Source organism: Paenibacillus sp. ALE2 (assembly GCF_054113385.1).
This window is the reverse complement of the sequence record NZ_CM134213.1, coordinates 3790584-3848254: the sequence shown is the minus strand read 5'-3', so window position 1 is coordinate 3848254 and position 57671 is coordinate 3790584. Positions and strand designations below refer to the sequence as shown.

The 57671-nt window shown below is 46.3% G+C and carries 49 protein-coding genes and 1 other annotated feature (2 of these 50 cut by a window edge); of the genes, 8 read left to right on the top strand and 41 right to left on the bottom strand.

Translation table 11 applies throughout. From position 1 onward, the window contains the following. From rlmN to ACXHJ1_RS16635, 14 genes are all read right to left on the bottom strand, one after another. Positions 1–271: the 5' portion of a 23S rRNA (adenine(2503)-C(2))-methyltransferase RlmN gene (gene rlmN / locus ACXHJ1_RS16700; RefSeq protein WP_025365198.1), read on the bottom strand. Its footprint begins 770 nt before the window's first position; 271 of the gene's 1041 nt are visible here — the first part of the coding sequence; the start codon lies at positions 269–271; the stop codon falls past the left edge of the window. Between the two features lie 186 nt (positions 272–457). Next, positions 458–1873 (bottom strand): 16S rRNA (cytosine(967)-C(5))-methyltransferase RsmB, encoded by a 1416-nt coding sequence (gene rsmB / locus ACXHJ1_RS16695; protein ID WP_026065454.1) that lies wholly within the window; start codon positions 1871–1873, stop codon positions 458–460. Next, positions 1870–2829 (bottom strand): methionyl-tRNA formyltransferase, encoded by a 960-nt coding sequence (gene fmt / locus ACXHJ1_RS16690; RefSeq protein WP_025365200.1) that lies wholly within the window; start codon positions 2827–2829, stop codon positions 1870–1872. The genes rsmB and fmt overlap by 4 nt, the downstream gene beginning before the upstream one ends. Before the next feature lie 6 nt (positions 2830–2835). Further along, a complete protein-coding gene (def, locus tag ACXHJ1_RS16685; RefSeq protein WP_016822352.1) occupies positions 2836–3333 on the bottom strand; it encodes a peptide deformylase in 498 nt (165 codons plus the stop codon). A 132-nt stretch (positions 3334–3465) separates the two neighbouring features. Beyond that, positions 3466–6042, bottom strand: coding sequence for a primosomal protein N' (gene priA, locus ACXHJ1_RS16680; protein ID WP_457904934.1), 2577 nt, complete (start codon positions 6040–6042; stop codon positions 3466–3468). Continuing rightward, positions 6042–7346, bottom strand: coding sequence for a bifunctional phosphopantothenoylcysteine decarboxylase/phosphopantothenate--cysteine ligase CoaBC (gene coaBC, locus ACXHJ1_RS16675; protein ID WP_107733365.1), 1305 nt, complete (start codon positions 7344–7346; stop codon positions 6042–6044). Before coaBC ends, priA begins: the two co-directional genes overlap by 1 nt. 90 nt (positions 7347–7436) lie before the next feature. Then, the gene (gene rpoZ / locus ACXHJ1_RS16670; RefSeq protein ID WP_013371850.1) at positions 7437–7640 is read right to left on the bottom strand and encodes a DNA-directed RNA polymerase subunit omega; all 204 of its coding nucleotides are present in this window, start codon (positions 7638–7640) and stop codon (positions 7437–7439) included. Between the two features lie 121 nt (positions 7641–7761). Next, positions 7762–8334 carry a guanylate kinase gene (gene gmk, locus ACXHJ1_RS16665; RefSeq protein ID WP_016822355.1) on the bottom strand — a complete coding sequence of 191 codons (573 nt, stop codon included), beginning with the start codon at positions 8332–8334 and terminating at the stop codon, positions 7762–7764. Between the two features lie 14 nt (positions 8335–8348). Continuing rightward, the gene (gene remA, locus ACXHJ1_RS16660) at positions 8349–8609 is read right to left on the bottom strand and encodes an extracellular matrix/biofilm regulator RemA (RefSeq protein WP_005548256.1); all 261 of its coding nucleotides are present in this window, start codon (positions 8607–8609) and stop codon (positions 8349–8351) included. Between the two features lie 56 nt (positions 8610–8665). Further along, positions 8666–9553: a YicC/YloC family endoribonuclease gene (locus ACXHJ1_RS16655; RefSeq protein ID WP_090890041.1), complete on the bottom strand. Its 888-nt coding sequence runs from the start codon at positions 9551–9553 to the stop codon at positions 8666–8668. Positions 9554–9588: 35 nt separating this feature from the next. Further along, positions 9589–11475, bottom strand: coding sequence for a bifunctional homocysteine S-methyltransferase/methylenetetrahydrofolate reductase (locus ACXHJ1_RS16650; RefSeq protein ID WP_107733363.1), 1887 nt, complete (start codon positions 11473–11475; stop codon positions 9589–9591). A 156-nt stretch (positions 11476–11631) separates the two neighbouring features. Beyond that, positions 11632–12651, bottom strand: coding sequence for a hypothetical protein (locus ACXHJ1_RS16645; RefSeq protein WP_031461721.1), 1020 nt, complete (start codon positions 12649–12651; stop codon positions 11632–11634). Positions 12652–12858: 207 nt separating this feature from the next. Continuing rightward, positions 12859–13692, bottom strand: a complete 834-nt coding sequence (gene dapF / locus ACXHJ1_RS16640) for a diaminopimelate epimerase (RefSeq protein ID WP_016822359.1) — start codon at positions 13690–13692, stop codon at positions 12859–12861. 109 nt (positions 13693–13801) lie between these two features. Continuing rightward, on the bottom strand, positions 13802–16600 hold the full coding sequence (locus ACXHJ1_RS16635) for a calcium-translocating P-type ATPase, SERCA-type (RefSeq protein WP_107733362.1): 2799 nt from the start codon (positions 16598–16600) through the stop codon (positions 13802–13804). 230 nt (positions 16601–16830) lie between these two features. Here ACXHJ1_RS16635 and ACXHJ1_RS16630 point away from each other — a divergent pair, with 230 nt between their 5' ends. Beyond that, entirely contained in the window at positions 16831–18579 is a 1749-nt protein-coding gene (locus ACXHJ1_RS16630) for an Rqc2 family fibronectin-binding protein (protein ID WP_107733361.1), read from the top strand. A 94-nt stretch (positions 18580–18673) separates the two neighbouring features. Here ACXHJ1_RS16630 and ACXHJ1_RS16625 read toward each other — a convergent pair whose 3' ends face one another. The 9 genes from ACXHJ1_RS16625 to ACXHJ1_RS16585 all read right to left on the bottom strand — a co-directional run bounded on the left by ACXHJ1_RS16625 (position 18674) and on the right by ACXHJ1_RS16585 (position 27906). After that, the gene (locus tag ACXHJ1_RS16625) at positions 18674–19543 is read right to left on the bottom strand and encodes a PHP domain-containing protein (protein WP_107733360.1); all 870 of its coding nucleotides are present in this window, start codon (positions 19541–19543) and stop codon (positions 18674–18676) included. After that, a complete protein-coding gene (locus ACXHJ1_RS16620) occupies positions 19527–20501 on the bottom strand; it encodes a selenium metabolism-associated LysR family transcriptional regulator (protein ID WP_016822363.1) in 975 nt (324 codons plus the stop codon). Before ACXHJ1_RS16620 ends, ACXHJ1_RS16625 begins: the two co-directional genes overlap by 17 nt. Before the next feature lie 200 nt (positions 20502–20701). Beyond that, complete coding sequence (locus ACXHJ1_RS16615; protein ID WP_013371860.1) at positions 20702–21139, bottom strand: hypothetical protein; 438 nt, start codon at positions 21137–21139, stop codon at positions 20702–20704. Between the two features lie 229 nt (positions 21140–21368). After that, positions 21369–21629, bottom strand: coding sequence for a YlbG family protein (locus tag ACXHJ1_RS16610; protein ID WP_017427798.1), 261 nt, complete (start codon positions 21627–21629; stop codon positions 21369–21371). A 34-nt stretch (positions 21630–21663) separates the two neighbouring features. Continuing rightward, positions 21664–22104, bottom strand: a complete 441-nt coding sequence (locus ACXHJ1_RS16605; protein WP_016822365.1) for a YlbF family regulator — start codon at positions 22102–22104, stop codon at positions 21664–21666. A gap of 107 nt (positions 22105–22211) precedes the next feature. Beyond that, positions 22212–24197: a helicase-associated domain-containing protein gene (locus ACXHJ1_RS16600; RefSeq protein WP_107733359.1), complete on the bottom strand. Its 1986-nt coding sequence runs from the start codon at positions 24195–24197 to the stop codon at positions 22212–22214. A gap of 6 nt (positions 24198–24203) precedes the next feature. Beyond that, a complete protein-coding gene (locus ACXHJ1_RS16595; RefSeq protein ID WP_457904933.1) occupies positions 24204–26027 on the bottom strand; it encodes a DNA repair helicase XPB in 1824 nt (607 codons plus the stop codon). A 160-nt stretch (positions 26028–26187) separates the two neighbouring features. Further along, a complete protein-coding gene (locus ACXHJ1_RS16590; RefSeq protein WP_013371865.1) occupies positions 26188–26616 on the bottom strand; it encodes a CBS domain-containing protein in 429 nt (142 codons plus the stop codon). Positions 26617–26700: 84 nt separating this feature from the next. Continuing rightward, entirely contained in the window at positions 26701–27906 is a 1206-nt protein-coding gene (locus ACXHJ1_RS16585; protein WP_016822368.1) for a M20 family metallopeptidase, read from the bottom strand. A 248-nt stretch (positions 27907–28154) separates the two neighbouring features. Between ACXHJ1_RS16585 and ftsW the strand changes: the two genes are divergently transcribed. Continuing rightward, complete coding sequence (ftsW, locus tag ACXHJ1_RS16580; protein WP_457904932.1) at positions 28155–29417, top strand: putative lipid II flippase FtsW; 1263 nt, start codon at positions 28155–28157, stop codon at positions 29415–29417. Positions 29418–29643: 226 nt separating this feature from the next. On the opposite strand, the gene ACXHJ1_RS16575 is transcribed toward ftsW, so the two are convergent. After that, positions 29644–30009: an Asp23/Gls24 family envelope stress response protein gene (locus tag ACXHJ1_RS16575; protein WP_013310912.1), complete on the bottom strand. Its 366-nt coding sequence runs from the start codon at positions 30007–30009 to the stop codon at positions 29644–29646. 192 nt (positions 30010–30201) lie between these two features. Between ACXHJ1_RS16575 and cax the strand changes: the two genes are divergently transcribed. Continuing rightward, positions 30202–31272 (top strand): calcium/proton exchanger, encoded by a 1071-nt coding sequence (gene cax / locus ACXHJ1_RS16570; protein WP_013371868.1) that lies wholly within the window; start codon positions 30202–30204, stop codon positions 31270–31272. Between the two features lie 228 nt (positions 31273–31500). On the opposite strand, the gene ACXHJ1_RS16565 is transcribed toward cax, so the two are convergent. From ACXHJ1_RS16565 to ACXHJ1_RS16545, 5 genes are all read right to left on the bottom strand, one after another. Beyond that, positions 31501–31791 (bottom strand): YlaN family protein, encoded by a 291-nt coding sequence (locus tag ACXHJ1_RS16565; RefSeq protein ID WP_007431028.1) that lies wholly within the window; start codon positions 31789–31791, stop codon positions 31501–31503. A gap of 140 nt (positions 31792–31931) precedes the next feature. Continuing rightward, positions 31932–32174, bottom strand: coding sequence for an HPr family phosphocarrier protein (locus ACXHJ1_RS16560; RefSeq protein WP_013371869.1), 243 nt, complete (start codon positions 32172–32174; stop codon positions 31932–31934). Positions 32175–32265: 91 nt separating this feature from the next. Next, complete coding sequence (locus ACXHJ1_RS16555; protein ID WP_031461726.1) at positions 32266–33381, bottom strand: aminopeptidase; 1116 nt, start codon at positions 33379–33381, stop codon at positions 32266–32268. Positions 33382–33456: 75 nt separating this feature from the next. Then, complete coding sequence (locus tag ACXHJ1_RS16550) at positions 33457–34281, bottom strand: hypothetical protein (RefSeq protein WP_457906184.1); 825 nt, start codon at positions 34279–34281, stop codon at positions 33457–33459. Positions 34282–34450: 169 nt separating this feature from the next. Beyond that, entirely contained in the window at positions 34451–36436 is a 1986-nt protein-coding gene (locus tag ACXHJ1_RS16545; RefSeq protein WP_457904931.1) for a sensor domain-containing diguanylate cyclase, read from the bottom strand. A gap of 436 nt (positions 36437–36872) precedes the next feature. Here ACXHJ1_RS16545 and rpsD point away from each other — a divergent pair, with 436 nt between their 5' ends. Then, on the top strand, positions 36873–37472 hold the full coding sequence (gene rpsD / locus ACXHJ1_RS16540) for a 30S ribosomal protein S4 (protein WP_016822373.1): 600 nt from the start codon (positions 36873–36875) through the stop codon (positions 37470–37472). A 77-nt stretch (positions 37473–37549) separates the two neighbouring features. Here the strand turns inward: rpsD and ACXHJ1_RS16535 are convergent, their stop codons facing one another. Together ACXHJ1_RS16535 and tyrS are read right to left on the bottom strand one after the other, a co-directional pair. Further along, a complete protein-coding gene (locus ACXHJ1_RS16535) occupies positions 37550–38416 on the bottom strand; it encodes an AraC family transcriptional regulator (protein WP_457904930.1) in 867 nt (288 codons plus the stop codon). Positions 38417–38612: 196 nt separating this feature from the next. Continuing rightward, the gene (tyrS, locus tag ACXHJ1_RS16530) at positions 38613–39866 is read right to left on the bottom strand and encodes a tyrosine--tRNA ligase (protein ID WP_457904929.1); all 1254 of its coding nucleotides are present in this window, start codon (positions 39864–39866) and stop codon (positions 38613–38615) included. Positions 39867–39931: 65 nt separating this feature from the next. Further along, positions 39932–40199 (bottom strand) — a binding site (T-box leader). 135 nt (positions 40200–40334) lie between these two features. Here tyrS and ACXHJ1_RS16525 point away from each other — a divergent pair. Beyond that, complete coding sequence (locus tag ACXHJ1_RS16525) at positions 40335–43358, top strand: transglycosylase domain-containing protein (RefSeq protein ID WP_457904928.1); 3024 nt, start codon at positions 40335–40337, stop codon at positions 43356–43358. Positions 43359–43481: 123 nt separating this feature from the next. Here ACXHJ1_RS16525 and acsA read toward each other — a convergent pair whose 3' ends face one another. Beyond that, entirely contained in the window at positions 43482–45197 is a 1716-nt protein-coding gene (gene acsA / locus ACXHJ1_RS16520; protein WP_016822377.1) for an acetate--CoA ligase, read from the bottom strand. Between the two features lie 246 nt (positions 45198–45443). Between acsA and ACXHJ1_RS16515 the strand changes: the two genes are divergently transcribed. Next, entirely contained in the window at positions 45444–46076 is a 633-nt protein-coding gene (locus ACXHJ1_RS16515; protein WP_016822378.1) for a GNAT family N-acetyltransferase, read from the top strand. Positions 46077–46089: 13 nt separating this feature from the next. Here the strand turns inward: ACXHJ1_RS16515 and ACXHJ1_RS16510 are convergent, their stop codons facing one another. The 4 genes from ACXHJ1_RS16510 to ACXHJ1_RS16495 all read right to left on the bottom strand — a co-directional run bounded on the left by ACXHJ1_RS16510 (position 46090) and on the right by ACXHJ1_RS16495 (position 48906). Next, the gene (locus ACXHJ1_RS16510; RefSeq protein WP_016822379.1) at positions 46090–46788 is read right to left on the bottom strand and encodes a 5'-methylthioadenosine/adenosylhomocysteine nucleosidase; all 699 of its coding nucleotides are present in this window, start codon (positions 46786–46788) and stop codon (positions 46090–46092) included. Between the two features lie 113 nt (positions 46789–46901). Next, a complete protein-coding gene (gene ccpA, locus ACXHJ1_RS16505; RefSeq protein ID WP_013371881.1) occupies positions 46902–47909 on the bottom strand; it encodes a catabolite control protein A in 1008 nt (335 codons plus the stop codon). A gap of 107 nt (positions 47910–48016) precedes the next feature. Continuing rightward, positions 48017–48358, bottom strand: a complete 342-nt coding sequence (gene ytxJ / locus ACXHJ1_RS16500) for a bacillithiol system redox-active protein YtxJ (RefSeq protein WP_016822380.1) — start codon at positions 48356–48358, stop codon at positions 48017–48019. 101 nt (positions 48359–48459) lie between these two features. Then, positions 48460–48906, bottom strand: a complete 447-nt coding sequence (locus tag ACXHJ1_RS16495) for a hypothetical protein (protein WP_016822381.1) — start codon at positions 48904–48906, stop codon at positions 48460–48462. Between the two features lie 337 nt (positions 48907–49243). Here ACXHJ1_RS16495 and ACXHJ1_RS16490 point away from each other — a divergent pair, with 337 nt between their 5' ends. Beyond that, positions 49244–49780: a type 1 glutamine amidotransferase domain-containing protein gene (locus ACXHJ1_RS16490; protein ID WP_107733353.1), complete on the top strand. Its 537-nt coding sequence runs from the start codon at positions 49244–49246 to the stop codon at positions 49778–49780. 139 nt (positions 49781–49919) lie between these two features. On the opposite strand, the gene ptsP is transcribed toward ACXHJ1_RS16490, so the two are convergent. From ptsP to aroA, 4 genes are all read right to left on the bottom strand, one after another. Beyond that, positions 49920–51665 carry a phosphoenolpyruvate--protein phosphotransferase gene (gene ptsP / locus ACXHJ1_RS16485; protein ID WP_107733352.1) on the bottom strand — a complete coding sequence of 582 codons (1746 nt, stop codon included), beginning with the start codon at positions 51663–51665 and terminating at the stop codon, positions 49920–49922. Then, positions 51662–53545: a glucose PTS transporter subunit IIA gene (locus tag ACXHJ1_RS16480; protein ID WP_013371886.1), complete on the bottom strand. Its 1884-nt coding sequence runs from the start codon at positions 53543–53545 to the stop codon at positions 51662–51664. Before ACXHJ1_RS16480 ends, ptsP begins: the two co-directional genes overlap by 4 nt. A gap of 299 nt (positions 53546–53844) precedes the next feature. Further along, positions 53845–54279 carry a CoA-binding protein gene (locus ACXHJ1_RS16475; RefSeq protein WP_019687968.1) on the bottom strand — a complete coding sequence of 145 codons (435 nt, stop codon included), beginning with the start codon at positions 54277–54279 and terminating at the stop codon, positions 53845–53847. A 33-nt stretch (positions 54280–54312) separates the two neighbouring features. Beyond that, entirely contained in the window at positions 54313–55605 is a 1293-nt protein-coding gene (gene aroA, locus ACXHJ1_RS16470; protein ID WP_457904927.1) for a 3-phosphoshikimate 1-carboxyvinyltransferase, read from the bottom strand. Positions 55606–55873: 268 nt separating this feature from the next. Between aroA and ACXHJ1_RS16465 the strand changes: the two genes are divergently transcribed. Next, positions 55874–56179: a rhodanese-like domain-containing protein gene (locus tag ACXHJ1_RS16465; protein WP_457904926.1), complete on the top strand. Its 306-nt coding sequence runs from the start codon at positions 55874–55876 to the stop codon at positions 56177–56179. A 245-nt stretch (positions 56180–56424) separates the two neighbouring features. Here the strand turns inward: ACXHJ1_RS16465 and gndA are convergent, their stop codons facing one another. Further along, a protein-coding gene (gene gndA / locus ACXHJ1_RS16460; protein WP_013371891.1) for an NADP-dependent phosphogluconate dehydrogenase crosses the window boundary here: on the bottom strand, positions 56425–57671 show its 3' portion. The gene runs 160 nt beyond the window's last position; only the last 1247 of its 1407 coding nucleotides appear in the window; its start codon lies off the right edge, out of view; it ends in the stop codon at positions 56425–56427.

Here is a 57671-nt window from a genome sequence, read left to right as displayed (position 1 = left end):
CAATAGCATGGTCATCGTGTAAGCCAAACAGAAATTTAACAGTCCCATCTTTCGATTCCAACTTTGTTATTTCGTGAAGCGTCACAAAACTGAATTGCTCCTCCAGCTTTTCTCTCAGCCCCTTGGACAAATTCGTCATCTCACTGAAATTATTGACCCGCTTTACATACAGCCAGTCAAAAATTTGTCCTCCCCGAAAGGCAGGCTCACCGTTGTTTTTGGCCCAGTCCTGAAGCTCTTCCAGTGTTAAATCATATATAAAAGGTTTCATCAATATTTGCACCCGTTCCTTCTTCATTAAGTTCTGTTTAATCGCAGACAGTGTTTTTCATTCTTCCTATTTTAGCACAAATCCCTGAGGGGGTAAAAATTTTTCATTTTCATGCAAAAAACCGCCGGAAGTGTCCGGCGGATTGTGGAAATACTGGTGGGCAGCTACCTGGAATTCTCTTCCGAGCTACTTTACCCGGCGCAGACGCGCAATATAAAATCCGTCACTGTGAAAATGCTGCGGTAACAGCTGTACCGAGCCTTTCTGTATACCATCCATTTCATGACTCACGGCTGGAAAAGAATGATCCTTTGCCAACTCATACTCTGGATGTTCGCTTAAAAACCGAGCCAATTGTCCTTCATTTTCGTCAGGCTCAATCGTGCAAGTACTGTATACCAGAATACCACCCGGCTTTAACAGTCCGGCCACACTATCCAGCAACTCGTGCTGCAGTTGAGTAATGTCGCGAACATCCTGCGCAGTTTTGCTCCAACGCAGATCAGGTTTACGGCGAATCACCCCAAAGCCCGAGCATGGCGCATCCAGCAAAATACGGTCAAAAGAAGCCGGAGCATATCGTTCCTTTAGATCCAACGCATCACCAGTAACCGTCTCAACAGCATCCAGGCCAAGCCGATTCGCTTGCTCACGGATTAGTTGATGCTTATGGGCATGCAGATCGTTTGCAACGATCCGGCCGCGATCCTTCATCAACTCAGCCATATGAGCTGTTTTGCCACCTGGAGCTGCGCAGCAATCCAGCACCGCCATGCCAGGCTCAGGAGCGACCGCTTCAGCAACAAGCATGGAGCTTTCATCCTGTACAGACAACAATCCGTCCGTATACCACGAGGTAAGCGCCATATTTCCGCCGCTACGAACAACAATCCCATAGGGGCTAACGGCCGAAGGAACGGCATCAATGCCTTTTGCAATCATCTCGTCCAGCAGCTGATCACGACTGGTCATCGTCGTATTCACTCGCACGCTGACTGCAGGGGGCTCGTTATTAGCCTTGCAGATAGCCTCAGCTGTATCGGTACCGTATTGCTTGATCCAGCGCTTAACTAGCCACTGTGGATGGGAATGTTCTAACGAAATCCGTTCCTCTGCTGACAAACCGTCAGGAATACGCAGCTTGTCCGACTCACGCAGCATGCTGCGAAGCACACCATTGACCATACCGGAAATCCCCTGATGCCCGCGCCGCTTGGCAATGGTCACTGCTTCACTAACAACTGCATGATCCGGAACTCGATCCAGATACACCAGCTGATATACGCTCATCCGCAGCAACGAACGTACCCAAGGCTGAAGCTTGGCCGTTCCTTTTTGAACAAATTTATTCAAAAAATAATCCAGTGTATTTCGGCGTGCCACTGTACCGTATACAAGTTCCGTCGTCAAACCAACATCACTTGCAGATAAACCTGCCTGCTGAAGCCGGCGATTGAGCTCAAGATTGCTATACGCGCCCTCTTGCTCCACACCGGTCAGCACGTCAAGTGCAACTTCCCGCGCCGTCTGTTTGCGAGTTTTGTCGGATCTGGTCCCCACTCCCTTGCGTTGGTCTCCCTGACGGGAGTGTCCCCCGCTCATCCGAGCACCGTGCCGGGCTTCATCTGTCCGCCGCGTGCAAAGGTTCCGGCTTCCATAACCTTCTTACCTGCCGGTTGAACCTGGGTCAGCCAGAGAGTGCCTTCGCCTGTCTGCACCTCAATGCCACGGGCGGTTAATTGAAGAACCGTGCCGGGTGCTGGAGCATTTGAGCCACTCGCTTCATTATTTATGGAAGGCTGCTCCGCAGCCCATATTTTAAAAACATTGTTCTCCCAAAGTGTAAACGCGCCAGAAAAAGGAACCAGACCGCGAACCCGGTTGTATATTTGCTCTGCATTATCACTCCATGTAATGCGCTCATCATCACGGTTCAGGTTCGGGGCATAGGTCGCCTCGTCCTCATTTTGCGGCGTACGGTCTGATTGCCCTGCCAGCAACTTGGGCAGCTCGTCCTGCAAAAGTCTAGCTCCGGCTACACTTAGCTTTTCAAAAATTGTGCCCGATGTATCCTCCGGCTCTATAGCCACCTCAACCCGCGATATCATATCGCCGGTGTCCAGCCCTTCCGCCATATACATTAGCGTCACACCTGTCACAGTTTCACCGTTAATAATCGCACGCTGGATCGGTGCACCTCCCCGATATCGGGGAAGTAACGAACCATGCACATTCAGACAGCCGAAACGAGGCAGGTCTAATACGGATTTAGGCAAAATTTGTCCATAAGCTGCGGTTACGATTAGATCGGGACGCAATTCCGCCACCTGAGCTACCGCTTCCGGTTGACGCAGGCGTGTCGGTTGCAGCACAGGCAATCCACGCTTCTCAGCCGCTTCCTTGACTGGTGTAGGCGTCAATATTTTTTTCCGTCCCTGTGGCTTATCTGGCTGAGTAATTACACCGACCACGTTATATCCGTTGTCCAGCAACATGTTCAGCGATGGGACTGCAAATTCAGGTGTACCCATAAAGATAATACGAATGTCTTGGCTCATCGAACCTCACTCCCCTGTCTGACGGTTCGGTCCTGGCTGTTCCAGAGCAACCTCATATACTTTTTCTGCAATATCCGTGAACAATACTCCATTTAGATGATCAATTTCATGCTGAAAAGCACGAGAAAGCAACCCTGTCGCTGTAACGGTAATAGCCTTGCCCTCGCGATCCAGTCCCTTGACTGTAACCTTCTCGGCACGACGTACATCCCCGTTCAACCCTGGAATACTTAGGCAGCCTTCAGGTCCCAATTGCTCTCCTTCTTCGGCCACAATTTCTGGATTGATCATTTTTATCAAGCCATGCTCATCTCCAGCATCTACGACGATGAGCCTCTTCAAAATACCTACTTGTGGAGCAGCTAGACCTACTCCTTCCGCTTCATACATCGTATCTGCCATATCGTCCAGCAGCTTTTGCACATTAGGCGTAACTTTAGTAACTTCCTTTGCTACTTTGTGCAATACGTCATCCGGCTCCAACACTATAATTCTAATTGACATGACAACAGAACACCTTCCTCTTTTTCCTTCATTTAGGCTTTACTGTATTCATCACAAAAGCGACTGCTACATTATCCTATGTACGGACGGCTTGTCCGCATCAATTGTGCGAATAACTTTAGTGTTAACACTCTACATCAGCATCTGCGGATCAACATCCAGACTAATCAGCAACTTTTGTGCCTGCGCAGATTCGGCCATTTCATCAGCCACTTGCTGAGCCAAACCAATCGCGTCAATATTTCCACGCCATTTTATCATACATTGAAATCGGTATCTATTCTTGATTCTCGAAATGGGTGAAGCTACTGGCCCCAAAATGTCCAATACATCCGATGTAAGCCGGTCCATATTCCCGAACCAGCCCCGTTGTCTGGCTCGTCCCTGTAGTGTCGCTGAATAATTTTCAGCCAATCGGACTAGCACTGGAAGCTGTTCATGAGAAAAGGTCACCAAAATAAGTCGGCAATATGGCGGGTAGTGCAAATTACGGCGGTGTTTCAACTCTTCCCTCACAAAAGATGAATAATCATGACGGCTTGCATGAACCACCGAATAATGCTCTGGAGTGTAGGATTGTACGAATACTTCCCCCGGCAATTGATGCCTTCCAGCACGCCCGGCTACTTGTGTTAACAGCTGAAAGGTCTTTTCCGCAGCCCGAAAATCCGGTAAATTAAGAGCAGAATCCGCAGTAATGACACCTACCAGCGTTACATCGGGAAAGTCCAGCCCTTTGGCTACCATTTGAGTACCCAGTAGTACGTCTGCTTTTTTATCACGAAATTGCTTAAGCAGCTTTTCATGAGCGTTTTTTTCAGTCGTTGTATCAACATCCATTCGGACAACACGTATACCAGGGAATAGCTTAGCCAACTCTTCTTCCACTCGCTGAGTACCTGTACCAAAGTAACGAATATGCTCACTACCGCATTCCGGGCAAGTCTGAGGTACAGGCTCGGAATATCCGCAATAATGACAACGTAAATTGTTCGACCGCTGATGATAGGTAAGCGAAATATCACAATCCGGACATCCCGCCACATAGCCGCAGCTCCGGCACATGACGAACGTGGAGTGACCACGCCGGTTCAACAGTAATACCGTCTGCTCGTTACGCTCTAATCGCTCTGCGATTCCATTATGCAACGCACGGCTGAACATGGAGCGGTTGCCGGCCCGTAGCTCCTCACGCATGTCCATGATATGGACTTCGGGTAACGTGTTCCCCAATGCGCGGGTCGGCATTTCAAGCAGCAGCGGCGCAAACTCGTCATTGCTTTGGGAGCGGGCAGCATAATAGCTTTCCAGTGACGGTGTAGCTGAACCGAGAATAACGACAGCCCCGTGCTGGTGCGCTCTGCGAATGGCTACATCACGCGCATGGTATTTGGGCGTCTCTTCCTGCTTATAGGACGTTTCGTGCTCCTCATCCATAATAATGAGCCCTAGCTCACGAAAAGGGGCAAATACCGCTGAACGAGCGCCAATCGCTACTTTTACACGGCCTTCGCGTATTTTGCGCCACTCATCGTACCGTTCTCCCCCGGACAATCTACTGTGCATCACTGCGACCTGGTCGCCAAAACGTCCTTTGAAACGTTCGACCATTTGTGGAGTTAATGATATTTCGGGTACGAGCACAATCGCCTGGCGATTCTGCTCGATACATCGCTGAATGGTCTGCAGATAGATTTCCGTCTTACCGCTTCCTGTGACTCCATGCAGCAAATAAGCTCCTTGCTCACGCATGTCCAGCTGACGAATAATCCGTTCATACACCGACTGCTGCTCTACCGTAAGAGGGAGTGGGTCTGTAGGTTTGAAGTGTCTGCCCCGGTAGGGATCGCGGAACACTTCAACATCTTCCTGTAATACATAGCCCTTATCTTCCAGTGCCTTAACCGTCGCAGCTGATACACCTAACGAGGTCATAACTTCCTTCAGCGGCAGAGGCAGAAACTCGCTACGTTCCAGCAAAAAAGCAAGTACCTCCCGCTGACGCTGCGCCTTGGCAGAAAATTGCTCCAGTGCCATGGATGCTTCATCTATGCTGATAGCCAGATCAACAGCTTTCATCGTCTTTTTGCCAAGCTTGTCTTTAATAACCTGGCTTTCCTGAAGCACTCCGCGGCGTAACAGCGATTTAATAACCTCCGCCTCCTCGGGGAAACGTCTACTAAGTTGCTGCAACGGGACTTGCTCCTTATTCTGAATGAAGCTGACAATCTGACGCTCCGCCGGGTCGCTCATACCGTCGTCAGTCAGAAGGGCCCATTCGATCTCATCCCCCTGATTAGACAGCATAGACCGCTGTGGATTCATAGACTCTTGCTGTTCGGCAATGGAGATATAACGTTCCGCCTTGCCCTTAAGCGCGGTAGGAATCATCACTTGCAGTGCCATAATTTGATTACAAGCATAACGCTCGCTCATCCATTTGCCCAGTTCAACCAAATCGGGAGATAAGGGCGGTACCAGATCCAGCAACTCCTGAATCGCCCTCATCCTATATTTCGGCGGCTCTTCAGCTGGAACTACCGAGATAACAAAAGCCTGCACCGTCCGTTTGCCAAATGGCACAGCTACCCGACTACCTGGCTCAATCCAAGGTCTCATGGAATCTGGGATCAGATAATCGAAGGTACGATCTGTATCCTTGGCAGGTACATCGACAATGACCTTGGCAACTAAATTGCCTGTCTCCATTAATGCAGCACCCCACCCATGCGTCCCGCGGCTAGAGTAAGCAGTTTACGCGCAACCTCTTCCTTTGACTGTACAGGAATCTGCTCTACCATCCCGCTTCGGTCATATATTTGAACAGCATTTGTATCGACGCCAAAACCTGCACCATCCACAGTTACATCGTTTGCCGCAAGCAAATCACAATTTTTACGTTCTAATTTATCTATTGCATACGTCTCCAAATTTCCCGTTTCTGCTGCAAAACCAATTAAAAATTGATGTTTCTTGCTGCGTCCGAGTGATTCCAGAATATCGACGTTCTTCACTAACTCCAGTGTAAATACACTATCTTTTTTCTTGATCTTGGTCTGTGCCACCTCACGTGGTCGATAATCTGCAACGGCAGCAGCCATAACGACCATATCACTCGTTTCCCATTGTTTTAGCACAGCCTGGTACATGTTTTCAGCTGACTGGACTCTTTCAAGCGAAATACCTGAAGGCGGTTCCGCACTGGTATTGGCAGCAATCAAATGCACCTCTGCCCCCATCTCCTGAGCCACTTTCGCAATGGCAAAGCCCATTTTACCAGATGAATCATTCGTAATATAACGGACAGGATCAATTCGCTCAATCGTGCCTCCAGCCGTGACAATGACTTTTTTTCCCGAAAGCGCTAATTCATTCTTATCTACAAGTCGCTCGGTTACTTGTTTCTCCGTAGATTCTTCTCCAAACCACCGTGCTTCAGACTTGATTGTAGCTTCAGGCTCCTGAGCTTGCTGATCAAAAAAGCGCTCAATCGTTTGCACAATAGTTTCTGGCTCTTCCAAACGTCCTTTGCCAACATAACCACAAGCCAGTAATCCTTCACCAGGCTCAATCATCTTCACACCACGGGATACCAGTGTCTCCATATTTTGCATGACTGCAGGATGAGTGTACATATGTACATTCATCGCAGGGGCCACCATAATAGGCGCTGTCGTAGCCAGCAACGTTGTCGATAACATATCATCAGCAAGACCATGCGCCATTTTCCCGATGATATTCGCCGTTGCAGGAGCAACTAGCACCAGATCAGCCGCATCCGCCAGATGAATATGGGATACGATAGACGGCTCTCTTTCATCAAATGTATCACTGTACACCGGATTGCGAGAGAGTGACTGCAGCGTAAGTTCGGTAATAAACTCCTTGGCAGAAGCCGTCATAATCACATGTACATCGGCTCCCTTTTGCGTCAACTTACTGCAGAGCGCAGCCCCTTTATAGGCAGCAATTCCGCCGGTTATACCAAGAATAATAACTTTCCCCTTCAACATCGTTAACTCCCCCTGACCGAAAAAAATAACAACCTTGCGGTTGTCAAAGGAATTGGCATTGCGCCTGGTTATAATGATTGTCTATAATTCTTATTCTTCTTCGCCGCTTTCAAGCAAAAGATGATCTGCATAGATCTCTTCCAGAGCTACTCCAACCTGTTTGTGAGATTTAGGACTCTTCAAGCTCGTCTTCTCGCCCTCACGCAACTGTCTAGCACGGCGTGATGCCGCTACAACCAGCGAATATTTACTATCTACCTTTTTCATCATTTCATCAATGGAAGGATACAGCACGAATAGACACCTCTTCATGTAGTTTTAAGCTGTATAAGCTGAACTCCAGTGTACACCTTCAAGCTCAGCTTATACAGTATTATTTCTCTTTTGGTACGCTTGGCATATGTAAAGCCCTCGCTTAAGGTCGAACCTTACAATGTTCGGCGATAATAATGGATTCTATTCGTTTACAAGCGAAATCAATCTCATCATTGACAACCGCATAATCATAGTGACGCAACAGGTTCATCTCGTCCACAGCTACCGACATACGGTGATCAATGGTTGCTTGAGTTTCTGTGCCACGTCCCCGAATTCTATCCTTCAACTCATCCAGCGAAGGTGGAAGCAAGAATATAAATATGCCTTCTGGAAATTTTTCTTTAACCTTTAGCGCGCCCTGAACTTCAATTTCCAGAAAGATATCTTTACCCTGCGCAAGCGTCTGGTCTACAAAATCACGTGGAGTGCCATAGTAGTTACCTACATACTCTGCGTACTCCAACAATTCATCCCGTTCAATCATCCCTAAAAAATCTTCACGCGTTTTGAAAAAATAGGTCACTCCATCTTGCTCGCCCGAACGAGGTGTTCGAGTTGTAGCAGAAACAGAATACGTTATCTCAGGTAGCTTTTCGCGCAATGCATTGCCTACCGTTCCTTTACCGACCCCCGAAGGTCCGGATATTACAAATAATAATCCCTTAGCCATAGTACACTCCATTTTTATTCGTCATTGTCATCATCTTTAGTGGATAGGCGATGAGCGACCGTCTCCGGCTGCACCGCAGACAGGATTACATGATCACTGTCTGTAATAATAACAGCCCGTGTCCGGCGGCCATAGGTAGCATCAATTAGCATATGACGGTCCCTGGCTTCCTGTATAATCCGCTTGATCGGAGCAGACTCCGGACTGACGATGGAGATTATTCGGTTGGCCGACACGATATTGCCAAAGCCAATATTGATCAATTTGATTGCCATATTCAGGTCTTTCCCCCTATACATGTGACTATTGCAGCCGTGCCGCTACCAGGTAGCTACTCAATATTTGCAGCCTGCTCACGAATTTTTTCGAGCTCTGCTTTCATCTCAACGACCAAGTTAACTAATGTGAGATGATTAGCCTTAGAGCCGATCGTGTTGACTTCCCTGTTCATTTCCTGGATTAAAAAATCTAATTTGCGACCGGCCGGCTCGTCCGACAGCAGCAATCTTTTGCACTGTCCAAAATGACTTTGAAGCCGGGTAAGCTCCTCATCAATATTGCTGCGATCCGCGAATAACGCAATCTCCATTCCGAACTTATGTTCATCAAGCGTAAATGAACCGTCCTGAAGCTCTTTAAGCCTGTTCTTCAGCCTGTTACGGTAGTCGCTCACAACATGAGGAGCCAACACCGCCATTTCATGATGAAAGGATTCCAAACGTAAAATGCGGGATTCCACATCTTGTACCAAATGCCCGCCTTCTCGCCTTCTCATCTCCAGCAAACCTTGCAAAGCTTCATTCAAAGCTCGCTGTAGTTGCTCTTCCCAGTCATCTTCGTCTCCATTGCAAGCCTCTCCAGGCTCACCCAGAACATCAGGCAAAGCAAGGATATCACTTATACCTAACGTTCCTTTAACGCCATAACGATCTGCCAGCTGCTCCGCTGCACGCAGGTAAGCCTGCACCACAGTGTCATTCAACCGTGCGGCGGGTATCTGTTCTTCATCACGTTCCCTGTGGATGAAAACATCGATACGACCGCGTTTAATCTGCTGTTGAACCGTTCTTCTCAAGCCATCTTCATAACGAGTCCATTCACGTGGAATTCTCATCATCACTTCGCAATAGCGGTGATTGACCGATTTCAATTCCAAGCGCACTTTATACCCCTCATGATGAAGGATGGCTTGACCGTATCCGGTCATACTCAATGACATCGGCATCACATCCATTATACTATTGTAATTGATTATTATAGTCGAAACAAGGGGGCCTGTACTCGGCCTGATTTTTCCCATACATATGAAGTCAGCTCAGCTGTCATTTCATAGAACATAAAAGGAGTCATGAAATAGATCCCATTAAAATGTTCCATGGCCGTATCAAGCAGCTCCTTGGCAATAGACACGCCCATTGCTCGTCCTTCCGAGCCCTCCAGTCCCGACATACGTGCACGCACCTCATCGGATAACTGAATGCCTGGCACTTCATTGTGCAAGTATTCTGCATTGCGGCCACTAGCCAGCGGCATAATACCGATAAAAATCGGTATTTCCAAATGCCGTGTCTCTTCTGCAATGGCTATAATCAGCTCAGGATCGTAAACAGGCTGGGTCATAATATAATCGGCCCCGGAGGCAATTTTCTTTTCCAACCGCTGTACGGCTTTACCCAAATGCTTAACATTCGGATTAAAAGCAGCTCCCACCACAAAATTAGCTTTCTGCTTGAGTGGTTTACCGGAAAATGCGACGCCATCATTTAGCTGCTTGATCATGCGTATGATTTCAAAAGATGTCATATCATACACCGAACTGGCGCCTGGTAAATCACCAAACCGCGCCGGATCACCAGTAACCGCCAGTACATGGTCAATACCCAGTGCGTCAAAACCCATCATGTGGGATTGAGTACCAATCAGATTACGGTCACGACATGCGATATGAATTAATGGACGCAAGCCTGTTTCAATACTAACCAGATGCCCAAGCGCCATGTTGCTCATACGAGTGACTGCGAGCGAATTGTCAGCAAGTGTAAGTGCATCGGCTCCGGCTTTCTTCAAGGCATGCGCACCTTGCATAAACCGGGTAATGTCCAGATCTCGCGGAGGATCCAGCTCTACAATGACCGTATGCCGTTCCTTAACCAGATCCACAATGTTGGGTTCGCTGGCATGTCTGCCATTGCCTCGTCCCCCTTCATTTGCTGTCTGCTCCACCACATGAATGGACTCTGTCGACAAAGCTTCTTTTGGAGCCAACGGGGGCGGTTGCAAATTTTTTAAAGCTTTGGAAATAGCAGCAATATGGTCTGGCGTAGTTCCGCAACAACCACCAATCAGCCTGGTCCCGAGATCTACAAAGGACGCGGCACATTCTCCGAAATATTCAGGTGATGCACCGTATACATAGTGACCGTCCACATAATCTGCCAGTCCCGCATTTGGATATACAGACAGCGGTACAGACAAAGGACCATCCAGCTGCTCCATTACACTCATAATTCCCTGCGGACCGGAGTGACAGTTAAACCCGAGGATGTCAGCTCCTTCACTACGCAGTGTTGAAAAAGCTTCTGACACTAGAAAACCATCTTGGGTACGACCAACCTGATCGACCGCAAATTGACAAATTACCGGAATGTCACTGTATTTACGTACACTGTGAAGCGCAATGCGCATTTCGTCCAGTGAATAAAACGTTTCGCATAAAATGCCGTCAACCCCTTCGGAAAGAAGGGCATCGATCTGCTGCTCGTAGTTTCTTGACAGCTCCAGCTTGGATATGTTAAGACGTTTGCCTCCGCATATGGAACCGACCGCACCTACTACATAATGTTCAGGTCCGGCAGCAGCCTTGGCAATTCGCACACCAGCACGATTAATCTCTTCCACCTTAGATTCCAGTCCAAAGCGAGCTAACTTATAATCATTTGCAGAGAATGTATTCGTCTCCAGCAATCGTGCTCCTGCATTTAAATACTGACCATGTACGTCTGATATAACATCAGGCGAAGTAATGTTCAGTTCTTCGTAAGACGTATTTACTGGAAATCCTAGCTGGTACAAAAAAGTCCCCATAGCGCCGTCTCCGACAATAATTTCACGATTCAGCACAGTACGCAAATCCGGTTTCATGTCCTCTGCTCCACCCCGCTCTTTATTTTCATACTAATGTAACATAAAGAGACTACAAACATAAGCCAAAAACAAAAAAAGCCGCCTCACGCCCCGACAAAATGATACCAGGAGTAAGGCAACTTGAGTTATCATTTTCTATTTACCACTACATTTTCATAGCATTTTCCCATCAGAAGAATGGAGAGAAAACTCGTAAAAAGTCCCTTTTTTATTTACTTTAGCCACAATAGAATCCGTCCCCTTTTGGGAGAACGTATATTGATTTCCTTGAACATTCACTTTATAACCGGACACATTGATATTGAACAATAGTTGAACCTTAGGCTTGACCAGCTTCAATGCTTCGGCGGCGGTATATTTTGGACTTGCAAAAGATTTTTTGAAATCTGCGTCATCATTCCAGTCCATCCCAGAGGTGGATACAGCCAGCACTTTGCCAGTTACCGCTCCAATTTTGACCTCATTCGCCTCACTTGCATCCTCGAACGACCAATAAGAAAGCCCATTCTTCTCATCCTTGTAGCGTGAGGCATGCTGCACTGTGATTCGCTGTCCACTCACTCGCTTAAATGTGTTCATTGCACGGTTCAATAATACTGGGTCCACCTGTCTCAGCGCATAGTCCGCATTGACGGTAATAGCATTACCTTGATCCACATCAACATACAATGAGGAAGCTTTTTCTCCTGCCCCCCAGAATACCCAGTAATTCGAAGGCTTGTTGGACTGATAGGGGGATTTGACCCGCCAGAATGCTTCAAATTGTAAGGGACGCTTGCTGTCAAACGCTTTGGCGCTGTTTAATACTTTTGCCTTGAGTGGCGCGTTCATCGCCTTTCCCAAACTACTTATTTTATATCGTATAGTTGTAGAATCTACTCTGTTTTTCTCTTTATTATATTCTGTCTGCAACGTAGCTGTTCCGTCTTCCAATTCACCCTCGACAATCCAGGTTTTCCCCATATCCGTTACATCGTCAAATTGAAATGCAGCTTTTGAACCGATAAGTTCTTGTACTGCTTTTTCTAAACGGCTTACGACTGTCGGAGTTAGCGAGCCCACCTGCTTGTCCGTCGTTCCCGTGGCAGCAGGAATAGTCGCCGCTTGAACCGGAAGCGCGGTGGCTACAAGTATGAGGACTGCAACTGCTGAAATCCAACGAAATTTCCGCACTATGAACGGCCTCCTTATCGTTTTCTCATTTTCTATATTATACATTGTTCAGACGTCAAAAAAAGACAGAATATCGCTTGGTTCACCATTTCCCCAGTAAACAGCGGCATAAAAGGACAAAAAAAGAAGACCTACTCAGGTCTTCTTCCCCTTCACTTCTATATATTCTCAGGTCATTTACGGGCTATTCTTATCATTCACATCAATTCAGAATAGACGACCTTCGAATACAATCTCAGCCGGACCTGTCATATAAATGTGATTATCATCCTCGCTCCATTCAATATCCAGATCGCCGCCCTTTAGGCTTACCATGGCGCGGCGGTCGCTGTATCCATTTAGTACAGAAGCAACAAGCGTAGCACAGGCTCCAGTTCCACAGGCTAGCGTAGGTCCTGCTCCCCTCTCCCATACCCTCATATCTATATGCTTCCGACTACGTACCGTGGCGAACTCAACATTTGTTTTTTTAGGGAACAATGGATGACACTCCAGCTTTGGCCCCCAGGCCTCCAGATCAAAGCTAGGCGCATCCTCAACATAAATGACACAGTGCGGATTTCCCATAGAAACAGCCGTAAAGCGAAAACCACTTCCTCCAGCTTCAATGGGCTCATCTATTACGTTAGTCAAATCGAGTGTAGTTGGAATTTTCAATCCTTCCAGAATCGGCTCTCCCATATCTACCTTTACCATTCGTACAGTTCCGTTTTCCACAGTCAGTTCAACCTGCTGCACACCTGCACCCAGCGTCTCAATTGTGATCTGTTCACGGTTGATATGCTTACGGTCATACACATATTTGGCAGCACAACGAATAGCGTTACCGCATTGCTCGGCCTCCGAGCCGTCCGAGTTAATGATGCGCATGCGAAAATCTGCTTTTTCAGACGGCAATATATATACCAATCCATCGGCGCCAATACCAAAATGTCGATCACATAGCCGAACAGCTAATTCCGAGGCGTCAGACGGCAATTCCTGATGCCCGTACCAAACGATAAAATCATTACCCAGACCATTCATTTTAGTGAATTCCATAGCTTCCCCCCGCCGTTGCTGCTGATCTCATGCTCCTCTTGAAGCTTTGATCCCATAATATCATACAGGGCAAAAGCGGGAAAGCGATGCGATATGCAAGACCCGAATTCTAGGCTGAGAACTTTGTACGTCCCGCTGAAAATCGTGTATTTCCGCCGTGACGACGGTTACGTCGACCGCCCCATACACTTCCCGCTCCCATTAGGAACGTAGGAATTCCAGCTGCGACAATAGATAGTGCCCATTCACGTAAACCAAGGGGTACCGTTTTGAAAATAGGCTGCAGCACAGGCACATACATTACAACCAGCATCAGTACAATGGAGGACAGTACGGCAAGCACGAGATAACTATTTTGAAACGGATTACGATGGAAAACGGAGCGGGAGCTGCGGCAATCAAATACATGAATTAACTGCGCCAGCACTAACGTAGCAAATGCAACCGACTGCGCTTTGATCAATTGCCCTGCATCATTCGGAGCAATCCGTAATGTCAACCAAAAGGCCGCAAGTGTACATAAGCCAATCAACAGACCGCGACTAATAATTTTCCAGCCCAGTCGACGTGCAAAAATATTTTCCTTTGCGCCACGAGGCTTATGCTCCATAAGATCCTTTTCCGGCTGATCCACACCCAGAGCCATCGCTGGCAAACCGTCAGTTACCAGGTTCACCCACAAAATCTGAATGGGTAACAAAGGTAGCGGCAGCCCAGCCATCATGGCAAAGAACATCGTCAAAATTTCGCCAACATTGGAGGCGAGTAGATAACGAATGAATTTACGGATGTTCTCGTAAATATTTCGTCCTTCCTCAATTGCCGCTACAATTGTTGAGAAATTATCGTCACTCAGTACAAGTGCAGCTGCTTCTTTGGTCACGTCTGTTCCTGTAATGCCCATGGCAATACCGATATCCGATGCCTTGATCGCAGGTGCGTCATTGACGCCATCTCCGGTCATAGCTACGACATGTCCGCGTCTTTGCAGCGACTTGACGATTCTCAGCTTGTGTTCCGGCGACACCCGCGCATACACAGAGACGGTATCAACAACGTTATCCAACGCCGCATCATCCATGAGAGACAGTTGCTGTCCTGTCAATACATTTGAGCCGCGTTGGAGAATGCCCAGCTGCTGTGCAATGGCCTCCGCAGTTGTACCATGATCGCCCGTAATCATCACCGTGCGAATGCCGGCACGACGGCACTTGCCAATGGCCTCGCGAACCTCGCGGCGTGGCGGATCAATCATGCCGGTCAGGCCGATAAAAATCAGCTGTGTTTCAGCCTCCTCAACTGTAGAGACACGCTCATGCGAGCGGATATCACGGTAAGCGACGCCAAGTACACGCAGCGCCTCCGATGCCATACCTTCATTGGCTGCCAATACCTTTTGGCGCAGCGTACCCGTTAACGGAACGACATTCCCTTCCCATAAAATGTAAGAGCACTGACCCAGTAGCACGTCTGGCGCTCCTTTGGCAAATACAATATGTCCTCCCTGGTGGCGTACGAGTACCGACATCCGCTTCCGATCTGAGTCAAAAGGAAATTCTCGCTCCCGTGTGTACAGTTCGTATAGCCCTTGTCGCGTGACTCCGCCTTTGGCAGCTAACGTGACCAGCGCTCCTTCTGTCGGATCACCTTTCAGCTCCCAAACAGCGGAAGGCGTCGGCTCTTTGGTTTTCTTTTTTGAACGCAGCTCATCTATGTCAGCTTGAACAATCTCCGCATTATTACAAAGTACACTAGCTTGCAGCAATCTACGCAAGGATTGTCCGTTTTTTAGGTCGGCCGGAAGATCCCTGTCCATAATATGACCGTGTGGATCATAACCTTCCCCGGTAACTCCCCAGAAACGACCATCCAGCCACAGCTTGGTGACTGTCATTTTATTTTGGGTCAGTGTGCCCGTTTTGTCAGAGCAAATGACAGACGCACAGCCGAGCGTCTCAACGGAAGGCAGCTTGCGCACAATGGCCTTGCGTTTGATCATACGCTGTACACCCAAAGCGAGTGCAATGGTTACAATCGCGGGCAATCCTTCTGGTATAGCTGCCACAGCCAAGCTCACGCCGGCCAAAAACATGCTCATGGCTGGCTGACCATGCAAAATACCCGCTACGACCACGAGCACGGTTAGCGCTAACGCCACAATAATCAAAATTTTGCCCAACTGTTCCAGTCTGTGCTGTAACGGTGTCTCCTGCGACTCCGTATTTTCGATCAAGTCTGCGATCTTTCCCATTTCGGTACTCATGCCTGTGCGAATGACCACGCCTTGTGCGGTGCCTCTGGTCATCATGGTGCCCATAAAACCGATGTTCTTTTGGTCCCCAAGAGGTACTTCGGCGGCATGAATAGGACGGGAATGCTTACTCACCGGAACCGATTCACCTGTCAGGGCAGACTCCTCAACATCACAGCCATTTGTACTCAACCACCTTACATCTGCAGGGATACGATCACCACTTTCCAGCAGCACGATATCGCCCGGCACCAGTTCTCTGGCCTGAACATGTATTCGTTTGCCGCCTCGCAGCACCTTGGCGGTTGGAGCCGAAAGCTGTCTTAAAGCTCGCAATGAACGTTCAGCTCTGAATTCCTGCACAAAGCCGAGAATTCCATTTAGCACAACGATAGCAATAATGGTAATCGCATCCAGATACTCGCCGAGTAGGCCAGAGATCAGGGTCGCTCCCATCAATACAAGCATCATAAAATCCTTGAACTGGTTGAGCAGCAGCAAAATTGCCGAAACACGCTTGCCCTCGCTCAGCTCATTCCAACCCGTCCTTTCTCTTCGTTCCGCAATCTGTTCCTCCGAAAGACCCTGCTTCGGGTCGACTTCCAGACTAGTTGAAAGCTGCTCATTGCTTAATTGGTGCCAGTGTGCTTGTTCCATTCTCCCCAATTCCCTCCCGGTCAGATAGTCCGTTTCCGTCGGTTGTGCGTAGGATGGCTGCCCGTTATTCTATTTTTGTGCCACGATTGCTGATATGCTGGACAGACTTTCTTGATTCAATCTATTCGGACAGGACTCGAAATATCACAAAGCCGCTTAAGTTTTGTCCCAAAGTTATGTATCATAGGAGGAAGGCGAAAATACATTTGCTTCAAAGGAGAACATACATTATGGCATTGGACGGAATCGTAACCCGCGCTATCGTACACGAACTGCAAGCCATCCGGGGCGGGCGCATTAATAAAATACATCAGCCAAACGAACGCGATATCGTGCTGAACCTGCGGGCACAAGGCGGGAGTATAAAGCTGTTGCTGTCGGCTAATCCGACATTTCCGCGCGTACATTTTACAGAGCAAAGCTTTCTCAATCCGACAGAAGCTCCCATGTTTTGTATGCTTCTTCGCAAACATTGCGAAGGAGGCATTATTGAGAACATCACGCAGGTGGGCATGGAGCGCATTATTCATATGGATATACGTCAGCGTGATGAGCTGGGGGATATTTCATTGAAGCGCATTATTATTGAAGTGATGGGTAGACATAGCAATATTATTTTGCTTGACCCGGAAACAGGTATGATGCTGGATGGCATTCATCATGTCACACCCTCTATCAGCAGCTATCGGGTCGTTATGCCAGGCTTTCAATACACAGAGCCTCCTGAACAAAATAAGCTGAATCCACTAGAAGTCGAAGAAGCAGCCTTCATCTCCTCGTATCAAGCAGCCCTTGAGGCCGAAGAAGCTCCCAAACGCTGGCTCGTGAACACTTTTACCGGACTTAGTCCCCTTATTGCTGAAGAGATACTAATCCGAGCATCTAACGAAGAAGCATCTGGTGACAAGGATCGCCGACTGTGGAGGACATTCAGTGACATTATGGATGACGTGCGGAATCATCGTTTTCAGCCAGTATCTGGACTGAACGCACAAGATAAAGTAATATTTTCAGCCATTCCACTGACGCTGATCGAAGGAGAACGTAAGGAATACGCTACTATCAGTGAGTGTATGGAGGACTTTTTCGGTGAAAAAGCAGAAAGGGACACGGTTAAGCAAAAGGTTAGCGACCTACTACGGTTTCTCCAAAACGAGCGGAGCAAAAACGTAAAAAAACTCGATCATCTCCATCAGGATTTGGCCGAAGCGGAAGATGCCGATCAATTTCGGATTTACGGAGAGCTGCTATTTGCTTCACTGCATGAGGTAAAAAAGGGAGACAAGGAAGTAACACTCACTAACTTTTATGACGAGGAACAGGGTGCGATCAGCATTCCATTGGACCCGCTACTCAATCCTTCAGATAATGCACAACGTTATTTTAAAAAGTATAACAAATATAAAAACAGCCTGGCTGTCATTGACGAACAACTAGCAAAAACACACGAAGAAATTCGTTATATGGACAATCTTCTTCAGCAGCTAGCCCATGCCTCTATTAACGACATTGAGGAAATACGTGAAGAGCTGGTTCAGCAGGGCTATCTCAGAGATCGGGTTAAAAAAGGAAAGAAAAAGAAGAAAAATGACCGCCCGACCTTGCACGTATATACATCATCCGAAGGCATCGAGCTGCTGGTCGGCAAAAATAACTTGCAGAATGAATATGTGACCAACCGACTGGCCGGACCCAATGACACGTGGCTGCATACAAAGGATATTCCAGGGTCACACGTCGTTATTCGTGCCGAGAAATTCGGAGACGCAACGTTGGAGGAAGCTGCTCAACTGGCTGCCTATTTCAGCCAAGCCAAGCAGTCTAGCAGCGTACCTGTAGACGCCACCTTGATTCGGTATGTACGCAAGCCAAGCGGTGCGAAGCCCGGCTTTGTCATCTACGATCATCAGCGTACGCTCTTTATCACACCTGATGAGGAACTGGTCAAAAAGCTGCCGAACCGCATCAAAAACGGCTAAGTTCCACCAGCATATGGAATCTACAAAAAAACCCTTTGCCCGTTGCACGTACACTTCTAGTGTTCCATGCGGTAGGCAAGGGGCTTTTTCTCATTTACTTTTGTCCAACAGCAGCCTTTCTCAATTCCTCGACAATCTGACCATCCACACTACGGCTACCCAGATCACCGTGGAAAATCACACCTTGGCGTGCACCGTGAAAATCCGAGCCGCCCGTTGCGATAAGCCCATAGTGCAGCGCCATTGCAGTATATCGGCTCTCAGCCTCAGCATCATGGTCTGAATGGCTCACCTCCAACCCTACAGGCTTCGCTGCCTCTATTATGGAGCGCACCAGTTCATCATTTCCATACAAGCCAGGGTGGGCCACTACAGGCACTCCTCCTGCTTCACGAATCCAGCTTATAGCCTCCGCAGGCTCTACACGGGGTACAGATACGTATCCGGGCGCACCTTCTGCCAAGTAACGGTCAAACGCATCACGCATGTCCTTCGCGTAACCTTTTTGAACCAGGGTATCTGCCATATGCGGACGTCCAATGCTTTCATCTGGCGCTAGTGGTCTGCCCATTGTAACCACCACCTCATCTAGTGTGATTTCCAGGCCCAAGCTACGCAATCGACTCAAAATCAAATCATTACGGGTATCCCGCGCCTGTCTCAGCTTTTCCAACCGTTCCAAAAATATTTTATTACGGTAATCCATAAAATAACCTAATATATGAATATCTTTGCCACCAGCACGTGTACTGATTTCCACACCCGGCACCACGGTCATTCCAATGCGTCTTCCCTCCTCCAAGGCTTCCTCCAAACCGGCCACCGTATCATGATCTGTAATAGCCACACCGGCCAACCCTTTTTCCTTCGCCCAGCGCACATTATCAGCAGGTGATTGCATACCGTCAGATGCTTGGGTGTGTGTATGTAGATCATATCGTTGTGAATTAATCTGTTCCTTCATTACGCAATTGCTCCTCCTCTTTCATCACTACAAGTTTGTCCTGCGAGTCCTCGAATACGTCCAATCCCTGATCATGACGACGCAAGTAAGATAAAAAAGTTACTACCGGGATTGGCAACAAAGCTGATTTCAGATGAATCGCATAAAACTCTCGTTTGAAGGTAATATCTGAAATATTTACAATTTTCAACAACCCGAGCGCAACCTCGTGTTTGACTGAAGAAGGTGACAGCATGGTAATCCCCAGTCCTGCCTCTACCGCTGATTTGACCGCTCCAGTGCTGCCCATCTCCATTACAATATCAAGTCGAGAGGCATCCGCACCACGATTTTTGAGCCCATCTTCTATGACTTGTCGTGTACCAGAACCTTTTTCTCTAGCTACAAAAGGATGCTTGAATACATCTTCTAAAACTACTTTTTTGGCCTTGGCTAACACATGCCCCGAAGGAACAATCAGCTTCAGTTCGTCCTGCATCACAGATTCCACCACAATATCCGGGTGTTGTACCGGGGCCTCAATCAGCCCTAAATTCAACTGATGCTTTAGTATATCATCCATAATTTGAGTCGTATTCATTACATTCATTGCCATGCGTATGTGAGGGTACTCCTGACCAAACGGGCCCAACATTCTTGGCACAATATATTCACCAATCGTTAGGCTGGCGCCAATATGCAATCTTCCCTCCAGCATGTGAGTAAAAGCAGACATTGCCTCGTCAGCTTCCCTGATCAGTTGCATACTTCTTTTTGCAAAAGGAAGTAATGTCGCTCCTGCCTCCGAAAGCTCAATTTTTTTAGTCGATCGGTGCAGTAGCTTCGTGCCAAAATAATCTTCCAAAGATTGAATTTGCATCGTCACCGCAGGTTGCGTCATATGCAGCGCTTGCGCCGCCGCCGAGAAGCTTCCGCGCTCCGCTACGGTATAAAAAATGTGCAGCTGATGAAAGTTCATATTGACAGCCCTCTCCCCTCTGATCTCCTTATTTTAGCATAAGAAAAACGTCTGCGAACAATTTCCGAGTAAACTTACCGAAATGAGGAGTATATGCTTGCAAAATAAAAAAGCATGCAGCTGATAACTGCATACTTCTACTCAAACTCGACGGTGTCAATGAGCGCGGTTTCTAATGGAACCGTTCGCCAAATCACCGTCTATTTTTGCTTACGAGTGCTTTTCATCAGTGTCATGCGCCGCGAATGGCGCAGCCATGAATAGTAAGATTTTAAGTCCCTCAATTCGATAGTCTCTGACATCCGACCCAAAAAGGTAATGATAATCATCTTATGAAGCGGATTTCCCGCAATGTCCATCTCACCTGGCAACTCACCAAATTCGGCGACAACGACCAGATCACCATCAATTAAATATACATCCTCTTCATTATGATAGTAGGACTCCATCCTGTTTTGCTTCAGGCACTCCCAAAGCCAGGCGGCGATATGATTCGTCTCGGACTGTTTCTGCTCTACCCGATCTAAATAACGTGTTTTCGCATGATTTGTAATCACGATATCGGCGACTTTCTTATCGCCCATCTCCACGTAGAACGGTTCGTATGTACTCCATCGCTGCATTGCCTTGTCACGCACGGGATCACTCTCCCCACCAGATAGGTCTTTATATCTACCAATATATTCATATGTTACCTCAACAGACCCGGGACTACAAGTTACAAAATTGAAGTTTATGGGTGTTTTTTAAAGATTTTTTAGGTCTAACAGCATTAAGATTAGTATGCAAAAGTCCTGGCTTCACAAAAAAAAGCCAGCCCGTAGGCTGACCTTTTTTAAGAATTCTGAATGTATAGACAATCAAAGCTTATATTTCATATTCTTTCATCTTTTCCTTATCGTCGTTGTACTCCGTCCTAATCTCATTTCGGAAAGAGCGCTCAACCTTACGTACATAGGAAAGTCTGCGAATATTTTTAACGGTGTCCTCTGCCCGATCCGCATTCATATAAATAACTACATAATGCATACGCTTTGAAATATAGTGGACATTTCCGTATTTCTCCAGATTGCGGGCAGCCTTGATATCGCTTACCCAAATGATGTACCCTGTCCGCTCGGCAAACATTCGCTTCATCTCCCCTCCGTATCATTCCTATGGCCTATCCGCAGGAGCATTTTCCTCCGCTGCCGCATCCGCCCTTTTTCACATTCGGATCGTTGCTCGGCACCTTAATGGTCTCGGACACGGAATATGCAATCGTTTCAGACATGGCATGAAGCATATCATCCAGCGCCTTTTCGGCCCGTTTGAACTCCTTAACAGCCTCAAATTGTTCTAGCTCCAGTTCAACGACCTGCACCGCGTCCTTCGCTTCATGATAGTTGGGATGAAAATGCCCAAAACGCTCCGTTTCAGCGAAAAGCTCCTTTTTGGCATCCAGCTTGCGTACACACGCCTGAATAGACGGATTCAATTCCACACGCTGCTTCCAATATAAATAATCCGATACCTCAAAGGACCGGTTGACCATATCGCCCAATTCATAGGCGTTAATAAGCACTTCTGCCATATTGACCGTGTTCAATTCGGCTACGCTCATGAATGTCATCTCACTTTATATAAAGTTCTACCCAATAAAAGTAGACTCATTTATCATACCACATCCTTCTTTTGAGAAGAAGGAGTTTCATGCACTTCCTGACACGACTATGTAAAAGGAACCAACAGCCTCATCTCGGACCAATCCCTTGGCTGCAAGGTCGCACGAGAAGGTGTTTCCTCATCCATTCCTGAGGCGTACCAGCCTGTGACACTCCAGGGATCGCCAGAAACCACTGATTCCGGTATCCATTTAACCTCTTTCCCGCTGATACGCAATCCCACCGCCGCCTGCCAACGGATCGCTTGCTCCATCAACTGCCTGGAAGTGGACGTATGGTAACTCCTCCATTCTTTTGTCCATGAAGAGGGTACTGTAGATCTTTCTGGAAAATAGTCAGACGGATCAGGCAGGGTGTGCTCTTGTTCATAGAAATGCAACGTACGCCCTGTGTAAACCAGACCAGCTCTTCCCTCTTGTGAAAATAGGGAACGGCCTGCTTCTAGGTTCTCTATCTCCGTCAAAAGTGGATAATGATGAGCTGGCTCATCCGCACCTTTTGGCTCAAGACGCGGACTTAATCCAATTGCAGCGAGCGCTTTTCTTATTTTGTCAGCAGAGCGCACCGGGATAATAAAATCTTTGTCACCGAGTCGCTCCAGTGATCCTTCCAGTGCAGGATGACGCGCAACTATGTCCGCATCATCCTGAGTACCGCATCGCAAAAGTGTTACCGTCGCAAAAGCCGTTCGTCCGACATCGCCTGCCCACTGCTCTACTGCCAGCCGTACATGTTCTGGCACCCCTGTCCGACTGTACTTGTCCAAAAGAGCAGGAATCGCCTTGGACTCCATGCCCAGCTCGATTGCCTCTGTAATACTCTCTCTGGTAATCCGATATACTACCATCCGGTCTCCTGTCACACGTTCACAGCAGCATTCCAATCGCCAGCGCACATCATATGCGACATCTGGCGGCACTAATATTTCAAAATCAGGCTGCACATAAAAGGCACCTTGCTCTTGATGTGTATCCTCACCATGATAGGGACGAAGCAGATCTGTCACAGAGACATTCCAGCGAAAACACAATTCACCTGATGTGGTCTGACCCCAATCCCCCATTCCAAAAGCCGTCAGGGCCTTCAACCAACCCTTTATATCTTCCATAAAAGGTCCATTGAAATTAAAATCAGATACTGTTTCCTCCGCAAGCCCATTGAGAGTTGCGTTTGTAGGAACAATGTCTATAAGGGTACCGTTCGTAGAATCATTTCCCTTTAAACGATTCTGCGGCATTAAGCCTACCTGAAGCATCCATTGCAGCAGACATTGAATAGATACCCATCCATCCGTACCTACATACTGCGAGACGGCACACAGCATATAGCGAAAATGCTGTATGGGCGCTTCAGCCTTGCCGTACCTTTCCATGAGGGTGGCAAAAATATGCTTGCGCATTTGCCCAGCAGACAAACGAATCCATATCGCCAGTTCCGCTTCCTGAATACGGAAAGACACAGTTTCTTTCACTAAAAGCCCCAAACTGAGTAGTAAATCGATCATGACCACCGTTTGTACTGGATACAGCTCGGCATGCGCATAATGTAACCCTAGTCCCTCCAGGTCCTCCGGACGAAAGGGGGTCAGTTCATTTAACTTTTGCAATGACCGCTTATGTATGGTTCCTTTGGCCGTCAAAGGAATTCCCTGCATCGCAATACGTGACAACACATGCAGTAACTCTGACTCCAGTCCAGTCATTGCTTCATGTACCGTTATCGGATGATCCGTATGTATCTCGTTCATTGGAGTTTGCTCTAACAACATATCGTACAGAGCGGGTAGTCGATCAACCGGAATATATAAAATCCGCTCACCCCACGATTTGGTAACTGCCTCCAGCCACCCCCGGGTGCGAAGCCCATGCAGTGCCAGTTTTGTTTCGACTCCGCTTAAGGCACCTTGGGTAAGCTGCACAGGCTCCTCTTCCCTCATAGGCTGTGCAGCATGTCGGATAAAGCATCGTTTAAGCACCAGCAGTTCATCCGCTGAAAGCTCATTCCAGCTGCCTTGCGTATTCGTTACGCCCATCCTTGATTAGGCCTCCTTTTTCTTTCCACCATCTTCTGTCCCATCCTCCTGGCTTCTGCTAGCCATTGTCCTATCAAACCTGCGAACCGCATATTCATAGCCCTGCTCAATCAGAAACAGCTGACGACGTGCTGCAAAGTCCGTCTCCCTACTATTCTCCGTCACTAATGCATAAAAATAAGCTTTATTCTCGCCTGGCTTTGGTCGTAAAATGCGGCCAAGTCGTTGTGCCTCTTCCTGACGGGAGCCAAAGCTACCCGATACCTCTATGGCCACCGCTGCATCTGGCAAATCCACCGCAAAGTTCGCCACCTTGGATACCAATAGGGTCTGAATACTACCCTTGCGAAACGCATCGAACCAACGCACCCGCTCACTCTGAGTCATGGATCCCGTAATCAGTGGAACGTCCAGCTCCTGAGCCAATTTACGTAACTGGTCTAAATATTGACCAATAATAAGCGTGGGTAGACCCTTGTGTTTCTCCATTAGACTGCGTACTGCCTCCAGCTTAGCCGGATTTTCGGCTGCAATTCGGTATTGCTGTCTGCCTTCAGCGCGCATACTTCGCTCCAAAAGGTCAGCGGTCATAGGCAAACGCAGCTCTACACAATCGACCTGAGCAATCCAGCCCTGTCGTTCCAGTTCCTTCCACGGCATATCGTACCGTTTGGGTCCAATTAAAGAGAACACATCCCGCTCACACCCGTCCTCTCGAACTAACGTAGCTGTTAATCCCAAACGACGGGTAGCCTGAATATCAGCCGTCGCTCGAAATACTGGCGCAGGCAGCAAATGTACCTCATCATATATAATGAGTCCCCACTTACGCTCACTCAGTAGCTTCATATGTTCAAACTCTCCGTCTTTGGTGCGACGATGCGTCAAAATCTGGTAGGTTGCCACCGTTATCGGTCGCACCTCCTTTTTCTGACCACTGTATTCCCCGATAGAATCGACAGGAATATTCGTCTTTTGCTTCAATTCTTCGATCCATTGCCGCACGGAGATAGTATTAGAAGTTAAAATAAGCACCTCACACTGAAGGCGATTCATCACTGCCATACCGATCACTGTTTTTCCGGCTCCACATGGGAGCACTAGTACACCACTCCCCCCTAAGCCGTCTGCACCTTCAAATGCATCAGCGGCTTTCACCTGGTAATCACGAAGCTGCAACTCCGTTTGTCCCTTTCCCAAGGTAAAACGAAGCAGATTCCCCTCAAGATAACCTGCCGTATCCACAACAGGATATCCCAAGCGAGTTAATTCCTGCTTGAGCAAGCCACGATTTTCGGGCGGTACGGATGCGCTTGTCTCATTGGTGCGAAGCAAACCAAGCTGTTTTAGCTCTTTCTTGTTCAATAGCTCATCCAGTAAAGCTGGGGTCTCTACTGTCAAGATCAAATCATCCCCTATTGTGTATGTGTTGGTTTTACTCGTCTTTGTATCTCTGTCTGACTCTTGCTCATCACGATTCGCGTCAATCGTATCAGTGCCGTAAATTTGTTCTTCTTTTGCACTTGCCCGTGACAGCCTCAACGTCCCGTAACGAGATACAAGCTGTTCAATATCTCTCAACAAATCACGCGGAATATCCCAACGGGACAAAGCGTGCAAACTATTTTGAATGTCCTCAGCACTCCACCCGAGAGCGGCCGCATTCCAGAGCGACAATGGAGTGATGTGATATGTATGAAAAGCGGACGGACTTTTTACCAGCTCTGCATAAACCTGCAACTGTGAACGGGCCCATGCCGAATCGGGCAAACCCATTTCCAGCAGAACGGTAAAATCACGTTGTACAATACAAGGATGATCTGGGTTCATGACTACCTCCTGACACTCAAAAGTTCTATAATAAATAGCTTATCCGTTTATTCGCATATCAACCGGAATAGCAAGGAGTCCAACCCACACTCGGGTTGAACTCCTGATCAGAAGCTCGGGATAATGACCGTCCCAAACTGATACCTGCTATATTATCCTTCTAGTGAACCTGCTCGGAAATTTGGCTAAGCGCCTCTCCAGCGTTGTCTGCAAAAATATTACGAACCGCTAAATCCCCAATCGAAACAATCCCGATCAGACGGTCTCCTTCCGTCACGGGCAAACGACGGATTTGCTGTTCTGCCATCAGTTCAGCTGCTTGGTCCACTGACATGTCAGCACTGGCTGTACGAATACCTGTTGTCATTACCGTATCCACCGAACCAGAACCAGAATTTTTAGCTGCGTAGCCGCGAATCACAAGGTCACGGTCTGTTACCACACCGATCAACTTATCACTGCCTTCGCTTTCCACAACTGGGATAAAACCAGTATCATTGTCTTTCATTTTGACCGCTATTTCGTAAATATTGTCCTGCGGGGTAACCGTTACACATTTTTTAGTCATAACTTCCTGAACCTTTTTCATGGGTACTCCCTCCTTTTCAAGAGTAGGGTACCCCATTTCATTCAGCTCATACTCCAGATTGGATCCTTCCCAATTTAGCTCGTATTAGCCGTTAATTGCCCCTTCTTTTCGTCCAGCAACATATCCGGTAGACATAGCAATAAACAGACGAACTGCGTTGATCATGGCATCCTCATCAAAATCAAATTTTGGATGGTGATGCGGATAAATTGCTCCTTTGGCCGGATTACCCGCCCCGACGAACATAAAACAACCTGGCACACGTTCCAAATAATACGCAAAATCTTCGGCAGGCATCAACTTTGGCGCTTCCTGTACATTCCCCTCGCCGAACACAGGCTTTGCTTCCTTAAAAAAGCGGGATGCTTCCTGGGCATCGTTAACAACTGGCGGGTATCCCATAATGTAACGAATTTTTGCTGATGTCCCATATGTTGCTGCTGTAAGCTCAGTTACCTCATGCAATCGCTCTTTCATGACCGTCCGGGTCTGCTCATCAAACGTACGAATGGTTCCACTCAAGCGGCAGGTTTCTGCAATTATATTTTGCGCAGAGCCCCCTTGGATGGTTCCCACCGTCAACACAGCAGGCTTTAACGGGTCGACTGAACGGCTTACGATACTCTGCAGTTGCATAACAAGAGCTGAGCCTGCCACCACACTATCATTAGTGGACTGGGGCATACCGCCATGCCCACCCTTACCTGCAATTTCAATATAAAAATCGTCGGCAGCCGCCATCAACGGCCCTGCACAACTCGCAGCGGTCCCGACCGAGAAGGGTGTCCATAAATGGATGCCATAAATCACATCCACACCTTCCAGTACGCCATCTTTGATGACATTAACCGCACCCCCAGGCAGCAATTCCTCCGCAGGCTGGAACAAAAACCGGATTTCTCCCTCCAGCTCATCGCGGTTCAGACTGTAATAGTATGCTGTCCCAAGCAAAACAGACGTATGTCCGTCATGTCCGCAAGCATGCATGGCCCCATCCACACTGGAGCGATATTCACATTCCTTTTCATCCTGAATAGGAAGAGCGTCCATATCGGCGCGTAACATAACCACAGGTCCAGGTTTGGCACCACGAATGGTACCTACAACACCGTGTCCCCCTACCTGTCGGCGAACATCTAATCCCCAGCTCTCTAGCTTATCCGCTACAAAAGCGGCAGTTTTACTTTCCTGAAAAGAAATTTCGGGATTCTTATGTAAATGTCTACGCCACTCCACCATGTTTTGTTGTAATTGATTAAACCAGGTTTGGTCCATCGCCTGTTGTGTCATTATGTTCCACCTCTCCTTTTAAAACATCGGGACAGCTTCCGATAAATCATGCAGCTTTACCCCATACGCGCCGTTTCTCTCAAGTCTTTATTTTTATCCTATTGTAGCAGATATGGAATTGTTGTGATATCTGTTGCTCCAGATGGTTGCAGAAGCCTATCAAACATACTATGATAAAATGGATAAACGATAAAATGATAAACGTCTGCGAGGAATATACCTTGCGGCGAATACCGGGGGAAGCTGATATGAGAAATACGAAGCCGGAGACTCGAAGAAGAGGGACACCGGATTTCCAATTGCTGATCCTCACTTTGTTGCTGGTTGGATTCGGTGTAATCATGGTATTTAGCTCCAGCTCCAGCGTAGCTCTGCTGAATAAAGAATACAATTTTGACTCTTTATATTTTGTAAAGCGCCAGTCCGCATTTGCTATACTTGGACTTTTTATTATGCTGGTAGCTATGAATATTAAGATGGAAAAATATAAAAAACTTTTTGTACCTTTATTTTTCATAACCATATTATTGCTAATCATCGTTCTTTTTACAGGCTCTCTGAATGGCGCAAAAAGCTGGCTCAGATTTGGTAGTATTGGCTTCCAGCCAACGGAACTTGCAAAAATATCCATCATCCTTTACTTATCCGCACTAATTGTCAAAAAAGGAGATCGATTTAGAGATTTACGGACTGGCTACATACCTGTAACGGTCATTGTAGGCTCTGTCGCAGGACTCATCATGCTTCAACCGGATTTAGGCTCCTGCTTTATTTTGGTAGCCACCAGCGGCCTGATTATTTATGCCGGGGGAGCCAGCGTCAAACACATTACAGCATCAATCATCCTGCTCGTGCTAGGCGCTTCCATCGTATTTGGTATTGGATCGTTGTTTGGAGGAGATTCCGACAGCGCAAATGGACAAGCTGCTGCTGCCAAGCAAGATTATAAAATCGGACGTTTTCAAGCCTTTCTTAATCCCGAGAAGTATAGACAAGGCACAGGATACAATCTGGTGCAGTCCCTGCAAGCTATTGGCGAAGGCGGCTTAAACGGATCGGGATTTGGTAAAGGCATTATCAAGCTTCATTATCTGCCCAATTCGTTTAATGATTTTATCTTTTCAGTTATTGGTGAAGAATTCGGATTTATCGGAACAGCCATTTTCCTAATGCTATACTTGTATTTCATTTGGCGAGGCATGATCATTGCTCTGCGTTGCCATGATCCGTTTGGAACGTTGGTGGGCACTGGCATCATGGGTTTGATCGCCATTCAGGCCTTCATTAATATCGGCGGAGTAACTCAAACGATTCCAATCACTGGCGTAACTCTTCCGTTTATTAGCTTTGGTGGTTCCTCCCTGCTTGTCATGATGTTTTCTATGGGCATCATGCTCAGTATTTCTCGTGAGAACACCAAACAAGCAGTGCAAGAACGCACCACAGGGGTGACTGTTCGTAATGAAGTTCCCACTCGCTTTCAAACTCGTAGAACCAACCGTTACCGCTAAAAAAAGAACTTCCATATGACCACTAATCACGGTGGCATTGGAAGTTCTTTTTTTGTATATGTATATAACTACAGGTCCATCTGCAAAATGTTAACCAGCAGATTCACAAAACGAAAACTGGCGTTTTATAACCACCAGTTTTCGTGTTCTTATGCGGATTATCGCACGGAATTCCCGGCATCTATACCATTGGTGAAAAATGTCCATTTAGCATGCAGTGGTTCTATTACACTGCGTCGTCCTTGAACGCGACACCTTCCACTTTTACGTTCACTTCCACGACCCGCAACCCCGTCATGCTTTCGACGGCTTCTCGCACATTTTGCTGAAGAATTCGGGACACCTCATGAATAGGTGTTTCGTAGAGCACGATAATACGTAGATCAATGGCAGCTTCCAGTTGTCCAACCTCCACTGATACGCCCTTTTGCACATTTTTACCGCTCAGCCTTTTGGCCCAGCCTTCCGATAAGCCGCCTGACATTGCAGCAATGCCTGGTGTCTCTAATGCGGCCATCCCGGCAATTTTTCCTACGACATCGTTGGAAATCTTGATGTTTCCTGCTTCCAGTTGTTGAATTTGCTCTGCCATGACCTATGTCCCCCTTCATCCATCCTTTATTTGTATTGTAAAGCCTCAGCCACTCCAAATGCAAACCTTACGTATAAAAACATCGTTCGTTTACAACCTATATCATTTTGGGTATATTAATTTAGAAAAATCCATACAAGTGACAGTATTCACCAAACTTGTACACATCTATTGATATCGAGGTGCTCTTCATTGAAAAAATGGTTATCTCCCGCTTTGCTTATAGCGACATTTGCTCTTAGTGCAGTCGCTCATTACACACATTGGAATGCCATAGCCCAATTTGTGATTTGTGCGATTTCTGTTGTATTCGTAGCCGGTTTTCTCGGTAGGGCGACTGAAAGTGTTGCTCATTATGCTGGTCAACGTTTAGGTGGATTCTTAAATGCCACCTTTGGTAACGCAGCCGAGCTGATCATCGCCATTTTTCTCGTCAAAGAAGGTCTTTACGATATGGTAAAGGCCAGTCTTACGGGTTCGATCATCGGCAATCTGCTGCTGGTGCTCGGAGCGAGTCTGTTCGCTGGCGGATTGAAATATAAAGTGCAAAATTTCAATATATCGCTGGCTGGATTAAGTGGCTCCCTGATGATTGTGGCTGTTATTGCCTTGTTCGTTCCAGCTGTCTTTCTGAACACACATGTGATCACGGATAGCGAGTCAGATACACTCAGTCTCATTGTTGCAGGCACGCTCATTGTCGCGTATATTGCGTGGCTTATTTTTTCTATGATTACGCATAAGGACTATTTAGCTGACGTGACCGAACAAAAAGATGAAGAATTGCCGCATGAGCATGCCCCTGTATGGTCTAGAAATAAATCCATTGCCTATTTGGTACTCGCTACCGTTATGGTCGCTTTTGTCAGCGAATGGCTGGTAGGTACACTGGAAGTATTTACGACTCAATTTGGACTCAGCGAATTGTTTGTGGGTGCATTTCTTGTCGCTATTATTGGTAATGCGGCCGAACATAGCGCTGCCATTTTACTAGCCATGAAGAACAAAATCGGTGCATCTGTTGAAATTGCTGTCGGCAGCAGTTTGCAAATTGCCCTATTCGTTGCCCCTGTGCTGATTTTTGTCAGTTACTTTATGGGGAACACGATGAATATCGTTTTCACCACCATTGAATTGGTAGCCATTGCCGTCGCTGTATTTATCGCCAAATCCATCACTCAGGACGGCTCAACCAACTGGTATGAGGGACTCATGCTGCTGGTAGTGTATGTATTGTTGGGTGTATCCTTCTTCCTGGTGTAGCTTCCAAAGTTTAAAATGTAGATTACATTGTAGTGACTTCTTCGCGTTTCATTTATTCTTCTGATCACTAATGCCCTTGAATTTTTAAGACGATATAACCCCTTAAACTGTAAAAATTCAAGGGCAAAGGTGAATGCTATAAGCAACCTCTCGTCCCCTTTTTAAAAAATGGCATCAAAAAAAGCATGCTCTCAAACTTCGCATGCTCTCATCAATTCAACCGTCTTTCTAATTAGCCTTATTATTCATGGCCTCATATAGAATAGCCAGATTGCGTTCCAGCTCACTGACCAGCTGTTTACCTACCATTTCCGGAAGAAGTCCGGCGCGAACCGCAAAATCCACTTCCTTGGAAAATCCGTACATCTGAGTATCCAGCACTTCCTCATAGAGAGGGCAATAACGGGTTGCCAGATTCTCCATCTGTACTTCAATAAGCTTCTTTATTTTATCTGCATCTTCCTGAAGCAGATTAATGGCCTTGATATTCAATTGTTCCTGCAAATCAGATGAAGTCATGGATTCTTCCCCCCTATGTCTCAATGTCGCACAAGACGTCCTAACCTTAATATTAGACCAAATTGCAGGCTAATACAAGAACCTGACAAAAAAAGCATCCCTACAGTTACAGGTAGGGATGCTTTTGCTTCCTCAATAAGTTAGGTGGCTACTGAAATGTGCAGCCCGTGCTTCTGGAACACCTCAATAATCGCTTTTTTGGCTTCCTCGGCGTCAGGCCCGTGAACATGCAGCTCATAACTGTGACTGCTGACCAACGTCGTAAACAAGCCCAGTATACTTTTCACATCAATATACTTATTTTCGGAATGAAGGACGATGGAAGAAGTGAATTTGCTCGCCGTTTGTGCAATTTCAACAACCGCCGCATTATTGTTGGACATAGTAAGATCCCTCGCTTTACTGGATTGTCATGTATCAATGCTCATTCATTATGATACATTGAAATCGCTTTCTCAGCAAGAACAGATATCGTTATTTCAAGTTTTCAGGATTTAAAGGCTCCAGCTCAGGCAGCACAAAAATGCCATCCTTACGGATTAGAACATCATCAAAATAAATTTCACCGCCACCATATTCTGGACGTTGAATCAATACCAAATCCCAATGAATCGAAGAACGGTTACCGTTATCCGCCGTTTCATAAGCTTGACCTGGTGTAAAGTGCAAGCTGCCTGCAATCTTCTCGTCAAACAGAATATCCTTCATTGGGTGTAAAATGTGTGGGTTAAACCCGATGGCAAACTCGCCAATATAGCGTGCTCCCTCATCGGAATCGAGAATATCATTTAACCGCTTTGTATCGTTGCTTGTCGCTTCCACGATTTTACCATTTTCAAAACGGAATTTAACATTCTCAAAGGTAATTCCATTATACAGGGTTTGTGCATTATAGCTAATAGTTCCGTTAACTGAATCCCGGACAGGCGCGCTGTATACTTCGCCATCCGGAATATTGCATTGACCCGAACACTTAATGGCTCCGATTTGCTTGATAGAGAAGCTCAAGTCAGTACCTGGACCGCTGATCCGTACTTGGTCTGTCCGGTTCATCAAGTCTGCCAATGCATCTTGAGCCTTGTCCATTTTCGCGTAATCCAGGTTACATACATCGAAATAAAAATCTTCGAATGCTTCGGTGCTGATATTGGCCAATTGAGCCATGCTGTCATTCGGATAACGCAGCACTACCCATTTTGTGTGTTTCACTCGTTGTTCGCTATGTACCGCATGCTGATAAATTGAATTATACATTTTCATTTTATCTTCCGGTACATCTGACAGATCATTTACATTTTCGCCTGCACGAATTCCGATGTAACAGTGCATTTGTTTCATCCGGTTGAGGTCAATTTCAGCCCAAGTTTCCAGCATTTCCTTTGTCGCATTGCGAAGCATAGCGCTCTGCACCTTACGATCTGTAAGCTGAACAAAAACATTTCCACCCTTTTTACCAACTTCATGAATGATGGCGTTAAGCAAGTCACGCTCTGTACCAATCATTTCGATCAATACATTTTCTCCAGGCTGCACTTCAACAGAGTAACCTACCAGATTTTCCGCCAGCTTAAGTATTCTAGGATCTTTCATGTAGTGTCTCTCCTTCTTTATTCACTCTTTTTGAACAACGGTTAATTCAAATTCCATTGTATCATGCCCGCTCCGTTACTTGTAGTCCTCAAAAACAACTCGGGTGATCAGAGCCTCCTGATTCTGCTCTTCATTCGCAACCTGTCGGGAAATTCGGCATTCCGATGATAGCTTTAAGGGTAAACCCGTTTGGCGATCTATAGTTAAATGGTACACAGTCCGAACATTAGAATGCTCCAGCTGGTTGTTCATATCCTCACAACTCTGCTTCCATACTTGGCTCAGCTTTTGTTGCAGCTCTTGGTTCGTTTCTGTATGCTGCGTTTTTAATATCCTGATTTGAGGATTTAACGTATTCATCTCTTTCATTAAACGTTCTTTTAACCAACGCTTTGCCGAGGCAGGTTCTGGTTCAATCCTCACCACCCAAGTTCCCCGGGCAGCTCCCTTTTCCATACGAATGCTCTTATTCAGTGTATTTAATTCCTCTAGCTCCTGAATCGGATTGAAGCGATTTAACATGCCATTTTGAACCATAGAAGTATCCCCAGCTGTCAGCGTAATCCATTTCCCATTTTGACGAAGAAATCGTTCATGTGTAACACTAGGCTCGGACTTATCTTCTTTTAGTGCTACATAGTCGCCTTGCTTACGGAAAGCCTCTGTAGATCCCCAGTGCATGATTAATTCATCGTGATTTCTTAGCTTCCCGCGATATTCAAACTGTTTAGCCGTAGGCAGACCATCGTCAGTTCTGATTCCAGTCTGTCCGCTAAATGTTATCCTCTCTCTGCCAGCCATTCCTGCAACAGCTCTTCTAAAAATCTGCTCAGGAGTATATTGTCGATCCAGTACACAACCGCTTAACACACATATAATTAGAAACACACAGCCCTGCATTACCCATTGCTTTCTCCAATGCATACCATCATCCGTCCTATCCTAAACATGACTATAAATCATGATAAAAATTCTGTTTTAGAACATCCATGTTATAGCTACGCTTAGGATTACCTGTCTACAAACGGTTATGCAAAACAAAAAGAGAACATTCCCTAAGGAATATTCTCTACACATCGCCTATATGATCAATAACTATACGATTACGGCCTTCATTTTTTGCTTCATACAAGGCCATATCAGCCCTATAAAATAAAGATTCGATACTGATCTGCTCGTCCAGCCAGTTCCATTCAGCAATCCCGCAAGAAACAGTCACCTGAGGATTAGTTTCATATTGTACACGGCTACGTATTTTTTCTGCATACCCCAGTGCCTGCTGCACCCCCAGCTGCGGCAAATAAATGGCAAGCTCCTCTCCGCCCCATCTGGCACATACATCCTCATCACGGGTCGCCGAGCGAACAATATTGCTGACGCTTTTCAGAATTTCGTCCCCCGTCTGGTGGCCATACGTATCATTCACCTGCTTGAATTGGTCAATATCGACCAAAATAAGAGAGCCACAGAAATCTTTTTCCTGATGCTCCTGAATGATTCGGTCTACATAATGACGCACATATAAACCTGTTAGCATGTCCATATTAGCGAGACGCCGCACCTCGGCATGCAGCATAGCATTAGTTACGGCCAGTCCGATATTAGGAGCCAGCATTTGCAGCATCTTGTAATTATCGTAAGAAAAAAAGTGTGGAAGCTTGCTCGATAATAATATAACCCCTCTAGGAGTCCCCCTGTTCTTCATAGGCACAGCCATCAAAGACTGAGAGTCCGTCGCATCCATAAACCGAGAGGATATCTTTCCATCCTTCCTATAGTCAGACACAATCACAGGCTCTCCTGTTTTGCATATCAGTCCAGCAAATCCGCCTTCACGAGGGTAACTCTCCAGCTTTAAACTTTCCACATTGCTTGACATCACCCTAAAGCAACTTCCATCCTGATCCAGCTGCACAATACAACAAAAGTCGGCCATGAACATTTTTAATAACTCCTGCACGGCAAACTCAAATATTTCATTTAATTTCAGGCTCTGATTCAAGCGTTGAACCAACTCATTAATGAGCCGCAATTCATGGATAAGTACATTCGATTGCTCCAGCAGCTTCGCATTTTCAAATGCGGTGCCAGCTGTATCTGCCATCATCGCAATCAGCTCTACGTCCACTTTTTCCATACTATCCGCACCTGCCGGAAGAATCATATGGAAAACACCATATACGCCCTGCTTACCACGTAACGGGATACCGATTTCAGTTATTTCATCTTGTGGACCGGAAGGCTCATTCACAGCCATTTGCCCTTTCATAAATGCACGGACACATACATCCTCGTCCCGTTCATGCAGCAACAAAGGCTTGACCTGAGGATTTCGACTGTGCCGATCCTGACTCATATACAACGTGATATCCACATGGGGAAACAAATAGGCGATACTTCCAAATACTTCATCCAGCACGCCTTCCACATCAATCTTGTCATGCATCCGTTTTACAATCTGAAATAAAATAGAGCGGCGTCTGCCCTCACGTTCGCTCCGATTCTGCATCCCTAGGATATCTTCCATAAATATATACTCAAACTTCGAGTAAAAGCAGGATCTAAAATGCAAAGAAGCCACTAACAATGCGTCCTGATTCGAGACAGAATGTTGAGCAGGTCGTGTAAAACGAAGAGCGGCGAAAAGCTCTCTCTTGTAATTGCGACATAATATGGGGACCATGTATACAAATGCAAGGCTCCCATCTCGAAGTTTACGCTGGCTCACTTCCATCTCTCTAGATATGCAACAACGCTCGACCAACTCTAAATCCTCGTCATCATCCTCTTCCCTACCAGCAACCCGAACACCTGTAAAATTAAAGACAGCAGTATACTCTTCACTGATCCAGGATATACCATTGCTCTGCTGTAACCAATTCCGATATCCTTGGACGAGAAGCTGATTAATATAGGGGTAATCATAGGGTGTCATATCCATGTTCTGGAGCCAGGCAAAAGACGTATATCCTTTATCATCAAACAGCGGAGCACCGCTAGCCTGCACTGTTTTACTGTCAAGCGTTTGCTGATCCGTTGTTGAAAATTCCGACATATTAAGGCGCTCCTTCACAGCAAAATTAGCTGTACCAAGACAGCGGCTATACACCACTATAGCTCATAATATGATCTATTTTACTCTCAACTTTAGAAATTTGCATCCATTTTTCAGAAATTCGTCCCACTTTTTTAGTTCTAAAGCCCTATCGACAAATTTTGACGTTTTCATTCTTTTTCTCTTCTTGACATTGACCCACTATACCATATAATATATATTATTGAAAAAGACTGTACGGCAGAACTATCTACTGTGCGGATCTTAAATTTTGGGCGTAACAGTTTGTGTCACCCTCATCTTATTTGTTGCTGACAGGACAGCGGCTGAACTTTTCTGTCAGTAGTGCGTCTCACCTTACTAGGTAGCGCCGAACAAATTGGAGCGCAAAGAGAGCCCCAACTCAAATTTTAATTATGAAGGAGTTAACTCTATAATGGCACGTTACACTGGTCCTAAATTTAAATTGAGCCGTCGTCTCGGTATTTCCCTGAGCGGCACAGGTAAAGAATTGAAACGCCCTTTCCCTCCGGGACAACATGGTGCAAACCAACGGAGAAAAATCAGTAACTACGGTATGCAGCTTCAAGAAAAGCAAAAGCTGCGCCACATGTACGGTTTGGGTGAAAAACAATTCCGTACCCTGTTCAACAAAGCTCAACACATGCACGGTATCGCTGGTGAGAACTTCATGTTCTTGCTGGAAAGCCGCCTGGACAACCTTGTATTCCGTCTTGGCTTTGCTAATTCCCGTGCAGGCGCACGTCAATTGGTAGCTCATGGTCACGTTACTGTGAACGGCAAAAAAGTTGACATCGCTTCTTACCAAGTAAGCCTTGGCGACGTGATCGGTCTTCGTGAAAGAAGTCGTTCCCTGTCTTCCATCAAAGAAGCTTTGGAAAACCGTAACCACTTGGCAGCTTACCTGGAGTACAATGACGCAGCTCTGGAAGGTAAATACATTCGTTTGCCTGAGCGTGCTGAATTGTCCCAAGATATCGATGAAAAACAAATCGTCGAATTCTACAACCGCTAATCCTTGCATTAGCACCAAAAAGCACCCGAATTCATTCGGGTGCTTTTTATATTCCCCACGCATTAAGCCTGAGAGTTTTATTCAATAGGGATGTATACTTTCATATTCAAATGATCAGGATAGGAATTCATCACGTCCGTAATTTCAAAATCAGGTCCCTCCCTCCGTTCAAAATTAGAATTAGGAAGCCATGTGCCGTAGATAAAATCTCGTATACTCTGAACTCGTCCATTTGAACCTGAAGCGTCAAACTCAGCATACTTGCCTGCTGGAATCTCCATATATATGAAACCCTCAGCCAGTTCTTTTGATTCTTCTTCAACGGCCTCACCCACCACAAATGAAAATGCACCGTTGTCTTCAAATTGACAGGCAATCCCATATGACATTCCCGGTGCGATTTTATTCGGAATACACATATAATATTCATGTGCGCCAAAGTGTTCATAAAAGCCTGGGATTTCTTTATAATGCTGCTCATTATTGAGATTTGTTTTATATTCATATCCTACAATTTTGGTCGTTTCGAGTTGCAGTATCACAGGCTTGTTCACCTCTAATTCCTCCGCTGCGTTTTTTTTGTAATCCAGAAAATTGATTTTACTTTGATCAGAAAGCTCAATATCACAGTTACGATATTTCCCAGGGGTGATCCCAAAACTTTTTTCAAAAGCGCGAGTAAAAGCTTCTTGCGAGTTGTACTGATACTCAATAGCTATGTCCAATACCTTTTGGTTGGATTGCTTTAGCCGTTTTGCCGCCTCGGACAATCTTCTCCTTCTTATATATTGTTGAACTGTAAAACCCGAAATGGCCTGAAAAACCCGCTGGAAATGAAAAGCTGAAAAGTATGCCTTTGAAGCAATCTCGGCAATTTTTAAATCTTCCCGGAGATTCAATTCAATAAACTCAATCGCACACTGAATTCGTTTAAAGTAGTCCATATAATCCTTCCCCACACTTGTTATTTATCTAGCCTTCACCCACATTGGGCAACCCACGTATTCATTATGTAAAACTCTGTATCTATTTGTTTGATTATTTGTGCTAAGTTTACCACGGCTTTTCGCTTGGTAGAAATAAAAAAAGCAGCACTGAGATACGAGATCAATCTCAACGCTGCTTTTAAATGTATTTTAATTATCCAAGCTTGATTTTAGCAAATTTCCGTTTACCTACCTGTACAATGTCGCCTTCCTGCGGCTTGTATGCTTCGTTCACATCGGTCCACTTCTCTTCATTAATTTTGACCGACCCCTGCTGAATACTACGCTTGGCCTCACCGTTAGATGCTGCAAAGCCTAGATGAGTCAGCAACTGGATCACACGAATGCCACCTTCTTCTAACTGATCTGCTGTTAAGGTGAATTCTTCAATGTCATCAGGAAGCGCGCGTTGTTGGAATACAGTCACAAAATGCTGCTTGGCCGCTTCTGCCGCCTCTTCATCGTGGTACATGCGCACTAATGTTCCGGCCAGTTTCATTTTGGCATCACGTGGATGCACCGAACCCTCCTTAATACCTTTCGCCAGCTCTGCCAGCTCCTCATTGGTAATATCCGTTGCAAGCTCAAAATATTTCAGCATCAACTCATCAGGAACGGACATCGATTTACCATAAATTTCGTTTGGCTCCTCATCCACACCAATGTAGTTCCCCAAACTTTTGCTCATCTTCTGAACGCCATCAAGCCCCTCAAGCAGTGGCAATGTAATGGTTGCCTGCGGTTCTACTCCGTATTCCTTTTGCAGGGTTCTGCCCATCAGCAGATTAAACTTTTGGTCTGTTCCTCCCAATTCTATATCGCTTTGGAGAGCCACAGAGTCCATGCCCTGCATCAGCGGGTAAAAGAACTCATGGATGCTGATCGGCAAGCCGTTTTGGTACCTTTTTGTAAAATCATCCCGCTCCAACATACGGGCAACCGTTACTTTGGCAGACAGAGTTACCACATCCGCAAAAGACATCGGTCCTAACCATTCGGAATTGTAGTATACCTTTGTCTTTTCAGGATCGAGAATCTTAAAAATTTGTTCCTTGTATGTTTGTGCATTACGCTGTACATCTTCCTCAGTCAGTTGCTTGCGGGTCTCCGATTTACCTGTCGGATCACCAATTCTGCCTGTAAAATCTCCGATAATCAGTTGCACTTGATGCCCTAATTCCTGGAACTGGCGCAGTTTGTGCATAACAACCGTATGTCCGATGTGAATATCAGGCGCAGACGGATCTAGACCCAGCTTAATTTTGAGGGGCTCGCCGCTAACAACCGATTTAATAACCTTACGCTTCAGCTCATCCTCAGGTACAATTTCCGCTACTCCACGACGTATTACTTCTAGTTGTCGTTCTACCTCTGCCTGTTGCTCAGGCTTCAATTCTTCCCACTTCATCCTGAATCCCTCCTATTTTCCATCCAATAATTACTATTTAAACAAACCAAAAAGCCCCTTTCATCCCAAGGGACGAGAAGGAGCTGCTCGCGTTACCACCCTAATTAAAGAAACGTATGCAAAAAAACAACGTTTCTTTCACTTCATTCCTATAACGGGTTTACACCCGGTACCGGATTACTATGGTGAGCTTCGCAAACCTGCAAAAACTTTCCATTCATCCAGACAGCTCCAGACGGTAATTCAAAGGAGGGACGCTACCGATTCACACCACCCATCGGCTCTCTGCACAACGTGATTCCGCCTTCTACTGAAGTCTTTCTCCGCTTTTCACGATATTTACTTTGACCTATTTATAACACACTGTTTTTATGTAGTCAACGACACCAAAAGACAGGCTTTTTAGCATATGGGTTCATTTTGTAATTTTATGCTATAATAATGGCTGTTATAAAGGAGGAAGACTTAATGGTTGAAGAAAAAAACAATGTATCAGAGCCTAAGCCTTCCCGCTTACGGAGAACCATGCGAAGGCTCGGCCGTGTCATAAAGTGGGTCGTCATCATCGGTTTTATGGGGGCACTATTCGCAGGGGGAACCGCCGCTGGCTATGTTGCTTCTATTGTAAAAAACGAGCCCGTGCGTTCCAGATCTACAATTCTACAGGAAGTGGATAAGAATGCAATTACAGGCTTCGCTTATTTCAATGACGGCTCACCCATCGGGCAGCTTCGGACCGAGGAAGATCGAAGACCTGTTACGTTTAAGGAGATTCCTCAACTCGTCATTGACGCAGTTATTGCCATTGAAGATAATCATTTTTACGAGCATAAAGGTGTCGATTTGTCGGGAACGCTGCGTGCTGTGAAGCAAAAGGCACTACATGAATCCGTACAAACTGGAGGGAGTACGCTTACCCAGCAGCTTGCACGTCGTGTCTTTTTAAATCTTGATCGTACGGATGACCGCAAGGTCAAAGAAATTTTGCTATCTCTGCGCCTTGAGCGCTTCCTGAGCAAGCAACAAATAATTACAGCCTATCTCAATAAGGTACCTTTCGGTAACGGATCAAGCGGTTACAACGTCTTTGGTATTAAAGCAGCAGCCAAAGGTATTTTTAATGAAAATGATTTGGGCAAGCTTAATGTAGCCCAAGCTGCCTATCTGGCAGGTCTGCCGCAACTCCCTTCTTCTTATTCTGCTTACAACGGTAAAGGTGAGTTTAATGAAGCCGGCTTTAAAAGAGCGATTAACCGCCAGCACCTGGTGCTCAGCCGAATGCTGGAGGAGAACAAAATCAATACAGCACAATATGATGAAGCGATGGCTTTTGATATCAAAAAATCTCTAGCACCACGCACTGTTAAGGCTTATAACACCTATCCATATCTTATGATGGAAACAGAGCGGCAAGCTGCTCAGGCACTCATGTCTGTCACCAATCCGAGTCAAGCAGCTAATGCCAGTGCAGATACCAAAACCAAGGATGATAACGACATGCTCAAAGAAGCTGAACAGCAGCTTCGTACAGGCGGTTATATGGTATATACCACCATTGATAAGAGCGTGTACAAATCCATGCGTCAAATTGCAGAAAATAAGGACAACTTCTCTGCTACAAGTAAAACCAAGGGTGACGAGCAAGCGGCGGCCATTCTGATTCAGCATAAAACCGGCGCCATTCTCGGTATGATGGAAGGTCGGGACTTCCAAAAAGAGCAAATGAACTATGCTACCCAGATGGTACGCCAGCCGGGTTCAGCCATGAAACCGATTGCTGCTTATCTGCCTGCTTTGGACAGCGGTCTTGTACAGCCTGGCACGATTGTGGATGATGCTCCTATTATTTTGAAAGATGGCAGTAATGGATATCACATCCCGAAAAATGCCAACAACCGCTACCAAGGATTAGTCACAGCGCGTTATGCACTGAATCAATCGCTAAATACGATAGCACTCAAGCTGTTTAACGAAAAGGTAGGGATCAATAAGGCTTGGGCTTTTGCTAAAAAACTGGGTATTACCACCTTGGAGCCAAGTGATAACAACGCCCAAACTGGTGTACTCGGCGGCTTGGCCCACGGGGTAACCGTTGAGGAACTAACCAATGCATATGGAGCCATCCCAAATGGCGGTGTGTTTAATGATGCCTACATGATCGAAAAGATCGTGGATTCGCAAGGCAATATTGTATACAAGCATCAGCCTAATCCTGTACAGGCCTTCACACCACAAACCGCCTACCTGATGACAGATATGTTACGTACAGCCGTATCGGAAGGCACAGGCAGACTGGTGAAGCGTAACTTTAATCAATCCGGCAAGATTCCGATCGCCGGCAAGACAGGTACTACGCAATCCTACACCGATGTGTGGTTTGAGGGTTTTACGCCTGACGTCACGCTGGGAGTGTGGGTTGGTTACAAGCAACCTGTCAATAAGCTTGAAACGAAAGCACAAAAAGAGCGGGCTCGTCGTCTATGGGCTCTAATCATGAATGAAGTAACGGCTAAAGATTCTCAGTTATTCCAAACGAACAGTTTCAAGAGACCTGACGGTATTGTAAGCCGGACAGCGTCCGCCTATGGTTCAGACATTTATAACAGTAAATATTTACCCAAAAACAGTGAAAATGGTGTTACCCGTGCGAAATACATTACCTATCAGGGTGTAAATTACATTCCACGTGATGGTACGCCAGATGATATGTTGTATGAACGGACCGTTAGAAAACGGGAAAAGCCAATCTCAGAATTGATTAAAGAGCTTCAGCAAGCCTTTAGAGTGATGAGACGGCATAATTCGTTGTCCTACTATCTGCCTCAAGATGCAGATAAAGAAGCACCTACTCAGATTGATCCACGCAAGGACGATGGGGCAGCTCCTAACGCTCCATCTAGCGTCAGCGTAAGCTATAGTGATGGCAAAGCCATAATTAGCTTTAGCCCAAGCGGAAACAGTGATGTTGTAGGTTACCGTCTATATCGTTCTACAGATGGAGGTAGCTTCCAACGGCTTGGTAAGGTTGTCATGGCTGATGGCTCCAAGGTATTCTCTGATAGCCCTGGAGGAAGCAGCTCAAGTTACTATGTGACCGCCGTTGATGTGGGAGGACATGAATCTGGGCCAAGTACCCAAGCAAGTGCAGCGCCTGTAGTGCCACCTGCAGATTCTGAGTCACCAGATATTCCGGGCGAGGGAGATGGAACAGGTGCGCAGCCTACAGAAGTTCCTACTGCTCCTGGGCAGCCCCAAGCTAAAGCTGCAGGCACGTCCGTAATCCTCCAATGGAGTGCAGGAAAGCCTGCGGACGCTATAACAGCCTATAACGTATATTACAGTGAAAGCGGTGCGGAGCCTTTTAAAAACATAGGCTCTACCGCAAACACCAGCTTTGAGTATAAACCAGGCCGCAAGCCCAAAGGCTGGTTCCGTGTTACTTCCATGAATACCATGGGGGAATCAGCTCCTTCTGGAGCCGTTCGTCCATAGTTCAAAACAAAAACAAGAAGCGATAGTTTGGGTGAGATGCATGAGTTCACCCTAATAAAAAAGGGAGTCTCCATAGCTATAATAGCTATGGAGACTCCCTTTTTGGTGCAAACATGCATCAATTCAATCCTCAATAGTAGACAAGTCACCTGTAGGAAGGTTAAGCTCCCAAGCTTTCAGCACACGTCTCATAATTTTGCCGGAACGGGTTTTGGGTAACCTTTCCTTAAATTCAATTTCACGCGGAGCAGCATGAGCAGACAGCCCTTCCTTGACGAAGCGGTAAATGTCCTGTTGTAACGCTTCCGACGCGGTATAGCCATCACGCAGGGCGACAAAAGCTTTAATGATCTCTCCTCGTACAGTATCTGGTTTGCCAATGACTCCTGCTTCCGCTACGGCAGGATGCTCCAGAAGCTTGCTCTCCACCTCAAAAGGACCGATGCGCTCTCCAGAGGAGTTAATAACATCATCAATTCTTCCCTGAAACCAGAAATATCCGTCCTCATCCATGTAAGCTGAATCACCGGATACATACCAACCGGAAAAGCGGAAATATTCCTGAAACTTATTGGGATTGTTCCATATGCGGCTCATCATGGATGGCCATGGTGTACGAATCGCCAAATGTCCCATCCTATTAGGAGGCAACACCTGGCCTCTGTCGTCCAAAATAGCAGCCTGAATACCTGGAAGTGGCTTTCCCATCGAACCCGGCTTAATCGGCAGCTCTGGGTAATTACAGATCAACTGTCCTCCTGTTTCCGTCATCCACCAAGTATCATGAATACGCTGTGTGTATACTTGCCAACCCCATCTCACTACCTCGGGATTCAGTGGCTCCCCAACGGATAATACATGCCGCAAGCTGCTTAGATCATAATTGGCAACTACCTGCTCCCCTGCGCTCATCAACATCCGAAACGCCGTAGGAGCACTATACCAAATAGTCACTTCGTGACGTTCAATCGTACGGTACCAATCCTCTGGGCTGAAACGTCCTCCACGGATGACATTCGTGGCTCCATTTAGCCAAGGAGCAAAAATACCATATGATGTTCCCGTAACCCAACCAGGGTCCGCAGTACACCAATACACATCATCTTCCCGCAGATCCAGTACCACTTTCCCCGTATAGTAATGCTGAATCATTGCATTTTGCACATGATACACGCCTTTGGGCTTGCCCGTTGAGCCTGACGTATAGTGAATAATTAATCCATCTTCACGCCCCAGCCATTCGGGCTCAAGATCTTCTGAGGACGTGAGCATTTCCGTTTCGAAATCAATAATTCCCTGCTCCCGTTCGTCCATATCACCAACCACAAAAATATGACGCAACGCAGGAAGCTCCTCACGTTTCACCCGTGAAAGAAGCGCAGGTGTGGTTACTAGTGCCACCGCCCCGCTATCCTCCAAGCGATCTTTAACCGCCGTTTCCATAAACGCCTCAAATAGTGGACCGACAACAGCCCCTACCTTTAAAACCCCAAGCATGCTAATGACCAGTTCAGGTGAACGGGGCATGAATATAAACACCCGCTCCCCTTTACCAATACCGTATTTGCGCAGCACATTTCCGAACCTGTTGGAGCTGGCACGGAGCTGAGAAAAAGTGTAGGTTTCATGACGGTTTGCGTCGCAATACAAAAGTGCTGCTTTCTCTCCCCGGCCTTCCTCTACATGTCGATCAATCGCCTCATGTGCCATATTCACTTTGCCTGTTTCATACCACGTAAAATGACGTTCTACATCTTCCCACTGAAAGTTGTTGTAAGCTTGTTCATAAGGGCCCATGTTGGATGTGGGAACTACAGCCTGGAGTTCTTCAATCTTCATGCGTTCAGCCTCCTCACAATGGAATAATGAGAATTACACAGAACAAAATAGCGCTTACAAAATTAATGATGCAAATCAAGTCTTTTGATTTGTGGTTTGATTTAAAGCATTTAATTGTGAACAATTCGTGTCTAAATCAGTATATCATAGGTGAGGATGTGACGACCATCCTTTTCATTTATTTGTTTTTTTGTTATAAGTAGGGGATATGAAGAGGTACTGATGGCAAACAAGGAGGTCGCACCCATGCAGCATTTAAAATTGTACCACTTGGACACACTGGATCATAACGGACAAACCATCCATGTAGAAGGACCGGTATCCGCTGATCGATTGCGTTCATTTCAAATGCATACGCAACTGGACGCCTTTCGTAAACCAAAGGAGCAATTCGACGCGCTGGTGGAAATTTCAGAACTGCCTGAAGGCAGAATCATCATTGCCCATGATGGAGAAACCCTTCTGGGATATGTCACTTTTCACTATCCAGACGAGATGGAACGCTGGTCGGAAGCTGGCATGAAGGATTTACTGGAACTCGGAGCTGTCGAGGTAGCCGATGACTATCGCGGACTGGGCCTGGGTAGCCGAATGATTCGGATTGCCTTTGAAGACGGACAGCTCGAATCCTATATTATTTTTACAACCGAATATTACTGGCACTGGGATTTAAAAGGCAGCGGTCTTTCCGTATGGGAATACCGCCGCATGATGGAACGTCTGATGAAAACCGTAAATATGGTATGGTACGCCACGGATGATCCTGAAATATGCTCACACCCTGCGAACTGTCTGATGGTACGAATGGGAGATGATGTGCCCCTCGAATCACGAGAACAGTTTGACCGTATCCGGTTTGTTCGAAGATTCATGTATTAAAAATATTACACTCTTATCCCAAATGCTTGAGCATGAACTCCACAATACGGTGCGAACGATGTGAGGCTTCTACCGTAAACTCAGCATAATTCACGTGAGCCGATCCATCAGCCTTATCTGACATAGATCGTAGGACAACATAAGGCACAGCGTTCATATGAGCTGTCTGAGCCACTGCGGCGCCTTCCATCTCGGTACAAGCACCGTCCATTTCTTGATGCAATGCTGTCACTATCTCACGATTTGCGACAAATTGATCGCCGGAAAGTACTTTCCCGACAATGTATCGATCGCCAAACGATTTGCAGGCTTGTTCAGCCAGACGGACAAGCTCGGGATCGGCCGCGAACTCTGAGGTGTCCTGATAAGGAATGACCCCTCTGGCATAACCCAAAGGCGTTACATCCATGTCATGCTGCATACATGTTGATGAGATGACAATGTCCCCAATGTTTAAATCCGGGTGTACCGCCCCTGCCACTCCCGTGAATATAATTTGTTCGACGCCAAAATGATCAATCAAGATTTGTGTTGTTACCGCAGCATTGACTTTGCCTACACCGGACTTGCAGACGACTACCCTTTGCCCGTGAATCATTCCGGTAGTGTATGTGATTCCCGTCTTGGTCGTCTTGCTTGCCTCGGTCATCGCCGAGAGCAGCAATTCAATTTCTTCATCCATCGCACCCATTAATCCATAAAGTCGGCTCATTACGCATCCCTCGTTTCTTAGTTTGATGATGATGTCACAAGAAGCTATGTATCTACGAAAAAAGCTCCGTCAAAGGAGCTTTCATCGAAGGTGTATCCTATTCGGCACTGTGCCTAGTCTAAATAATTAACTGATAACCGCAAAATAGTCTCGTGCGGCAAAATAACGCGAGAGTTCTCCACGTTTTCCTTCTTCATCAGCTTGGTCAGCAAACGCATGGCTACCGCACCCAAATCGTACATTGGTTGTGCGACGGTTGTCAGCTGAGGACGAACCATGGAGGCCATACGAATGTTGTCAACACTGATTACCGAAAAATCATCAGGGACTTTCAATCCCTCATCCTGAATACTATGAATCGCACCAATTGCCATTTCATCCGTAGCGGCAAAAATAGCACTTGGTTTCTTCTTCAGACCGAGGAAGTATTTCATGGCTTCAACACCGGATTCATAGCGGTAGTTCCCGATTCTCACGAGATCCTCCTGATAATCAATTCCAGCTGTTTCCAATGCTCTCTTGTAACCTTGGAAACGTGCATAGCCGTTTGCAGGGTCTTGAAGCGTACCACTGATCATTGCGATTTGACGGTGTCCATGGCGGATCAACGTGTTAACTGCATCAAAAGCAGCGGCTTCATGGTCAATATCTACTGAAGGATAGCTACCTTTTTCATCACTCGTTGCACATAGAACAATAGGAACTGCAGCTGTATGGAAGGCCTGAATATGCTCGTCCGTTACTGTGCCGCCCATGAACAGCAGTCCATCCACTTGCTTTTCAAGTAATGTGTTGATAACACGGATCTCTTTTTCTTTACGTTTGTCGGCATTACATAAAATGATGTTATAGTGATACATATTTGCAATATCCTCAATACCGCGTGCAATTTCTGCAAAAATTGAGTTCGATATATCCGGAATAACCACGCCAACAGTCGTTGTCTTCTTGCTGGCCAGACCTCTAGCTACCGCATTCGGGCGATATCCCAATTGTTCAATCGCTTCGTACACCTTCTTGCGGGTCTGAGGTTTTACATTAGGATTATTGTTAACTACGCGGGACACCGTGGCCATTGAGACACCAGCTTCGCGAGCTACATCATAGATCGTTACCGTCACATTCCTTCTCTCCATTGCCAATAAATTTTCAACCGAATCCTAGATCAACTAATTAGAACCATGATACGACAAAATACTACTTTATGCAACGACAGCACTCATTCTATCTATGTGAGATGATCGTGAAGCGCACGGGCTGTAATATTCGAATGGGATGTATGCCAGACAGCCTCCCCGTCCTTGATTAAAATGGCCTGCGGCGATTCATGTTTCACCTGAAGCTTGTCCGCAGCCGCATTGGACACCGGCCGATCTTCTACTACATAAATGATACCGTATTCAATATTTTCGTCGGGAGCACCTTCCAAATAAGACTCCACTTCCTGATATGCACCTGCACTTATCGGACAACGTGTACTGTGCTTAAAGAGGAGTAACGGCTTGTCTGATGACGCTTCCAGAGCCGTATTTAATTGTTGAATAGTAGTCATTTTCGTCATCGTCGCCATTGGATATACATTCCTTTCTGTGTCTTGTCGTATGGCCTATTCTCATCGTAACAAAAAGAACATGTAAAATCCAATGGTGACCATGAAAATTTTCATATTTTTTAGTTTTTCGTATTCGTAAACACCGATTTACTGGTAAAACCGGATAATTGAACCAATCTTTTCTCTACATCATTCATCCAATCTTCATCTCCTAGGCTTCTCGCATAGCGATAAAGATCCAGTAAGAGATTAATTCGAAGCTCCATTCGCTCCTCCAAAGCGGATTGCCAATCCACATTGGGATTATCCGCTTCCTCCAGTACAAGCTTACGAATAATTTCTGCCAGTTCATTGTTGCGTGCAAAAGATATTCGCCGGGGTGCAGGTTTGCTCCCTAGACTTTGTAATAGTTCCTTAATGTCCTTCGTCACATGCTGCAAAACCTCACTGGAAAAGCATGACGGACATGAGAATACAGGGACATGCAAAATTTCAACCTTACTCGCATATATTACCTTTCGCAATTCCAGCCCCATCGGTTCACCACATTGGCATTGCTTATGCATTTTACCACCTCATTACGTAGGATCAAACTTATATGAGGATCTCATCAGAATCCAGATATATCTATTTACTAGTCTATAAAATATTTGTTAACTCAATAAAATCTATCATACCTTTTTTTATTTCGACTTTGTGGCCTCAAATCCTTCCACAGATTGCAGCAATGAACAAATTACCAAAGCTTTGGGGGGCAAAAAATGACGACGATTGTTGTTAAAGAGCGACTCCTAACCCGAGAATCTGCGGAGGAATGGACTTCGGGCGTACTTTTTCTTAAGATGTAAAAGTACAGATTACAAAACAAAGGTGTCATCATGTGACGCACGAAAGGATGGTTGGATGTCAAGACTTACCGGAAAAAAGGTAATTGCCCTGGTAGATGAGGAATTCGAGGATCTGGAATTATGGTACCCGGTGTATCGCGTTCGTGAAGAAGGCGCGGAAGTACATTTAGCCGGTGCTGAAAAGGGTAAAAAGTATATTGGAAAATACGGCGTACCTGCTGAAGCAGAATATGCCTTTGCAGAACTGAATAGCAGCGATTATGACGGAATTCTCGTTCCTGGCGGATGGGCGCCCGATAAACTGCGCCGCTATCCCAAGGTCATTCAACTCGTACAGGAATTTCATGCCGCACATAAACCCATCGGACAAATCTGCCATGCAGGCTGGGTACTGATTTCTGCAAAAATATTGGATGGTGTTACGGTCACCTCCACACCAGGTATTCGTGATGATATGGAAAATGCAGGAGCCATCTGGAAGGATGAAGCTGTGGTGACAGACGGACATATTGTATCCGCTCGTCGACCGCCTGATCTTCCCCCTTACGGAAAAGCGTTCTGCGATGTATTAGCTAATAGCGCTCAGAAATAAGATATCCAGTCCGCACATTCAGGACTTGAGTAACCCTTATCTATAGCTATATCGAAAAAGCACCTTCAAAACCACTTTATTCATGGTTTTGAAGGTGCTTTTTTGTACGAGCCAAGCTAAGCTTTCAGATTTTAAAGCATTACTGCCGCCCAGGTCCGGCCGGGGTGCAGCTGATATTAGCTGCAGTCAGCTTGTCTTCGATCGCTGCACCAGTAGACATGCCAAAGCAAGCACGAGCAACTGTCATCGCCTCAGATGCGGTCGTATTCAGCACACGATGCTTGACCCGCAATAAAGATTGGGGGGACATACTGAGCTGATGTATTCCTAGTTCCAGCCAAAGTGGAACGGATCGTTCATCTCCAGCCATCTCACCGCAGACACTCACATCAATTCCGGCTTGATGTGCCGCCTGTGCAGTCATGCGCAGCATTCGAAGTACAGCCGGGTGGTATGGATGGTACATATGCGCAATCTGCTCATTCATACGGTCCACAGCCAGCACATACTGAACTAGATCATTTGTTCCGATACTAAAAAAATCGGTTTCAGCTGCTAATAGATCCGCGATCATCGCCGCAGCCGGAACCTCAATCATAATTCCTCGCTGTATTTTGGGATTATAGGCAAGCCCTCTTGCATCCAGATCCGCCATAGCCTCCTTTAAAAGAACATCTGCCTGACGGACTTCCTCCACAGATGAGATCATCGGGTACATGACCTTGATATTCCCCGTTGCACTGGCTCGCAAAATTGCAGTCAATTGAGTTTTAAACATTTCCTTCCAATCCAAACTAATCCGTATAGCACGATAACCTAGAAAAGGATTTTCTTCCTCTGGGAGTTCAAGATAATCCAACGGCTTGTCGCCGCCGATATCCAATGTACGGATGACTACGGAGTGATTGCCTGCCTTTTCCGCTATTAGCCGATATACTTCATACTGTTCCTCTTCATCAGGAGCAGATTTGCGATCCATATATAAAAATTCCGTGCGGAACAGCCCCACACCCTGAGCTCCATGCTTCAAAGCGGCCTCCAGCTCTTTAACGGAGCTAATATTGGCCGCCAGCCTCAGCGTGGTTCCATCCTTGGTCACAGCTTCTACCGAAGCGAGTACCTGAAGCTGCTCTTTTCTGCGTCGCTGCTCGGCACGCAAAACGATATAGTGGTCTGTTACTGATTTTTCCGGATTTACATACACCCTGCCCAGGTCTCCGTCCACAACCATCATATCTCCGGTTTGAACGGGCAAATTCAAATTGCTCTCCAATCCTGAAACGAGTGGGATACCAAGCGCACGGGCCATAATCGCGGAATGCGATGTTTTACCACCATTCATAGTCACAATCCCCAACACGTAGCTGGGATTCAGGTGTGCCGATTGGGATGGCGAAAGCTCCTTGGCTACCAGAATATAGGGCTGTGTGTCGTTGGGAAGAGTCACTTCCGGTGCGCCCAGCAAATGCTTGAGCAGTCGGTTCCCCACATCCTTAATGTCGATTGCCCGCTCCTTCATATATTCATCATCCAGCAAATCAAACATGGTCACAAAATGATCAATAGCTTCCTTCACAGCCACCTCGGCCGCCTTATACTGACGCTGAATAATTCCGCTAATTTCATTCATGAATTCCGGATCTTCCAATATCGCAAGATGAGCATCAAAAATGCTGGATTCCTCCGGTCCCACCATCTCTCGAAACTCATCCTTAATAAACTGGATTTCACTTTTGGATGTACGTATCCCTTCATACAATCGTTCAAATTCCTTCGCTAGATCTACCGTATCCATTTTTTGATCTGGTAAATCCCATTCCCAGCTCGGCAGGACAAATGCCTTCCCGATGGCCACACCTGCTGCGGCGCCGATGCCTTCTATCATGTTTCTACCCCTCCAACATTCCTGTCATGCAGCACAACGGACATTACCGAGGCCTGACCTTTTTTCACTGTTTTAAACGGAGCAAAGCTCCACGACTTGACGCGATCCGGATTCGTGATGACCATAGGAGTCACCAGCGATGGAGCTTGCTCTCGTAGCGCCTGCAAATCAAATTTGATCAGCAATTGCCCCGGTTCCACCGTATCGCCTGCTTCTACCATAGCAGTAAAATTCCCTTTTAGCTGTGAAGTATCAATCCCGATGTGAAGCAGAACCTCAAGTCCTTCTCGTGTGGAGATGCCTAAAGCGTGCATGGTCGGATACAAATGCATCACAGTACCATACACCGGAGACACAAGTTCACCGCGTTCAGGAACAAAAGCAACACCGTCCCCAACCAGCTTCGTTGCAAAAATTTTGTCAGGCACTTCATGAATCGGTAGCATTTTTCCATGTACAGGAGCATTGAACAAAATTTGAGGAAGATCACGTTCCATCAACTTCGCAATTTCCTCACGGATCAGTTCTGAATATGTTCCAAATACGACTTGTAAATTACCCCCGCCCAGATTAATAAGCCCGGCCGATCCCAAAGCCTTCATTGCTCCGGTATCAATCAGCCTGTCATTGTGAACGGTCAGCCGTAAACGGGTAATGCAGGCCTCTACCTGCACAATATTCTCCTTCCCACCGAGTGCTTCCAAAATAAGTGGAGCACTGTAAGGAATATTACCGGCCCAATCCTCCAGAACCGAGCCTTCCTCACGGCCAGGAGTTGGAATCCGGAACCGACGGATCGCCCATCGAAACAGTACATAATACACAAGCCCATATGCCACTCCAACTGGAATTAGTAACCAGGCGTTATGTGACAGGTGGAAATTAAGGACATAATCTATAAAACCCGCCGAATATGAAAAGCCATGATGAATGTCCAGCTCAAAGGTAAGCCACATGGCCAGACCGGACATAACCGCATGAACGAGGAACAAATAAGGAGCAGCAAACAAAAAGGCAAACTCAATCTGTTCCGACACTCCGGTAAAAAAGCAGACCAATGCGGCCGTCAGAAACGTTTTCTGCACCTTTGGTTTCAAATCTTCACGAGCTTCCTGAATGATCGCTAACGCAATCGCAGGGATCGCAAACATCATAATGGGAAACAACCCGGACATGAAATAGCCCGCTGTCGGATCGCCAGCAAAAAAACGGGGCAAATCCCCCTGCACAACGTTGCCAGACGGCGTTTTATATGTACCCAGTTGAAACCAAAATATATTATTAAGCAGATGATGAAGACCAAAAGCTGCCAATAATCGGTATAGAATACCGTAAATAAGCAGTCCAAAACCGCCCAAGCTCGATTCCAGGCCTACTATAAATTCCAGTCCTCGCTGGATCAGCGGAGCAATAATCAACATAAGCCCTGCAAATACAGCAGAGAACAGGCCAATAAGCAGCAGAACAAATCGGGTTCCCCCAAAAAACTGAAGCACTTCGGGCAACTTAATGCTTTTGAAGCGATTATAAGCCAAGCCTGAAATAATCCCCAAAATGATACCAATGAGCGTCGCTGGCTGAATGAGTCCGTTTCCAAATCTCAATGTGACCTGATCATATATAGCCATACCAGCCAATGCAGCCAGTCCCGCCTGACCTGCTTGATTCGACATGCCCAGTGCAACACCCACCGCAAACAAATACGGCAAAAAATAAAAAATCCCGTGTCCCGCCGCATTTGCCATATCAGACACCATAGGAAATCCCCACGTGGCCCAAGGAAGGCTGCCGAGACTTAGCAATATTGCAGCTGCTGGTAGCACCATCGTCGGGAGCATGACAGCACGACCAAGCTGTTGTAAGGATCCGAGCCAATTCATGGCATTCCTCTCCCTTCTATCCCTGATGGTAAGCCGAATAAATACTTTTGTCAAAGCAATGGTTCCGTCAGCCAAAAATATTTATTTACGCTTTTACAGGTCATATAACTTATTACTCAGCAATAACCCTATGAATTTAACTAGACCCTATCATATTCCAAGCATACATACATTATATGGATTCCTGAAAGTATAATATACTGTATCATAGTTCTGATTTCACACCAAAAACCTTCAACCCTATGAAATAAGGGAAGAAGGTTTTTTTCATGCTCATATAGCATGATTCAGCGATGTGATTATCCTTTACGTACAGCTTGGGTCACTGAATCCTCCACCTTAATGCAACGATCCATAATAACCGTCATTCCATGCTCCTGCGCAATGTCAGCGGCTTCCTGGCTTATAATTCCCTGTTGCAGCCACAATATCTTAGCTCCAATAGCAGCTGCTTCACGCGCAACCTCTGCGCAGTATTCGCTACGCCGGAATACATTAACCAATTCAACGGGCTCTGGTACTTCAGCAAGACTGGCATAGCAAGTCTCTCCAAGAATCGTTTGTCCTGCGGCCGCAGGATTTACCGGAATAATCCGGTATCCCCGCTGTTGCATAGCATAAGAAACCATGTAAGAGGTGCGGTCTGATTTATCAGACAAACCAACAACCGCAATATTGCCTACTTGTTCCAAAATATTCTTAATCTCTTCTCTGGACGGATTTTCAAAAGCCATTTTTTCTCCTCCTGTCTGCATCTTAACTTACCTTTATTTTACCCATTCTACAGAAGCACCAAGCGTCGTCAGATGGTCGAAATACTGTGGATACGATTTGGCGACATGATGCGCATCCTTGATCACTAGCGGCTTCTGCGCACGCAAACCTACAACCGTCAATGCCATAATGACACGGTGATCAAAATGCGCGTTGATTTCCACACCACCTTCGACACCCTCCGGTCTACCATGCACAATGATTTCCGCTTGACGTTCTTCCACCCGAGCTCCAGCCTTGCTCAATTCATTCAAATAATCGGTAATACGGTCACATTCCTTATACCGTAAATTTTCCACGTTATAGAAACGGGACGTACCTTCGGCAAATACAGCCGCAGCTACCATGGCAAGCACAGCGTCTGTCGCAGCATCACCGTCAAACTCGATGGCTTTCAATCGACCGTTCCCCTTTACGACAACGGTATCGTTCTCATGTGTCAGTGGCACTTCCATCATACGCAGCACGTCTACAATAGCACGTTCTCCCTGTTTGCTCTGTTCTTTAAGACGATGGATGGTTACATCGGAATTCGTTACTGCGGCCGCCGCCAGCACCGCAGCACTCCCTGGATAATCCCCCTGTACAGTATACGTACGTGGCTGATAGGATTGCCGACCCGGTACGCGGAAAGACATGTAGTCATCACTTGCATGAATGGTAATACCAGCCTCTTGCAATACCTCCAGCGTCTGCCCAATGACCACTTTGGATTTCAAATCATGCAACACTTCAATTTCACTATCTTCCTCCAGTAGAGGTGTAAGGAACAACAGAGCGCTTAAATACTGTGAGCTAACCGAACCGGACACTTGGATTTTACCGCCCTTCGCCTGACCACCCTGAATACGTATTGGCAACTTGCCTTCACGATGATCTACTCTAACCCCCAGTTGGCCCAGTGCATCAATTAGATCATCATGGGGTCTTTTCCCCAAGGAGTCGGGATATGTATTCACAAATGTAACATCCGGACATAGGGACGCAATTCCCATCAAAAAACGGAGCACCGCTCCTGCATTGCCCACGTTCAGTTCCTTCACAGCTTGAGGATGGCTACCAAAACCTGTAATCACGATTTTTTCATCATCCTCTTCCAGCACTGCTCCCAGATCGGTGATACAACGACGCATAGCATCACTGTCTTCACTATGAGCTGGATAGTAAATAGTACTTTGCCCATCAGCTAGTGCAGCCGTTAGCAGATAACGAGTAGTGTAGTTTTTGGAGGACAAAGCTCCAATCTCTCCTTGCATGGAAGGGGTAGGTCTAACGATAACATCCATATTATACATGCTCCTTTTCGATTCAAACCATCCTAGTTTACGTTAATTATACAAGTTGTAACGTTCATTTCTCCACCTAAAAAATAAGGAATATTCATCTAGGTCTGTCGAGGTTTAGCAACCTGGTTGACCAATCTTTATTTGATTTTTAGATTCAGGCTAATTGACAGCTTAGAGATCGCTTCGCTATCATACATAGAGAGTGTGACGTTTCTCACACGTCAACAATACAAATAGTACCCATTTACATTAGAAAAGAGGTCCAGCCATGACGCAAATCGCTCTGATTGAACCTTCTGAGCTTCGCGCACGCCTGCAAGCAGGAGAGCAATTGCAATTGATCGACGTCCGTGAAGCGGAAGAAGTAGCTGAAGGTATGATTGAAGGTGCCAAGCACATTCCGCTCGGACAGATTCCGGGCCGCCTTGAGGAAATTGTACGCACCGGTGAAATCATCTTTATTTGCCGGAGCGGTTATCGCAGTGAACGTGCCTGCGAATATTTGCAGCAGTTAGGTTACGAAGGTTGCACCAATATGACTGGTGGCATGCTGCAATGGTCACAGGAGCAGTAAAGCAGCTAGTCTATAAAAGAGACGGGAATCTTCCGTCTCTTTTATTTAAGCTCAAAGCTTAGACGCGGTAAAGCATTAAAATTTTGTGTTTCTATCATACCATAGCGTCAAAAGATTATACAATCCTTTAGCGAATTCAACATTGTATCTAAAATACCAAATCAAAAACGGAAGCTTTTTCTACCCAGAGGGCAAAAAAGCTTCCGTTGTGTTACATACTGCATTCTTACATATTCGTCAGTTCATTAAAACCATTGATGATGGAATACGCCTTCTTTGTCCACACGCTTGAACGTGTGTGCACCAAAGTAGTCACGTTGCGCTTGCAGCAGGTTTGCTGGCAAACGCTCCGTGCGATAGCTGTCATAGTAAGCAAGCGCGCTGGAGAAGCCAGGCACTGGAATACCTTGAGATACAGCCACGGAAATCACTTGACGCCATGCATCTTGATACGTTTCTACTACATTTTTGAAATAAGAGTCCAGCAATAGGTTTTTCAGAGCAGGATCACGGTCATACGCATCCTTGATGTTTTGAAGGAATTGCGAACGGATAATGCAACCACCGCGGAAGATCATTGCAATTTTTCCGTATTTCAAATCCCAATCATATTCATCGGAAGCTGCACGCATTTGAGCGAAACCTTGAGCATAAGACACAATTTTACTTGCGAACAGGGCTTTACGTACGCTTTCGATAAATTCTTTTTTGTCGCCGCTGAAGGATTCAGCTTTAGGACCGCTCAGCACTTTGCTTGCCGCAATACGCTCATCTTTCATAGCAGACAAGAAACGGGAGAATACGGACTCGGTAATCATAGACAATGGCACACCCAGATCCAGCGCGCTTTGGCTTGTCCATTTACCAGTACCTTTTTGCCCTGCAGCATCCAAGATCACATCTACCATAGGCTTGCCTGTTTCAGCATCATACTGGGAGAAGATGTCAGCTGTAATTTCGATCAGATAGCTGTCCAGTTCACCTTTATTCCATTCTGTAAAGATTTCATGAAGTTCTTCCGCACTCACATTCAGGACTGATTTCAGCAAGTGATATGCTTCACCAATCAATTGCATGTCGCCGTACTCGATACCATTATGCACCATTTTTACATAGTGACCAGCACCGTCGGGACCGATATATGTACAGCATGGGTCGCCGTCCACTTTTGCAGAGATTGCAGTCAGAATCGGCTCTACGAGTTTGTAGGCACTTTCTTGTCCACCCGGCATAATGGCAGGACCATTCAAGGCACCTTCTTCACCACCGGATACGCCTGTACCAATAAAGCGAAGTCCTTTTTCCTCCAGCTCCTTGCTGCGGCGCTGTGTATCAGGGAAGTAGGCATTGCCTCCGTCTATAATAATGTCGCCCTTGTCCAGATGAGGCACAAGCTGTTCAATCGTGGCATCTGTAGCTTTACCAGCTTGAACCATGATCAGGATTTTACGGGGTGATTCCAGTGAGTTCACAAATTCTTCAATGGAGAAAG

What these genes read in the sequence shown, in the direction of transcription:
- ACXHJ1_RS16585 (WP_016822368.1), bottom strand. Translation starts at nt 27,906, where the DNA reads ATGACACAACAGGCGATGGACCAAACCTGGTTTAATCAATTACAACAA.
- ytxJ (WP_016822380.1), bottom strand. Translation starts at nt 48,358, where the DNA reads ATGGCGACGATGACGAAAATGACTACTATTCAACAATTAAATACGGCT.
- gmk (WP_016822355.1), bottom strand. Translation starts at nt 8,334, where the DNA reads ATGGCTAAGGGATTATTATTTGTAATATCCGGACCTTCGGGGGTCGGT.
- ACXHJ1_RS16480 (WP_013371886.1), bottom strand. Translation starts at nt 53,545, where the DNA reads ATGAATTGGCTCGGATCCTTACAACAGCTTGGTCGTGCTGTCATGCTC.
- ACXHJ1_RS16625 (WP_107733360.1), bottom strand. Translation starts at nt 19,543, where the DNA reads ATGAAGGAACAGATTAATTCACAACGATATGATCTACATACACACACC.
- coaBC (WP_107733365.1), bottom strand. Translation starts at nt 7,346, where the DNA reads ATGTTGAAGGGGAAAGTTATTATTCTTGGTATAACCGGCGGAATTGCT.
- ACXHJ1_RS16635 (WP_107733362.1), bottom strand. Translation starts at nt 16,600, where the DNA reads ATGGAACAAGCACACTGGCACCAATTAAGCAATGAGCAGCTTTCAACT.
- ACXHJ1_RS16620 (WP_016822363.1), bottom strand. Translation starts at nt 20,501, where the DNA reads ATGAACTTTCATCAGCTGCACATTTTTTATACCGTAGCGGAGCGCGGA.
- def (WP_016822352.1), bottom strand. Translation starts at nt 3,333, where the DNA reads ATGTCAATTAGAATTATAGTGTTGGAGCCGGATGACGTATTGCACAAA.
- ACXHJ1_RS16630 (WP_107733361.1), top strand. Translation starts at nt 16,831, where the DNA reads ATGGCATTGGACGGAATCGTAACCCGCGCTATCGTACACGAACTGCAA.
- ACXHJ1_RS16465 (WP_457904926.1), top strand. Translation starts at nt 55,874, where the DNA reads ATGACGCAAATCGCTCTGATTGAACCTTCTGAGCTTCGCGCACGCCTG.
- ACXHJ1_RS16495 (WP_016822381.1), bottom strand. Translation starts at nt 48,906, where the DNA reads ATGCATAAGCAATGCCAATGTGGTGAACCGATGGGGCTGGAATTGCGA.
- acsA (WP_016822377.1), bottom strand. Translation starts at nt 45,197, where the DNA reads ATGAAGATTGAAGAACTCCAGGCTGTAGTTCCCACATCCAACATGGGC.
- ACXHJ1_RS16655 (WP_090890041.1), bottom strand. Translation starts at nt 9,553, where the DNA reads ATGTCATTGAGTATGACCGGATACGGTCAAGCCATCCTTCATCATGAG.
- ACXHJ1_RS16595 (WP_457904933.1), bottom strand. Translation starts at nt 26,027, where the DNA reads ATGAACCCAGATCATCCTTGTATTGTACAACGTGATTTTACCGTTCTG.
- ACXHJ1_RS16565 (WP_007431028.1), bottom strand. Translation starts at nt 31,791, where the DNA reads ATGACTTCATCTGATTTGCAGGAACAATTGAATATCAAGGCCATTAAT.
- rpsD (WP_016822373.1), top strand. Translation starts at nt 36,873, where the DNA reads ATGGCACGTTACACTGGTCCTAAATTTAAATTGAGCCGTCGTCTCGGT.
- ACXHJ1_RS16650 (WP_107733363.1), bottom strand. Translation starts at nt 11,475, where the DNA reads ATGAAACCGGATTTGCGTACTGTGCTGAATCGTGAAATTATTGTCGGA.
- fmt (WP_025365200.1), bottom strand. Translation starts at nt 2,829, where the DNA reads ATGAGCCAAGACATTCGTATTATCTTTATGGGTACACCTGAATTTGCA.
- ptsP (WP_107733352.1), bottom strand. Translation starts at nt 51,665, where the DNA reads ATGATAGAAGGCATCGGCGCCGCAGCAGGTGTGGCCATCGGGAAGGCA.
- ACXHJ1_RS16590 (WP_013371865.1), bottom strand. Translation starts at nt 26,616, where the DNA reads ATGAAAAAGGTTCAGGAAGTTATGACTAAAAAATGTGTAACGGTTACC.
- rsmB (WP_026065454.1), bottom strand. Translation starts at nt 1,873, where the DNA reads ATGAGCGGGGGACACTCCCGTCAGGGAGACCAACGCAAGGGAGTGGGG.
- remA (WP_005548256.1), bottom strand. Translation starts at nt 8,609, where the DNA reads ATGGCAATCAAATTGATCAATATTGGCTTTGGCAATATCGTGTCGGCC.
- ACXHJ1_RS16510 (WP_016822379.1), bottom strand. Translation starts at nt 46,788, where the DNA reads ATGAGCCGACTTTATGGATTAATGGGTGCGATGGATGAAGAAATTGAA.
- ACXHJ1_RS16545 (WP_457904931.1), bottom strand. Translation starts at nt 36,436, where the DNA reads ATGTCGGAATTTTCAACAACGGATCAGCAAACGCTTGACAGTAAAACA.
- dapF (WP_016822359.1), bottom strand. Translation starts at nt 13,692, where the DNA reads ATGGAATTCACTAAAATGAATGGTCTGGGTAATGATTTTATCGTTTGG.
- tyrS (WP_457904929.1), bottom strand. Translation starts at nt 39,866, where the DNA reads ATGAAGTGGGAAGAATTGAAGCCTGAGCAACAGGCAGAGGTAGAACGA.
- aroA (WP_457904927.1), bottom strand. Translation starts at nt 55,605, where the DNA reads ATGGATGTTATCGTTAGACCTACCCCTTCCATGCAAGGAGAGATTGGA.
- ACXHJ1_RS16575 (WP_013310912.1), bottom strand. Translation starts at nt 30,009, where the DNA reads ATGGCAGAGCAAATTCAACAACTGGAAGCAGGAAACATCAAGATTTCC.
- ACXHJ1_RS16560 (WP_013371869.1), bottom strand. Translation starts at nt 32,174, where the DNA reads ATGTCCAACAATAATGCGGCGGTTGTTGAAATTGCACAAACGGCGAGC.
- ACXHJ1_RS16525 (WP_457904928.1), top strand. Translation starts at nt 40,335, where the DNA reads ATGGTTGAAGAAAAAAACAATGTATCAGAGCCTAAGCCTTCCCGCTTA.
- ACXHJ1_RS16475 (WP_019687968.1), bottom strand. Translation starts at nt 54,279, where the DNA reads ATGGCTTTTGAAAATCCGTCCAGAGAAGAGATTAAGAATATTTTGGAA.
- ACXHJ1_RS16515 (WP_016822378.1), top strand. Translation starts at nt 45,444, where the DNA reads ATGCAGCATTTAAAATTGTACCACTTGGACACACTGGATCATAACGGA.
- ftsW (WP_457904932.1), top strand. Translation starts at nt 28,155, where the DNA reads ATGAGAAATACGAAGCCGGAGACTCGAAGAAGAGGGACACCGGATTTC.
- ACXHJ1_RS16610 (WP_017427798.1), bottom strand. Translation starts at nt 21,629, where the DNA reads ATGTTTGCCGAGCGGACAGGGTACATCATTTGGGTAAGCGATATCAAG.
- ACXHJ1_RS16490 (WP_107733353.1), top strand. Translation starts at nt 49,244, where the DNA reads ATGTCAAGACTTACCGGAAAAAAGGTAATTGCCCTGGTAGATGAGGAA.
- ACXHJ1_RS16600 (WP_107733359.1), bottom strand. Translation starts at nt 24,197, where the DNA reads ATGGGCGTAACGAATACGCAAGGCAGCTGGAATGAGCTTTCAGCGGAT.
- ACXHJ1_RS16605 (WP_016822365.1), bottom strand. Translation starts at nt 22,104, where the DNA reads ATGAGCGTAGCCGAATTGAACACGGTCAATATGGCAGAAGTGCTTATT.
- ACXHJ1_RS16550 (WP_457906184.1), bottom strand. Translation starts at nt 34,281, where the DNA reads ATGCAGGGCTGTGTGTTTCTAATTATATGTGTGTTAAGCGGTTGTGTA.
- ACXHJ1_RS16555 (WP_031461726.1), bottom strand. Translation starts at nt 33,381, where the DNA reads ATGAAAGATCCTAGAATACTTAAGCTGGCGGAAAATCTGGTAGGTTAC.
- ACXHJ1_RS16535 (WP_457904930.1), bottom strand. Translation starts at nt 38,416, where the DNA reads ATGGACTACTTTAAACGAATTCAGTGTGCGATTGAGTTTATTGAATTG.
- priA (WP_457904934.1), bottom strand. Translation starts at nt 6,042, where the DNA reads ATGGAGACAGGCAATTTAGTTGCCAAGGTCATTGTCGATGTACCTGCC.